49 protein-coding genes (2 of these 49 only partly in view) are annotated in these 56,052 nt (G+C 63.5%); 18 read left to right on the forward strand and 31 right to left on the reverse strand.

Going from position 1 to position 56,052, the window contains the following annotated elements:
• The 7 genes from ACNFIC_RS09660 to ACNFIC_RS09690 form a co-directional block, all read left to right on the forward strand.
• Positions 1-302, forward strand: the final stretch of a protein-coding gene (locus ACNFIC_RS09660; protein WP_138220539.1) for a peroxiredoxin. 337 nt of this gene lie to the left of the window's left edge; only the last 302 of its 639 coding nucleotides appear in the window; its start codon lies off the left edge, out of view; its stop codon occupies positions 300-302.
• 268 nt (positions 303-570) lie between these two features.
• On the forward strand, positions 571-1,164 hold the full coding sequence (gene ssuE / locus ACNFIC_RS09665; RefSeq protein ID WP_138220538.1) for an NADPH-dependent FMN reductase: 594 nt from the start codon (positions 571-573) through the stop codon (positions 1,162-1,164).
• A gap of 87 nt (positions 1,165-1,251) precedes the next feature.
• Positions 1,252-2,217, forward strand: a complete 966-nt coding sequence (locus ACNFIC_RS09670; RefSeq protein ID WP_416780899.1) for a sulfonate ABC transporter substrate-binding protein — start codon at positions 1,252-1,254, stop codon at positions 2,215-2,217.
• Positions 2,218-2,278: 61 nt separating this feature from the next.
• Entirely contained in the window at positions 2,279-3,427 is a 1,149-nt protein-coding gene (gene ssuD, locus ACNFIC_RS09675) for an FMNH2-dependent alkanesulfonate monooxygenase (RefSeq protein WP_138220536.1), read from the forward strand.
• A gap of 10 nt (positions 3,428-3,437) precedes the next feature.
• A complete protein-coding gene (ssuC, locus tag ACNFIC_RS09680; protein WP_138220535.1) occupies positions 3,438-4,235 on the forward strand; it encodes an aliphatic sulfonate ABC transporter permease SsuC in 798 nt (265 codons plus the stop codon).
• Entirely contained in the window at positions 4,235-5,047 is an 813-nt protein-coding gene (ssuB, locus tag ACNFIC_RS09685; protein WP_138220579.1) for an aliphatic sulfonates ABC transporter ATP-binding protein, read from the forward strand. Before ssuC ends, ssuB begins: the two co-directional genes overlap by 1 nt.
• 32 nt (positions 5,048-5,079) lie before the next feature.
• Positions 5,080-5,295 (forward strand): TOBE domain-containing protein, encoded by a 216-nt coding sequence (locus ACNFIC_RS09690; RefSeq protein WP_008095172.1) that lies wholly within the window; start codon positions 5,080-5,082, stop codon positions 5,293-5,295.
• Positions 5,296-5,339: 44 nt separating this feature from the next.
• On the opposite strand, the gene ACNFIC_RS09695 is transcribed toward ACNFIC_RS09690, so the two are convergent.
• The 5 genes from ACNFIC_RS09695 to ACNFIC_RS09715 form a co-directional block, all read right to left on the reverse strand.
• Entirely contained in the window at positions 5,340-10,808 is a 5,469-nt protein-coding gene (locus ACNFIC_RS09695; RefSeq protein WP_416780900.1) for a dermonecrotic toxin domain-containing protein, read from the reverse strand.
• Positions 10,809-10,890: 82 nt separating this feature from the next.
• On the reverse strand, positions 10,891-11,526 hold the full coding sequence (locus tag ACNFIC_RS09700; RefSeq protein WP_138220533.1) for a TetR/AcrR family transcriptional regulator: 636 nt from the start codon (positions 11,524-11,526) through the stop codon (positions 10,891-10,893).
• The gene (gene gshA / locus ACNFIC_RS09705; protein WP_171030977.1) at positions 11,526-13,103 is read right to left on the reverse strand and encodes a glutamate--cysteine ligase; all 1,578 of its coding nucleotides are present in this window, start codon (positions 13,101-13,103) and stop codon (positions 11,526-11,528) included. The genes ACNFIC_RS09700 and gshA overlap by 1 nt, the downstream gene beginning before the upstream one ends.
• A gap of 350 nt (positions 13,104-13,453) precedes the next feature.
• Entirely contained in the window at positions 13,454-13,837 is a 384-nt protein-coding gene (locus ACNFIC_RS09710) for a PaaI family thioesterase (RefSeq protein ID WP_138220531.1), read from the reverse strand.
• Entirely contained in the window at positions 13,837-16,164 is a 2,328-nt protein-coding gene (locus ACNFIC_RS09715; protein ID WP_138220530.1) for a Tex family protein, read from the reverse strand. The genes ACNFIC_RS09710 and ACNFIC_RS09715 overlap by 1 nt, the downstream gene beginning before the upstream one ends.
• A gap of 228 nt (positions 16,165-16,392) precedes the next feature.
• On the opposite strand from ACNFIC_RS09715, the gene ompR reads away from it, so the two are divergent.
• Together ompR and ACNFIC_RS09725 are read left to right on the forward strand one after the other, a co-directional pair.
• Complete coding sequence (gene ompR / locus ACNFIC_RS09720) at positions 16,393-17,133, forward strand: two-component system response regulator OmpR (RefSeq protein ID WP_138220529.1); 741 nt, start codon at positions 16,393-16,395, stop codon at positions 17,131-17,133.
• Between the two features lie 118 nt (positions 17,134-17,251).
• Positions 17,252-18,565, forward strand: coding sequence for an ATP-binding protein (locus ACNFIC_RS09725; RefSeq protein WP_138220528.1), 1,314 nt, complete (start codon positions 17,252-17,254; stop codon positions 18,563-18,565).
• A 45-nt stretch (positions 18,566-18,610) separates the two neighbouring features.
• Here the strand turns inward: ACNFIC_RS09725 and rimK are convergent, their stop codons facing one another.
• Positions 18,611-19,516 carry a 30S ribosomal protein S6--L-glutamate ligase gene (gene rimK / locus ACNFIC_RS09730; RefSeq protein ID WP_138220527.1) on the reverse strand — a complete coding sequence of 302 codons (906 nt, stop codon included), beginning with the start codon at positions 19,514-19,516 and terminating at the stop codon, positions 18,611-18,613.
• Positions 19,513-19,995 (reverse strand): ATP-dependent zinc protease, encoded by a 483-nt coding sequence (locus tag ACNFIC_RS09735; RefSeq protein ID WP_138220526.1) that lies wholly within the window; start codon positions 19,993-19,995, stop codon positions 19,513-19,515. The genes rimK and ACNFIC_RS09735 overlap by 4 nt, the downstream gene beginning before the upstream one ends.
• Before the next feature lie 109 nt (positions 19,996-20,104).
• Here ACNFIC_RS09735 and ACNFIC_RS09740 point away from each other — a divergent pair, with 109 nt between their 5' ends.
• Positions 20,105-20,506, forward strand: coding sequence for an RNA-binding S4 domain-containing protein (locus ACNFIC_RS09740; RefSeq protein WP_138220525.1), 402 nt, complete (start codon positions 20,105-20,107; stop codon positions 20,504-20,506).
• A gap of 215 nt (positions 20,507-20,721) precedes the next feature.
• On the opposite strand, the gene ACNFIC_RS09745 is transcribed toward ACNFIC_RS09740, so the two are convergent.
• On the reverse strand, positions 20,722-21,522 hold the full coding sequence (locus tag ACNFIC_RS09745) for a phosphatase PAP2 family protein (protein WP_138220524.1): 801 nt from the start codon (positions 21,520-21,522) through the stop codon (positions 20,722-20,724).
• Between the two features lie 108 nt (positions 21,523-21,630).
• Between ACNFIC_RS09745 and hslO the strand changes: the two genes are divergently transcribed.
• From hslO to ACNFIC_RS09760, 3 genes are all read left to right on the forward strand, one after another.
• On the forward strand, positions 21,631-22,533 hold the full coding sequence (gene hslO / locus ACNFIC_RS09750) for an Hsp33 family molecular chaperone HslO (RefSeq protein ID WP_138220523.1): 903 nt from the start codon (positions 21,631-21,633) through the stop codon (positions 22,531-22,533).
• A 179-nt stretch (positions 22,534-22,712) separates the two neighbouring features.
• On the forward strand, positions 22,713-24,260 hold the full coding sequence (locus tag ACNFIC_RS09755) for a phosphoenolpyruvate carboxykinase (protein ID WP_138220522.1): 1,548 nt from the start codon (positions 22,713-22,715) through the stop codon (positions 24,258-24,260).
• A 125-nt stretch (positions 24,261-24,385) separates the two neighbouring features.
• Positions 24,386-24,820, forward strand: a complete 435-nt coding sequence (locus tag ACNFIC_RS09760; RefSeq protein WP_416780901.1) for an acyl-CoA thioesterase — start codon at positions 24,386-24,388, stop codon at positions 24,818-24,820.
• Here the strand turns inward: ACNFIC_RS09760 and ACNFIC_RS09765 are convergent.
• The 13 genes from ACNFIC_RS09765 to yrfG form a co-directional block, all read right to left on the reverse strand.
• A complete protein-coding gene (locus ACNFIC_RS09765; protein WP_138220520.1) occupies positions 24,810-25,463 on the reverse strand; it encodes a response regulator in 654 nt (217 codons plus the stop codon). The genes ACNFIC_RS09760 and ACNFIC_RS09765 overlap by 11 nt on opposite strands.
• Before the next feature lie 155 nt (positions 25,464-25,618).
• Entirely contained in the window at positions 25,619-26,692 is a 1,074-nt protein-coding gene (locus ACNFIC_RS09770) for a protein-glutamate methylesterase/protein-glutamine glutaminase (RefSeq protein ID WP_138220519.1), read from the reverse strand.
• Entirely contained in the window at positions 26,689-27,489 is an 801-nt protein-coding gene (locus tag ACNFIC_RS09775; protein ID WP_416780902.1) for a CheR family methyltransferase, read from the reverse strand. The genes ACNFIC_RS09770 and ACNFIC_RS09775 overlap by 4 nt, the downstream gene beginning before the upstream one ends.
• Before the next feature lie 5 nt (positions 27,490-27,494).
• Positions 27,495-28,007: a chemotaxis protein CheW gene (locus tag ACNFIC_RS09780; protein ID WP_138220517.1), complete on the reverse strand. Its 513-nt coding sequence runs from the start codon at positions 28,005-28,007 to the stop codon at positions 27,495-27,497.
• Positions 28,008-28,020: 13 nt separating this feature from the next.
• Entirely contained in the window at positions 28,021-29,643 is a 1,623-nt protein-coding gene (locus ACNFIC_RS09785) for a methyl-accepting chemotaxis protein (RefSeq protein WP_138220516.1), read from the reverse strand.
• On the reverse strand, positions 29,634-31,616 hold the full coding sequence (locus tag ACNFIC_RS09790) for a chemotaxis protein CheA (RefSeq protein WP_138220515.1): 1,983 nt from the start codon (positions 31,614-31,616) through the stop codon (positions 29,634-29,636). The genes ACNFIC_RS09785 and ACNFIC_RS09790 overlap by 10 nt, the downstream gene beginning before the upstream one ends.
• Positions 31,617-31,620: 4 nt before the next feature.
• Entirely contained in the window at positions 31,621-31,953 is a 333-nt protein-coding gene (locus tag ACNFIC_RS09795; protein ID WP_138220514.1) for an STAS domain-containing protein, read from the reverse strand.
• On the reverse strand, positions 31,953-32,318 hold the full coding sequence (locus ACNFIC_RS09800; protein WP_138220513.1) for a response regulator: 366 nt from the start codon (positions 32,316-32,318) through the stop codon (positions 31,953-31,955). Before ACNFIC_RS09800 ends, ACNFIC_RS09795 begins: the two co-directional genes overlap by 1 nt.
• A gap of 21 nt (positions 32,319-32,339) precedes the next feature.
• The gene (locus ACNFIC_RS09805; protein ID WP_416780903.1) at positions 32,340-33,422 is read right to left on the reverse strand and encodes a methyl-accepting chemotaxis protein; all 1,083 of its coding nucleotides are present in this window, start codon (positions 33,420-33,422) and stop codon (positions 32,340-32,342) included.
• A gap of 319 nt (positions 33,423-33,741) precedes the next feature.
• Positions 33,742-34,221, reverse strand: coding sequence for a glycine zipper domain-containing protein (locus ACNFIC_RS09810; protein ID WP_138220511.1), 480 nt, complete (start codon positions 34,219-34,221; stop codon positions 33,742-33,744).
• Between the two features lie 230 nt (positions 34,222-34,451).
• Entirely contained in the window at positions 34,452-36,797 is a 2,346-nt protein-coding gene (locus tag ACNFIC_RS09815) for an FdhF/YdeP family oxidoreductase (protein WP_138220510.1), read from the reverse strand.
• 8 nt (positions 36,798-36,805) lie between these two features.
• Positions 36,806-37,633, reverse strand: a complete 828-nt coding sequence (gene fdhD, locus ACNFIC_RS09820; protein WP_138220509.1) for a formate dehydrogenase accessory sulfurtransferase FdhD — start codon at positions 37,631-37,633, stop codon at positions 36,806-36,808.
• Positions 37,634-37,800: 167 nt separating this feature from the next.
• Positions 37,801-38,463, reverse strand: coding sequence for a GMP/IMP nucleotidase (yrfG, locus tag ACNFIC_RS09825; RefSeq protein WP_138220508.1), 663 nt, complete (start codon positions 38,461-38,463; stop codon positions 37,801-37,803).
• 64 nt (positions 38,464-38,527) lie between these two features.
• Between yrfG and nudE the strand changes: the two genes are divergently transcribed.
• Positions 38,528-39,094 (forward strand): ADP compounds hydrolase NudE, encoded by a 567-nt coding sequence (nudE, locus tag ACNFIC_RS09830; RefSeq protein WP_138220507.1) that lies wholly within the window; start codon positions 38,528-38,530, stop codon positions 39,092-39,094.
• On the forward strand, positions 39,091-39,930 hold the full coding sequence (cysQ, locus tag ACNFIC_RS09835; RefSeq protein ID WP_416780904.1) for a 3'(2'),5'-bisphosphate nucleotidase CysQ: 840 nt from the start codon (positions 39,091-39,093) through the stop codon (positions 39,928-39,930). The genes nudE and cysQ overlap by 4 nt, the downstream gene beginning before the upstream one ends.
• 68 nt (positions 39,931-39,998) lie before the next feature.
• Here cysQ and ACNFIC_RS09840 read toward each other — a convergent pair whose 3' ends face one another.
• The 7 genes from ACNFIC_RS09840 to rfbB are packed head-to-tail and all read right to left on the reverse strand — an operon-like array spanning position 39,999 to position 47,070.
• Positions 39,999-40,454: a YiiD C-terminal domain-containing protein gene (locus ACNFIC_RS09840; RefSeq protein WP_138220505.1), complete on the reverse strand. Its 456-nt coding sequence runs from the start codon at positions 40,452-40,454 to the stop codon at positions 39,999-40,001.
• Entirely contained in the window at positions 40,451-41,863 is a 1,413-nt protein-coding gene (locus ACNFIC_RS09845; RefSeq protein WP_416780905.1) for a sigma-54-dependent transcriptional regulator, read from the reverse strand. Before ACNFIC_RS09845 ends, ACNFIC_RS09840 begins: the two co-directional genes overlap by 4 nt.
• Complete coding sequence (locus ACNFIC_RS09850; protein WP_138220503.1) at positions 41,860-43,674, reverse strand: sensor histidine kinase; 1,815 nt, start codon at positions 43,672-43,674, stop codon at positions 41,860-41,862. Before ACNFIC_RS09850 ends, ACNFIC_RS09845 begins: the two co-directional genes overlap by 4 nt.
• 39 nt (positions 43,675-43,713) lie before the next feature.
• On the reverse strand, positions 43,714-44,574 hold the full coding sequence (gene rfbD, locus ACNFIC_RS09855) for a dTDP-4-dehydrorhamnose reductase (protein ID WP_138220502.1): 861 nt from the start codon (positions 44,572-44,574) through the stop codon (positions 43,714-43,716).
• Positions 44,571-45,119, reverse strand: coding sequence for a dTDP-4-dehydrorhamnose 3,5-epimerase (gene rfbC, locus ACNFIC_RS09860; protein WP_138220501.1), 549 nt, complete (start codon positions 45,117-45,119; stop codon positions 44,571-44,573). Before rfbC ends, rfbD begins: the two co-directional genes overlap by 4 nt.
• On the reverse strand, positions 45,116-45,991 hold the full coding sequence (rfbA, locus tag ACNFIC_RS09865; RefSeq protein ID WP_416780906.1) for a glucose-1-phosphate thymidylyltransferase RfbA: 876 nt from the start codon (positions 45,989-45,991) through the stop codon (positions 45,116-45,118). The genes rfbC and rfbA overlap by 4 nt, the downstream gene beginning before the upstream one ends.
• The gene (rfbB, locus tag ACNFIC_RS09870) at positions 45,988-47,070 is read right to left on the reverse strand and encodes a dTDP-glucose 4,6-dehydratase (RefSeq protein ID WP_416780907.1); all 1,083 of its coding nucleotides are present in this window, start codon (positions 47,068-47,070) and stop codon (positions 45,988-45,990) included. Before rfbB ends, rfbA begins: the two co-directional genes overlap by 4 nt.
• A 155-nt stretch (positions 47,071-47,225) precedes the next feature.
• On the opposite strand from rfbB, the gene ACNFIC_RS09875 reads away from it, so the two are divergent.
• From ACNFIC_RS09875 to ACNFIC_RS09885, 3 genes are all read left to right on the forward strand, one after another.
• Positions 47,226-50,126 carry an aminotransferase gene (locus tag ACNFIC_RS09875; RefSeq protein ID WP_138220498.1) on the forward strand — a complete coding sequence of 967 codons (2,901 nt, stop codon included), beginning with the start codon at positions 47,226-47,228 and terminating at the stop codon, positions 50,124-50,126.
• A gap of 200 nt (positions 50,127-50,326) precedes the next feature.
• Entirely contained in the window at positions 50,327-51,433 is a 1,107-nt protein-coding gene (gene aguA / locus ACNFIC_RS09880; protein ID WP_138220497.1) for an agmatine deiminase, read from the forward strand.
• Positions 51,434-52,272: 839 nt separating this feature from the next.
• Complete coding sequence (locus ACNFIC_RS09885) at positions 52,273-53,577, forward strand: OprD family porin (protein WP_416780908.1); 1,305 nt, start codon at positions 52,273-52,275, stop codon at positions 53,575-53,577.
• A gap of 85 nt (positions 53,578-53,662) precedes the next feature.
• Here the strand turns inward: ACNFIC_RS09885 and ACNFIC_RS09890 are convergent, their stop codons facing one another.
• From ACNFIC_RS09890 to ACNFIC_RS09900, 3 genes are all read right to left on the reverse strand, one after another.
• A complete protein-coding gene (locus ACNFIC_RS09890) occupies positions 53,663-53,914 on the reverse strand; it encodes a YfhL family 4Fe-4S dicluster ferredoxin (protein ID WP_011531711.1) in 252 nt (83 codons plus the stop codon).
• Between the two features lie 109 nt (positions 53,915-54,023).
• A complete protein-coding gene (gene coaD, locus ACNFIC_RS09895; RefSeq protein ID WP_138220495.1) occupies positions 54,024-54,503 on the reverse strand; it encodes a pantetheine-phosphate adenylyltransferase in 480 nt (159 codons plus the stop codon).
• A 111-nt stretch (positions 54,504-54,614) separates the two neighbouring features.
• Positions 54,615-56,052, reverse strand: the 3' portion of a protein-coding gene (locus tag ACNFIC_RS09900; RefSeq protein ID WP_416780909.1) for a GMC family oxidoreductase N-terminal domain-containing protein. Its footprint extends 161 nt past the window's final position; only the last 1,438 of its 1,599 coding nucleotides appear in the window; the start codon falls outside the window, past its right edge; it ends in the stop codon at positions 54,615-54,617.

Raw genomic sequence — 56,052 nt, forward strand, 5'->3', positions numbered from 1 at the left:
CCAATGCCAGCGACACCCTGACCGTGCGCTCGCTGTTCGTCATCGACCCGAACAAGAAGGTACGCCTGACGATCACCTATCCGGCCAGCACCGGGCGCAACTTCAATGAAATCCTGCGGGTGATCGACTCGCTGCAACTGACCGACAACTACAAGGTCGCCACGCCAGGCAACTGGCAGGACGGCGACGAGGTGGTGATCGTGCCGTCGCTCAAGGATGAAGACGAAATCAAGCAGCGCTTCCCGAAAGGCTACCGGGCAGTGAAACCGTATCTGCGGTTGACCCCGCAACCGAACCGTTGATGTATTCCTCGTTGTAGTGCTCTTAGCCATAGCAGGGATTTTCGGGCCGTTTCGACGGCCTTTTTTTTGAGCGGCAAGTGTTGAGCGGCAAGCGGCAAGCTGCCCTGCTTTTTCTTGCAGCTTACAGCTTGCAGCTAATAGCTCAAAAAAGAATAAACAAATGAAAAAATATGATTTCTAGATATATGTGATGAGCTGTTAATGTCAGTTCCATCCAGCGGGGCCAACCCCTCGCGGCCCTGCAAACGAATCGAAGGAAGCGCTTTCAATGTTGGTTGTTTCTGTCGGTGGTAGCCCTAGCCTTCGTTCACGCTCCGGCGTGTTGCTCGAACATTCGCGCGACTGGCTGCAAGAGCGTGGCGTGGAGGTGGTGACCTTCCAGGTGCGCGAGTTCAGTGCCGAAGATTTGCTCCACGCGCGCTTCGACAGCCCGCAGGTGCGCCATTTCAATGAACTGGTCGCCCAGGCCGATGGCCTGCTGGTCGCAACGCCCGTGTACAAGGCATCGTTCGCCGGTGCCCTGAAGACCCTGCTTGACCTGCTGCCTGAGCGCGCCCTGGAGCACAAGGTCGTGCTGCCCATCGCCACTGGCGGCAGCATCGCCCACATGCTCGCCGTGGATTACGCCCTCAAGCCGGTGCTGTCGGCACTCAAGGCGCAGGAGACCCTGCAAGGGATCTTCGCCGACGACAGCCAGATCGCCTATGGCGAAGGGCGCACGCCCGCGCAACTTGCCCCGGCGCTGGAGCAGCGCCTGCTGGATTCGCTGGAAACCTTCCACAGCGCGCTGGCCCGCCGACCCAAACCGGTCGCACCGGGCGTGCTCAACGAACGCCTGCTCAGTGCCCGCTGGAGCATCTGAGCCACCCGCTTCACTGTTTTTCCACCTTACTCGCCCGTCAACGAGGCAAGCAGGTGCTACCCGAACCCACTCGCACAGGAGAGCGCCATGCGCACAGTCTTCTTGCGTCGCGGTCTGGTCGCCCTGTTTGCGGCGGCTGTGTCCTTCGGCGCCATCACCCAAGCCCAGGCCGAGAGCCTGCGCATCGGTTACCAGAAATACGGCACCCTGGTGCTGCTCAAGGCCAAAGGCTCGCTGGAACAGCGCCTCAAAGCCCAGGGCATCGACGTGCAATGGACCGAGTTCCCCGGTGGCCCGCAACTGCTCGAAGGCCTCAACGTCGGTTCCATCGACTTCGGCGTAACCGGTGAGACGCCACCGGTATTCGCCCAGGCCGCTGGCGCCGATCTGCTCTACGTCGCCTATGAGCCGCCTGCCCCGCACAGCGAGGCGATTCTGGTGCCGAAGGGCTCGAGCATCCAGTCAGTAAAAGAACTCAAGGGCAAGAAAGTCGCCCTGAACAAAGGCTCCAACGTGCACTACCTGCTGGTGCGTGCCCTGGAGGACGCGGGCCTGAAGTACAGCGACATCCAGCCTGTGTACCTGCCGCCTGCCGACGCTCGCGCCGCCTTTGAGCGTGGCAGTGTCGACGCCTGGGTGATCTGGGACCCGTACCAGGCTGCCGCCGAACAGCAACTCCAGGCGCGCACCCTGCGTGACGGCAAGGGCCTGGTGGATAACCACCAGTTCTACCTGGCCACGCGCAGCTACGCGACCCAGCACCCGGCGGTGGTCAGTGCGCTGATCGATGAAGTGCGCGCCGTGGGCCAGTGGTCCCAGGCCAACCCGCAGCAGGTCACCGCGCAGGTCGCGCCACTGTTGGGCCTGCCCGCTGACATCACCCTCACGTCGGTGAAGCGCCAAGGCTACGGTGCCGCTCCACTGACCCCCGAGGTCATCGCTGCGCAGCAGAAGATCGCCGACACCTTCCAGGCCCTAAAGCTGATTCCCAAGCCCTTGAGCATCAAGGACGTGATCTGGACACCCCCGGCCAAGGTCGCCAGCGCGCCTTGAACCCTTCGCCAGCGCCGGGGCGCGGCCCCGGCCTTGAGCCACCCTTGAGGAGACAACTCCAATGAGCCTGAACATCTTCTGGTTTCTTCCCACCCACGGTGACGGCAAGTACCTGGGTACCAACGAAGGCGCCCGCGCCGTCGACCACGGCTACTTGTCGCAGATCGCACAAGCCGCTGACCGCCTCGGTTTCGGTGGCGTGCTGATCCCCACTGGGCGTTCCTGCGAGGACTCCTGGCTGGTCGCCGCCTCGCTGATCCCGGTGACCGAACGCCTGAAATTCCTGGTGGCGTTGCGCCCCGGCATCATTTCGCCGACCGTGGCTGCGCGCCAGGCCGCTACCCTGGACCGGCTGTCCAACGGTCGTGCACTGTTCAATCTGGTGACCGGTGGCGACCCGGACGAGCTGGCCGGTGACGGTCTGCACCTGAACCATCAGGAACGCTACGAAGCCTCCGTCGAGTTCACCCGCATCTGGCGCAAGGTGCTGGAAGGCGAAGTGGTCGACTACGATGGCAAGCATATCCAGGTCAAGGGCGCCAAACTGCTCTACCCGCCGATCCAGCAACCGCGCCCGCCGCTGTACTTCGGCGGCTCGTCTGACGCCGCGCAGGACCTGGCCGCCGAACAGGTCGAGCTGTACCTGACCTGGGGCGAGCCGCCAGCGGCCGTTGCCGAAAAAATCGCCCAGGTGCGTGAGAAAGCCGCCGCCCAAGGCCGCGAAGTGCGCTTCGGCATCCGCCTGCATGTGATCGTGCGCGAAACCAACGAAGAGGCCTGGGCCGCCGCCGACAAGCTGATCTCGCACCTGGACGACGACACCATCGCGCGTGCCCAGGCATCGCTGGCGCGCTTCGACTCGGTGGGCCAGCAGCGCATGGCCGCATTGCACAACGGCAATCGCGACAAACTCGAAGTCAGCCCCAACCTGTGGGCCGGCGTCGGTCTGGTGCGCGGTGGTGCCGGTACCGCGCTGGTTGGCGATGGCCCGACCGTCGCCGCGCGGGTCAAGGAATACGCAGCCCTGGGCATCGATACCTTCATCTTCTCCGGCTACCCGCACCTGGAAGAGTCGTACCGCGTGGCCGAGCTGCTGTTCCCGCACCTGGACGTCAATCGTCCCGAGCAACCCAAGACAGGCGGTTATGTGAGCCCGTTCGGCGAGATGGTCGCCAACGATATTTTGCCTAAAGCCGTGTCGCAGAGCTGAGGACTGGGTCATGAGTCGTGCAACTTCAACCACCTGGCCCAAGCGCCTGGCGCCGTGGGCCCTGCCACTGCTGTTGCTGGCGGTATGGCAACTGGCGGTCAGCGTGGGCTGGCTATCGACCCGCATCCTGCCAGCGCCGAGCGCGGTGGTCAGCGCCGGCATCGAGCTGGTGCGCAGCGGCGATATCTGGACCCACTTGGCCATCAGCGGCTGGCGGGCCGGTGTGGGCTTTCTGATCGGCGGCAGCATCGGCCTGTTGCTGGGCTTCATCACCGGGTTGTCGAACTGGGGCGAACGCCTGCTCGACAGCTCGGTGCAGATGATTCGCAACGTGCCGCACCTGGCGCTGATCCCGCTGGTGATCCTGTGGTTCGGTATCGATGAGTCAGCGAAGATCTTCCTGGTGGCGCTGGGGACCCTGTTCCCGATCTACCTCAACACCTACCACGGCATTCGCAACGTCGATCCGGCGCTGGTGGAGATGGCGCGCAGCTATGGGCTGTCGGGCTTCTCGCTGTTCCGCCAGGTGATCCTGCCGGGGGCGCTGCCTTCGATCCTGGTGGGCGTGCGCTTTGCCCTGGGCTTCATGTGGCTGACCCTGATCGTCGCCGAGACCATTTCGGCCAGCGCCGGCATTGGCTACCTGGCCATGAACGCCCGTGAGTTCCTGCAAACCGATGTGGTGGTACTGGCCATCGTGCTGTACGCCGTGCTCGGCAAACTGGCCGACCTGGCCGCCCGTGGCCTGGAACGTGTGTGGCTGCGCTGGCACCCGGCGTACCAGGTGGCGAAGAAGGAGGGCGCATGATGACCGTGCTCAAGGAACAGCCGCCGCGCCTGCTGCGAGGCATCCCGTTGGCCGCCAACGGCCTGCGCAAGACCTTCGGTCAGCGTGACGTGTTGCGTGGTATCGACCTGCACATCCCGGCCGGGCAGTTCGTGGCCATCGTCGGGCGCAGTGGCTGCGGCAAGAGCACCTTGCTGCGTCTGTTGGCTGGCCTCGACCAGCCCAGCGCCGGCGAGCTGTTGGCCGGTGCAGCGGCGCTGGCCGATGCCCGCGAGGAAACCCGCCTGATGTTCCAGGACGCCCGCCTGCTGCCTTGGAAGAAGGTGATCGATAACGTCGGCCTGGGCTTGTCCGGCGACTGGCGCAAGCGTGCGCTGGATGCTCTGGAAGCCGTCGGCCTGGCGGATCGCGCCGACGAATGGCCGGCCGCGTTGTCGGGTGGCCAGAAGCAGCGCGTGGCCCTGGCCCGTGCGCTGATCCATCAGCCGCGCCTGCTGCTGCTGGACGAACCGCTGGGTGCGCTGGATGCCCTGACCCGTATCGAGATGCAGCAACTGATCGAGCGCCTGTGGCGCCAGCATGGCTTCACCGTGCTGCTGGTCACCCACGATGTCAGTGAGGCTGTCGCCGTGGCCGACCGGGTGATTTTGATCGAGGACGGCGCCGTTGGCCTGGACCTCTCGGTCGACCTGCCCCGACCCCGGGCGCGTGGTTCGCACCGCCTGGCCGCGCTGGAAAGCGAAGTGCTCAACCGTGTTCTGTCCGCGCCGGGCACCCCGCCCGAGCCGGAACCTGTAGCCCCTTTGCCCACGCAATTGCGTTGGGCCCACTGAACCCCCGAAGCCAATAGAGAAGGAACCACACCATGACCATCAAAGCCATCAACGTGCGCAACCAGTTCAAAGGCACCGTGAAGGAAATCCTCGAAGGTCCGGTACTGTCGGAAATCGACGTACAGACCGCCTCCGGTATCGTCACTTCGGTGATCACCACCCGCTCGGTGAAAGAGCTGGAGTTGCAGGTGGGCAGCGAAGTCATCGCCTTCGTTAAATCCACCGAAGTGTCGATTGCCAAGCTGTAAGACTGATTCCCCTGGGCTGCTCAGCCGCCCAGGGGAATGTCACCTTACGCCGGCGGACGCAGGTTGCCGAACAGCTGGTTAGCTTGCGTTTCGCTCATGCTGCCACGCCACGCGCCTGCACCCAGGTCGCGCTCGCTTGCAAGCTTCAGATGACCGGCTTCGAGCCGGTTGAAGCCTTGTGTGGGCCGTTTGCGGAAGTGGAAGTGCGCGTACCACAGGGGCGATTGGGTCGCGCGATCACGAACCAGGTACTCCTCCAGGTACTCGGCAGGATTGCCCTGGCGGTCGAGCTTTGGCTTCAAGATACGCGACCAGGCCACCTCCACCGCCTGTTGCTCCAGCAGATAATGCAGGTGTGCGACCGTTGGCTTGCCAGTTGCCTTGGTCTGCGCGGTGCGCAACTGACGGCCCAGCGTCTGCATGTGCCCGGCGGCAGCGTCCAGTCGCTGTGTGAGTGCGTGCTGTTCGGCTGTGATCGCGCTACCGGCTTTGCGCCGGACTTGGCCGGCGATGAAGCGCAGTTGTTCGGCGTGCCCCTGAGCGATGTCCTCCAAGTCGACGGGAATGGCTTCAGGCGTCTGGTATTGACGTAACTTGGCCTGCTGCTTTGGAAGATCGTCCAGCCGCGCAGTCGCGGAGTCGACGAGTTGCTGCAGTGTCTCGGTCGGGGCTGCGCGTTCTGGCGTGGAGGGCTGCCACAGGTTTGCCTCGTTCCTGACGTAGATGCGATGTGGTCGATCGGAGTGCGGCTGGTTGATACGCATGCTGAGCTGTCCGCCCTCGACGTGCTCGCGGCCGATCATCGGCCCTTCCACCGTTTCGAACAGACGTGGCCGGCTGACAGCGGGACCGGGCCGAGTGGCTGGGCGTTGGCGTGCGGCGGTGGCTGCTGCCCTGTCGAGTGTGGCCTCGATTTCCTCTCCAATCTTGCGCAGTAGCTGGCGTAACGCCAGAACTTCATTGGGCGCCAGCAAGTCATGGAAGTTGTCCTCCCAAGCTGTGAGGTGGCTCAGGAAGCGCGCATATTGGCGTTGCGCACTGCTGAGGAAGTTGCGCTCCTGGGTCCGACTGAGATTGGCTTTAGGCAGAGCAAAGTGACTGTAGAGCGTATTTTGCAATACGGCGCCGTGCTCTATGAAATGCGTCAGGAATGCACTTGCCTGGAAATGCTCAACGGCATTTGCATGGAGCAATGTCATCGACAGGAATGACGCCCTGAGCAATTGGACATTGGTGATATCCAGCGTCAACCCAGTTTTCGAGACCCTCTGGAGGTATTCAGTCAAGGCTTTACCCTGCAAGGTCTTGCACCTCGCGTGATGGCGGATTGCCAAGCGTTCTATTTCCGTGAGGGTCGCGATCACCTCCTGATTCGCAAGCAGGCTGTCCTGTGTCACGCGCTTGCGCGTGGTCGCCGACGGCAAAGTGTCTTGCAGGGCCTGTAATGCGTTGCTTGCGAGCTCGCTCTGCTGCGTGCTGAGGACCAGGCGTTCCGATGCACGACGCATCTGTGCCTCGCTCATCTCACTGATATTCGCCTCGCACAATGATTTGAAGGTGGCGTAATCCGTTCTTTTCAGGGTCGCGCGTTGCTCTTGCAGCCGAGCAATGCTGCGCGAGTTGAATTCGATGCTACGTTCGAACTCATCATTCAACTGCTGGCGGGCCCCGGCAAGCGCCACCCGCTGTGCATCGTCCGGATGTGCGCCCTCGACCACCGCTTGAAGCGCGGAGCGGTAGTTCGCGTGCTTGGTTTGCAAGCGCGCTCTGATGCGTACCAACTCGTCATTGATGTCGTGCGCCAGTTCAATTCCGGTCAGTTGCCGGGGCTGGCGGCGCAGTAGCTGGCGCCAGTAGGCGATGCCCTGGTCGTATAGTGTGGTCAGCACGCCGCCCCCTCCTTGCAGACCGTTATCGACCAGCAGCCCGTTGAGCCTGCCCGGCGTCTCCCACGCACCTTGCTCACTCAGCCGCACCGGTTGGCGATAGGTGCGCAGGCCCTGGGGCTTGAGCCGCCAGGTGGCGTAGGTAGGGTCCCAATCGACGGCATACCAGGTATTGCTGCGTAGGATGTAGTGTTGTTGGGTGGCGGTGTGTTCGAACACGCCTGCCCCTTGTGCCAGTGTGGAGCGCAGCATCGGGCCGGCTGGCAGTTCGGCTTCATAGCCGATGAACGGGCTGGGGGGTGTCTTGCGCACCTCGCTCACTGGCGTGAGCAGCGTCTGGCGTTGGCGTTGGCGTGTCAGCAGGTGCGCCGTGCTTGCAGGCTGGCCAGGGTTGCTCGCCAAGGGGGCGAGGGTGAGGATGGCGTCGCTCAGCGACTGCAACAGGCTGACCAGGTGTTGCAGGCCTGCTTCAGTACTGCCATTGCCGAACGCCTTGACTGCCGCGGTCGCCGCCTGCCAGCCGTCGTAGAGCGATAAGGCCGTACCTGCGCCGGGCACCATGCCGAGCGCCAACCTCAGGCCGAGGAAGAAGTAATGGTCGAATACCTCCGGCGCCGCCAAGGCCATATCGGCCTGGCTGCGCGATGAGTCGCGATGACTGCGCAGCAGCTCACCCATCTCCAGGCGAGACTCATAGGTTGGCAAGCTTTCAGTGCGGGTTGAGCCCAGCGCGATGAACGACCTGAAGCCATTTGCCAAGGCCATCTCGATGTACTTTTCGTTCTCGCCAGGAGTGCCGGACTGGGTCTTGTCCGCCAGATAGCGGGCCATCTGCGGATCCAGCGCCATGTCTTGCAGTGCCTCGCATGCCTCGCCAGGGCTGGGATACTGGCTGATCACCTGGCCATTGGGTGCCTCTGGCAGGTACAACAGCACTGGGGTGTGCTCTTCATTGATGACCGTGATGCCAGACAACCCCACTCGATCGGTGGAGCCGTCGGCGGCAATGCCCGGCCTTAGTTCAAGGGTGTGGTAGGTGATTGTTCTGGCCACGCTGGCATCGACCTGCTCGCGGCAGAATGTTTCCAGCAGTCGCTGGCCATCGGCGTCGAGTGTGCTCGGCCTGCTCAGAGCCAACAGCCGCAGGCGATGCTCGTAAGGCCTGCGCAAGGTTTCCTGGCGCCATTGCGCCTGCCAGGCCGTCTCTTGCGCGAAGCCCAGGTAGGCATTGACGATGCGCGTCTCATAGCGGCCGGCGGTATCCAGCTCGGTGATCAGCGATGCCAAGTAGGCTGACGTGAGCTCGCGCTCCAGGACGGGATTCGCTGGGTCCAACTTGACCTTGGCATTGGCCAGCCTCAAGCGGCGGCTGTCATCCAGCGCCGTCAGCATGAAAGCCTCCAGGGCAATATCATGGCGCGTCTCACTGAAGACTGGTACATCTCTGGACGCTGCACCCATTCCCGACTGGCCGCTCACCACTTTCTTCAGCGTGACGCTGTCAGCAATGTCCAAGGTGATCCGTGGTATAGCCGGTACGCCGAACGCTTTGCGTAAATGGTCATTCAACAAGTGCAGGGTGAACTGACTGCGCGATGGCAGGCTCCAAGTGAGCAAGTCGGCAGAGGCATGCAGCGCGCTTCGTAGCGAGTCGACCTCGGTCGCCAGCTCCGCGAGTTGCTCGGTGCCGAGGTGCTGCAACGGCGCGAGTTGTTCCTGAATATGGCTGCTGCGGTTGGCTTGCGCCAAGCGCGCGAAGGCAACGGCCCTGGCGCGGTTTTCGCTGACACACAGGCGCTGTCGGGCGAGTTCCCGGGACGTCTCGGCAGGCAACGCGGTGACGATGGCCCCTACGCAATGCTCCATGAAGTCCGAGACGATGACCGGATGATTGAAGGCCAGCGGTGTATCTTGGGTGAGTAGCGCCTGCAGCTGTGTGTCGTCGAGCGTGGCTGTTTCCAACAGCGCATCGGGCCAGGCACCGTGCAAGGTCAGTTGCAGGCTGTGGACAAGGGCCGCTTCGTCTTCGAAGGCCATCAGCCCGCCGCGTTGCCCTGGACGGTATAGCAGCACCGATTGCAGCGGATCTTCCTCGTCTTCCTCAGGCAATGCACGGAATGTCATGTAGCCGTTCAGTGGCCATGTACGGTCGCCGCTGACCAGTTCCAGGGCGCAGGCTTGCACAGAGCGTTGCAGGCTTTGCCCAGGTCTCTCGACGAGCTGTTCGACCCACTCCAGATGAGCGTCGGACAGCTCGCCCAGTGCATGCTGTATACGGGCTTCGAGCAGTAAGGCCTGAACCAGGCGCTGGTTGATCGTCGCAAGGTGCGCTTGCAGGCTATCAGCGGTCACTGGCTCGGCCAGTTCGAGCAGGTCGATGTCCTGTGCGTCCTGCAGTTGGTCCAGCGCGGTCTGATGCTCACGCAGCGCGCTGAGCTTGGTCGACGAAGGATCACTTTCCCCGTCGAGATGCGCCTCCAGCAGGGCCTCCTGGCGCTCGACCTGCTGCTCGCGCCATCCGACGGGCAGGTGCGTGGGCAGACAGGCAAAATGGATCTCTTCCTCCGCCAGTGCGCTATCGTTGGCCATCACCTCTTCGATGCTGGTCTCAAGCGTGGCAGATATGTTCTGGCGAACGATTTCCTGGCGTTGCGCTTCCCAGGCTTGCAGCGTTGACCAGTCCAGCGGGCCGGTTTCGCTTTGCAGGCAGATCTGGTGCAGATGATGGTCGGCGATCTCCTGCTGCTGGCGCTGGGTTTCTTCTATCAGGGCCGCGAAGCCGTCGGTTTGCAGTTCGGTGATCAGCACATCGTCCAGGCTGCCATCGGTGAGGGGCGAGCGCGGGTCTGACCAGAACGTGAAGCGGTTTTCGAACACCCAACTGCGCAAGCGCTTTAGGTCATCGAATGCCAGCACATGGGTGGACAGCGACGGTAGGTAGGCCAGCCAGCCCGTTTGCCCTGTCTGCGGGGCGATCAGCAGGGCGAACGTACTGGTCAGCTTGGTGCCTGCTGGGAGTCGCCACTGCAACTGCGCATAGTTCGGCGCAGCTTCTCGGCCTTGCAGCCAGCGCTGGGTATCCAAGCTACCCAGTCCGTAGGCCAGGTTCAGGCTGTTGCTGAAATGCTGGCGCAACAGCTCGCAGGCGTGGGCGTGGCGTGAAACGAAAGTGCCCGGCATGCGTGCTTCCCAGTAATCGCGCTGGGCCTGCAAGTTCGTGCCAGTCACCCGAGGGCCAAGCTCTCTTGCCCAGTCCGCGGCGCTCATGCGAGCTTGTGCTTGGGTGTCGGCGAAACCCCAGGTCGACCAGCCCATGAAGGCATTGGCCGCCACTGGACTGGCCATGAGGCGGGCGGCGAACGTCAGCAGGGTCACTTGGCTGTCCGCGTGGCGCAGGCCGCAATGGGTCGGGTCCATCTGCAGATGGGTTTGCAGCTTGTCGTGCAGCGTCTGGCGCAGGCTGGGCGCTAGATTGAACAGGCGACGCAGTTGACTGGCGCTGTCCTGCAAGGGTTGGCGAACGGCGGCGAGCAGGTTGCCCTTGCCGGCCAGTTGCGGGCGCAGGACGGTGTCGTCGTTGATGGCGAGTGTCTTGAGGTCGAGCGGGTTGGATTCTGCCGAGGGCATGGATGATGATCCCTTCAAGGACGGTGGGTGGAGCCACCATTGAAGAGATTCAGGCGCGCCAGAAGGCGGTAGAAATATATGCTCAGTTGTTACGGCGCAGGGGTAGGAAGGGCGGTAGGTAAAGTGACAGGTAGGCTTCGAACACGCGCATGCCTTCTTCTGCCATGCGCGGCGTGATCTGCTCGAACAGCTGCATGGAGCGGGCGTAGACGCGGTCGCTCAGTTCCATGGCCAGGGCGAACACATCGACGTCACGCGGCATCGTGGGCAAGTCGAAGTGCTGTGCGAACAGGCTGTGCATCAGCTCACCGAGTTCCATGTCGTGCTGGCGGTCGGCCTGCACCACCTCGCTCAGTCCATGCTGGGCAAGGATCAACTGCCGTGCGGCGGCGTCTTCGTTGTAGATGGCCAGCATGCGCTGTTCGATCAGCCGCGACAGGCCGTGCCAGGTATCGAACGCTGTGTTGTCGATCGGCGCACTCAAAGCCTCGCGGAAGGCCCGGTGCACATCGGCAGTCAGTGCCTCCAGCAGGGCGGGTACGCTCGCAAAGAAGTGATACACCGACGACGGTGGAATCTGTGCTCGCTCGGCGACGCTGTAGATCGACAAGCCTGCCACCCCTTGCCCGGCCAGTAGCTCGCGCGCCGCCGCCAGGATCGCATCGATCCTGGCCTGGCTGCTGGCGCGCGGTTTGCGCGAGGTGACGGGACGGTTCATCAGTTGCTGATGGCCAGGATACTGGCCTGATAGGCACCGACGAACAGGTCGAAATCACCGACTTCTTCCTGCTCCAGCTCCGTTTGCTTGGCCAGCGACTCGCGGGCCAGGGTCTCGAAGGCCTGTTGCTGCTCGACGCTCAGCGGTTGCTCACGGAAGGTCTCGGCGTGCAGACGGCTCTGGCGCAGCGAGAACTGCACGAAGGTCTCGTCGTGTTCGGTCATGCGTGCCAACACCTGGGCGGAGGGCGTGAGCGCGGCGTCATCGACCTTGGCCTGTTGCGCTGCCAGGGCCCTGGCGTGGGCGTCGCTGCCTTGGGCACGGTCGAGCAGTTCGGCCAGCTGGCCGATACGCCCGATCAGTTCGCTGGCCCACTGCTTGAGTGCGACTGGCTGGCCATCACGCTGTAGCTCAAGGCCTGGGCGCCGGCCTTCCTTGACCACGGTGAGGAAGTTGTGGGTGCACTGGCCGCATTCACCGTTTTCCAGCGCGGGGCTTTGCTCCAGGGCGCAGAACAGCAGAAACGCGTCGAGGAAGCGCGCCTCGGTGAGGTCGATGCCCACCGGCAGGAACGGGTTGATGTCCAGGCAGCGTACCTCGACGTACTGCACGCCACGGGCGGTCAGCGCCTGGATTGGTCGCTCGCCGGTGTAGGTGACCCGCTTGGGGCGGATGTTCGAGTAGTACTCGTTCTCGATCTGCAGGATGTTGGTGTTCAGCTGTACCCACTCGCCATCCTTGTGCGTGCCGACCTCCACGTAAGGCGGGTAGGGCGTGCCCACGGCCTTGCGCAGGCTGTCGGTGTAGCTGGCGAGGTCGTTGTAGCAGGGCGTGAGGCCCGCCTGGGCGTTGCTCTGGTAGCCCAGGTCGCTCATGCGCAGGCTGGTGGCGTAGGGCAGGTAGAGCGTCTCGGCGTCCAGCTCCTCGAGCTGGTGCGCACGCCCGCGCAGGAAGCCTTTGTCCAGGGCGGGCGATGCGCCGAACAGGTACATCAGAAGCCAGCTGTAGCGGCGGAAGTTGCGGATCAGCGCGATGTAGGCCGAGGACTGGTAGTCGCGCACGTCCTGCTCGCTGCCCTCGGCTTGGCGCAGCAGGGGCCATAGCGCTTCGGGCAGCGAGAAGTTGTAATGGATGCCGGCGATGCACTGCATGGTGCGGCCGTAGCGCAGGGCCAGGCCCTTGCGGTACACGTGCTTGAGCTTGCCGATGTTCGATGTGCCGTACTCGGCGATCGGGATGTCCTCTTCGGCCGGCAGCGCGCAGGGCATCGACGGGCTCCACAGGTATTCGTCGCCAAGCTTGGTGTAGACGAAGCGGTGGATCTGTTCGAGGTTCTCGAGCACCTGGGCCGGGTCTGCCAGTGCTGGAGTGATGAACTCCAGCAGCGACTCGGAATAGTCGGTGGTGATTTGCTCGTTGGTCAGCGCCGAACCCAGGGCTTCGGGGTGCGGGGTCTGGGCCAGGCGACCTTCGTCGGTCACGCGTAGGCATTCGCGCTCAATGCCGTGCAGGCACTGCTTGAGCAGGTCGATATTGTCGCCGAGCAGGCTCAGGCGGCGGTTGAGGAGGTCGCTCAAGATGGATTCCTTCACGCGTCAGTCGCCCCAATATGGGGGTGGAGGTGACGGTCTACAAGGGTAGTTGGAAAAGGAACTGGCGTTGTCGCCTGGTTTACGCGGTTCCGTCGCATCCGATCGAGGGCAAGCCAGTTAAGGTTCATTGGGGCCGCGTTGCGCCCCTTCGCGGGTAAACCCGCCCCCTCAGGGACCGCGCCGCACTTGAGTTGAGCGCAGAACCTGTGTGAGCGGGTTTACCCGCGAAGGGCTGCAAAGCAGCCCCAATTGGCTTAACTGACTGGCTTTAGGGCTTGCCCTGTGATCAGGCGTGCAGCATGGCGTCGAAAATACCGCAGATGGGCCTCTGGCAGCTAGAGAACCGCGAAGGTTCCCTGCGCCTTGGCCACCCGCTTGTCGCCCTGAAACACGTCAGCGTCGACTACCAGTGTGCGGCGCCCGGCGTGCAGCACCTGGGCGATGCAGGTCACTTCGCCTTCGCTGACCGCGCGCAGGTAGTTGATCTTGCACTCGATGGTCACGCTTTGCTGGTCGAAACCATGGCTGGCCGAGCAGGCTAGGCCCATGGTGATGTCGACCAGGCTGAAGATCGCCCCGCCATGCAGCTTTTGCCCGCGGTTGCGCAACTGCGGCGTCAGCGCCAGGGCAACCTCGGCCACGCCGCTGTCCAGGCGTTGCAGGCGGCAGCCCAGCAACTGGCTGAAGGCGCTCTCGACGTATTCCTTCGGAACGTCCATTACTTCTTCTTCAACTGCTTGGCATTGGCGAACAGCGCGGCCATGGCATTGTTGGCCGGCGCGGCGGTGGCGGTTTCACGCGGGCGTTGCGCCTGTGGTTGGCGATTGCCAGCGTTGCCACCGCGGGTGCCGCCACGGTTACCCTCGACCTTCTCGCCGGGAGTGTCGCTCATGCGCATCGACAGACCCACGCGCTTGCGCGGGATATCCACTTCCATGACCTTGACCTTGACCACGTCGCCGGCCTTGACCGCTTCACGCGGGTCTTTGACGAACTTCTCCGACAGCGCCGAGATGTGCACCAAGCCGTCCTGATGCACGCCGATGTCGACGAAAGCGCCGAAGTTGGTGACGTTGGTCACCACGCCTTCGAGGATCATGCCCGGCTCCAGGTCCTTGAGGTCTTCGACGCCGTCCTGGAAGGTCGCGGTCTTGAACTCCGGGCGCGGGTCGCGGCCTGGCTTGTCGAGTTCCTGCAGGATGTCGGTAACGGTCGGCAGGCCGAACGTCTCGTCGGTGAACGTTTTCGGGTCCAGGCGCTTGAGGAAGCTGCTGTCGCCGATCAGCGAGCGGATGTCGCGCTGGGTATCGGCGGCGATGCGTTGTACCAGCGGGTAGGCCTCGGGGTGCACGGCCGAGGCATCGAGCGGGTTGTCGCCGTTCATCACGCGCAGGAAGCCTGCGGCCTGCTCGAAGGTCTTCTCGCCCAGGCGGCTGACTTTTTTCAGTGCTGCGCGGGTGGCGAACGGACCGTTGGCGTCGCGGTGCGCGACGATATTCTGCGCCAGGGTGGCGTTCAGGCCCGAGATGCGCGTCAGCAGCGCCACCGAGGCTGTGTTGACGTCCACGCCCACGGCGTTCACACAGTCCTCGACTACAGCGTCCAGGCCCCGCGCCAGCTTCACCTGAGACACATCATGCTGGTATTGGCCCACGCCGATGGATTTTGGGTCGATCTTCACCAACTCGGCCAGCGGGTCCTGCAAACGACGGGCAATCGACACCGCGCCACGGATCGATACGTCCAGGTCGGGGAATTCACGGGCAGCCAGCTCGGATGCCGAATACACCGAGGCGCCGGCCTCGGAGACCATGACCTTGGTGACTTTCAGCGCTGGATATTTTTTGACCAGTTCGCCGATCAGCTTGTCGCTTTCACGGCTGGCGGTGCCGTTGCCGATTGCGATCAGTTCGACCGAGTGCTTGGCGCACAGCGCGGCGAGGATCGAAAGGGTGCGGTCCCAGTCGTTCTTGGGCGCGTGCGGGTAGACCGTGGCATGGTCCAGCAGCTTGCCGGTGGCATCGACCACCGCCACCTTGCAGCCGGTCCGCAGGCCTGGGTCGAAGCCCAGCGTTGCGCGGGGGCCGGCGGGCGCGGCGAGCAGCAGGTCGTGCAGGTTGTGGGCGAAGACGTTGATCGCCTCGCCTTCGGCGTTGTCGCGCAGTTCGCCGAACAGGTCGGTCTCAAGGTGGGTGTACAGCTTGACCTTCCAGGTCCAGCGGACCACCTCGCCTAGCCACTTGTCGGCCGCACGGTTGCGGTTCTCGATCCCCACATGGTTGGCGATCATCAGCTCGCAGGGGTGCAGTGTGCCGGGCAACTCTTCGCCGACTTTGAGCGAGGCGCTCAGCACGCCTTCGTTGCGCCCACGGAAGATCGCCAGGGCGCGGTGTGACGGGGCGTTGCGCAGCAGTTCGTCATGCGCGAAGTAGTCGCGGAACTTGGCGCCTTCTTCTTCCTTGCCGGCTACCACACGGGCGCTGAGCACCGCTTCCTGCTTGAGGAAACCACGCAGCTTGTCGAGCAGGGCGGCGTCTTCGGCGAAGCGCTCCATGAGGATGTACTTGGCGCCTTCGAGGGCGGCTTTAACGTCAGCTATGCCTTTTTCGGCATCGACGAAACGCGCAGCTTCACTTTCCGGGGTCAGTTGCGGATCGTTGAACAGGCCGTCGGCCAACTCGCCAAGGCCCGCTTCCAGGGCGATCTGGCCCTTGGTGCGGCGTTTTTGCTTGTAGGGCAGGTAAAGGTCTTCGAGGCGGGTCTTGGTGTCGGCAAGCTTGATCTCGCGGGCCAGCTCCGGGGTGAGCTTGCCCTGTTCGTCGATGCTGGCCAGGATACTGGCGCGGCGCTCGTCGAGTTCGCGCAGGTAGCGCAGGCGCTCTTCCAGGTGGCGCAGCTGCGTGTCGTCCAGGCTGCCGGTCACTTCCTTGCGGTAACGGGCGATGAAGGGCACGGTCGAGCCTTCGTCCAACAGGCCCACGGCCGCCTCGACCTGCTGTGGGCGTACACCCAGTTCCTCGGCGATACGGCTGTTGATGCTGTCCATGTAAACCACCTGACAATTGTGAATACGAAGGTGCGCAGCGGGCTCGGGCGCCGGCGGCGCTGGATCAAAGCGGCGCATTATACCCATCGTGCCGGGGTTGCGGTGATGGCGCTGCGCCAGCCCTTTGCGGCGTGGAAGTGGCACCGCGGGAAAAATCTGCTAACAATGCACACGGCACGCGCAGCAGTGGCTACGCCATAATGCGCGGCGATCCTAGAGGAGTGATTCATGACCAGCACTGCAAACAACGCTGAAGGCGAAAAGATTCTCATCGTCGACGATGATCCGGGCTTGAGCAGCCTGCTGGACCGTTTCTTCACCAGCAAAGGCTACCGCGTGCGCACGGTGCCCAACGTCGAGCAGATGGACCGTCTGCTGGCCCGTGAAGTCTTCAACCTGGTGGTGCTCGACCTGATGTTGCCGGGCGAAGACGGCCTGTCTGCGTGCAAGCGCCTGCGCGCCTCGAACAACCAGATCCCGATCATCATGCTCACCGCCAAGGGCGATGAACTCAGCCGTATCAAAGGGCTTGAGCTGGGGGCGGACGACTATCTCGCCAAACCGTTCAACCCCGACGAGTTGGTGGCCCGGGTCAAGGCCGTGCTCCGCCGCCAGGCGCCGAGCGTACCGGGCGCCCCGGGCAGCGAGGAAGAAACCGTCACCTTCGGCGACTACGCGCTGTCGCTGGCCACCCGCGAACTGAAGCGTGGCGACGAAGTGCACATGCTGACCACCGGCGAGTTCGCCGTGCTCAAGGCGCTGGTGATGCACGCCCGCGAGCCGCTGACCCGCGACAAGCTGATGAACCTGGCCCGTGGCCGCGAGTGGGACGCCCTGGAGCGCTCCATCGACGTGCAGATCTCGCGCCTGCGCCGGATGATCGAGCCTGACCCCTCCAAGCCGCGCTACATCCAGACCGTTTGGGGCGTGGGCTATGTCTTCGTGCCGGATGGAAACGCCAGCAAGTAAGCCCGTCGGCTCGCTACGGTGTGGCAGGGCGGCTCCAGTGGGTCGCCCTGTTTGCATGTGTGGCGGTCGGTACATTTCGGTGGGCGACTCCACCTTCGCAGCGCAGTAGTTGGCAACGATGAAAACCCCTCTCTGGTTCCCGCAAAGCTTCTTCGCCCGCACCTTATGGCTGGTGCTCATCGTCGTGTTGTTCTCCAAGGCGCTGACGCTGGTGTACCTGCTGATGAACGAGGACGTGCTGGTCGATCGGCAGTACAGCCACGGCGTCGCGTTGACGCTGCGTGCATACTGGGCGGCGGATGAAAGCAACCGCGACCAGATTGCCGAGGCGGCGGGGCTGATTCGGGTGACCGGCTCGGGAGTGCCCGAAGGTGAACAGCACTGGCCGTACAGCGAGATCTACCAGCGCCAGATGCAGGCCGAGCTTGGCGAAGACACCGAGGTGCGTTTGCGTATTCATGCGCCACCGGCTTTGTGGGTCAACGCCCCAAGCCTGGGGCCGGGTTGGCTGAAAGTGCCGCTGTACCCACATCCGCTGCGTGGGCAGAAAATCTGGAACGTGCTGGGCTGGTTCCTGGCCATTGGCCTGTTGTCCACCGCGTCGGCCTGGATTTTTGTGCGCCAACTCAACCAACCGCTCAAGCGCCTGGTATTTGCCGCCCGCCAACTGGGCCAGGGGCGCAGCGTGCGCCTGCCGATCAGCGACACCCCCAGCGAAATGACAGAGGTGTACCGTGCGTTCAACCAGATGGCCGAGGACGTCGAGCAGGCTGGGCGCGAGCGTGAATTGATGCTGGCGGGAGTGTCCCACGACTTGCGCACACCGTTGACCCGCTTGCGCCTGTCGCTGTCGTTGATGGGCAACGACAGCGACCTCAGCGACGACATGGTGCGCGACATCGAGGACATGGATGCGATCCTTGACCAGTTCCTGGCGTTTATCCGCGATGGACGCGACGAACCGGTGGAAGAGGTCGATCTTAACGAACTGATCCGCGACGTGGTCGCCCCGTATAACCAGCCCGAGGAGCGGGTACGCCTGTGCCTGGAGCCGATTCCGCCCTTCCCGCTGCGCAGGGTGTCGCTCAAGCGTATGCTCGGCAACCTGATTGGCAACGCCCTGCACCATGCCGGTAAGGGGGTTGAGGTGGCGGCCTATGTGTCTGGCGAGCAGGGTGCGCCGTACGTGGTGCTCAGCGTGCTGGACCGTGGCACCGGGATCGATGAGTCGGAGTTGGAGACCATCTTCAACCCGTTCATCCGTGGTGATCGGGCCCGTGGCGGCAAGGGTACCGGGCTGGGGCTGGCAATCGTCAAGCGCATTGCCGCGCAGCATGGCGGCAATGTTGAGTTGCGCAACCGTTCCGGTGGCGGGATCGAGGCGCGAGTGCGCTTGCCGTTGGGGCTGTTGTTACCGCGCGATGCCGTCTAGGGCCGAGCACGCGGGGCGTCGATACGACTTGCCCCGCGAGCGCCGTCAGCCTTTACCCTTGGTACGGGTCTGATTCGGCCCACCGTTCTTTTCCAAGTGTTCGATGATCATGCCGGCAACATCCTTACCGGTGGTCACTTCGATTCCCTCGAGTCCCGGTGACGAGTTCACCTCCATCACCAGCGGCCCGTGGTTGGAGCGCAGGATATCCACGCCGGCAACGCTCAGCCCCATGACCTTGGCGGCGCGGATGGCGGTCATGCGCTCTTCGGGGGTTATCTTGATCAGGCTGGCCACGCCACCGCGGTGCAGGTTGGAGCGAAACTCGCCCGGCTTGGCCTGGCGCTTCATCGAGGCGATGACCTTGTCGCCGACCACGAAGCAGCGAATGTCGGCGCCGCCGGCCTCCTGGATGTATTCCTGCACCATGATGTTCTGCTTCAGGCCCATGAAGGCCTCGATCACCGATTCGGCCGCCTTGGTGGTTTCGCACAGCACCACGCCGATGCCCTGGGTGCCTTCGAGCACCTTGATCACCAGCGGTGCGCCGTTGACCATTTGAATCAGGTCGGGAATGTCGTCCGGCGAGTGTGCGAAGCCTGTGATCGGCAGGCCGATACCGCGCCGTGACAGCAATTGCAGTGAGCGCAGTTTGTCGCGGGAGCGGGCGATGGCCACCGACTCATTGAGTGGATAGACGCCCATCATCTCGAACTGGCGTAGAACTGCACAGCCGTAGAACGTGACCGAAGCACCGATGCGCGGGATGACGGCATCGAAGCCTTCCAGCGGTTTGCCACGGTAGTGGATCTGTGGCTTGTGGCTGGCGATGTTCATGTAGGCCCGGAGCGTATCGATCACCACCATTTCGTGGCCCCGTTGGGTGCCTGCCTCGACCAGGCGGCGGGTGGAATACAGACGCGGATTGCGCGAAAGCACAGCGATCTTCATGCAGCACCTGTGACAGGGGAAAGGGTGGCCGGGAAGGCCGGTTTGTCCTGGACGTACTTCACGCCTGGGTTGACTACCAGTTGACCGTGGACCAAGGCCTTCGATCCAAGCAACAGGCGGTAGCGCATGCTCTTGCGGCAGGCCAGGGTGAATTCCACCTCCCAGACCCGGTTGCCCAGCGCCAGCGGAGTGCGGATCACGTAGCGGGTCTGGGCGTGGCCATTGGAGCTTTTGATGGTTTTCATGGTCACCAGCGGGGCTTCGCAACGGCGATGGCGCAACTGCACCACCGTGCCCAGGTGCGCAGTGAAACGCACCCAGCGCTCGCCATCGCGCATGAACGGTTCGATCTCGGTGGCGTGCAGGCTGGAAGTACTGGCCCCGGTGTCGATCTTGGCGCGCAGGCCGGCGACACCGAGGTCTGGCAAGGCGACCCACTCGCGCAGGCCGATCACAGTCAGGTGGTCAAATGTCTTCACGAAGCGCGCCCTGCGGATGAGGAGTTGAACTGTAATCACGGCCTGGATTTTTTGCATCCGTCAGTGACGGTAGTACAGTTCCGTGACAGACAGCATTCGAGGAAAAACCATGGCACAAAAGTCTGACGACGACGACAAGGTCCGCCTGGACAAATGGCTATGGGCGGCGCGCTTCTACAAGACCCGTGCCTTGGCCAAGGCCGCCATCGAGAGCGGTAAGGTGCACTGGCGTGGTGAACGCTGCAAGCCTGGCAAGGAGCCGCGGGTAGGGGACGAGTACGTGCTGCGCACTGGGTTCGACGAGCGTACCGTGGTGGTCAAGGCGTTGTCGGTAGTGCGTCGCGGTGCGCCCGAGGCGCAGGCGCTGTACGAGGAAACGCCGGAAAGCGTGAAGCGCCGTGAGCAGGCAGCAGAGTTGCGCAAGGCTGGGGCCTTGGGGATGACCACCGATGGGCGGCCGAACAAGAAGCAGCGGCGCCAGATTCACCAACTGCACGGCAGTTTCGAGTGATGCCATGGCGGCATATGGAATACCTCACAACGCTTTGATCGGGCGAGCAGGTGTAGGAGCGGCCTAGTGCCGCGAAGGGGTGCGAAGCAGCCCCAGGATTTCAGCTTCATGCAAACATAGAGGGGGGGGCGCTGCGCGCCCCTTCGCGGCACAAGGCCGCTCCTACAGGGGGCGCGTGATGCTGAAATCTGTGGGCTTACCCCGCGATCAGGGGATCAAGCTGCGCGCATGACGCTCATGCGCCCGATCAACGGCAACTTGCCGAGCAAGCGGAACAACGGCGCGGTCCAGCGTATCAAGGCCCGGCTGGCATTGGCCGCCAGCGGTGTATGGCAGCTCCAGCCCAAGGCCAGGATGGCCATCAGCAGGCCGCCGATGTAGTCGTCCTGGCCCCAGTGGGCGCCGGCCACCAGGCGCGGCATCATGAACACGAACGCCAGTGCCCAGGTAACCAGGTGTTGCACCAGACGGCGACTGAACAGGCTCATGTACAGCGCCCAGATCAGCAGCACCGAAGCGTGGTCACCGGGGAAACTCTGCCCGGAACGGTCCTTGAGTTCCCACTTGGCTTCCAGGTTGGGGTAGTAGTCGCTCAGGTGCACGGCGTCATCGAAATTCATCGATGGGCTCTGGTGTTGCCAGCCCATTGCCCCGACCCACTTGGAAAACAGCGCGCGAATCACCACTAAGAGCAGTAGCGTGACCAGGAAACCGAAAAACGCCTGACGCACCTGCACCGCCTTGAACACCCAGTCGCCGCGAACCAGCAGCGACAGCATCAGCAAACCGACCAGGATGTCGAACGGACGCAGGCTGCCGATCGCCCAGATGCTGCGCCAGACCACGTTGTCGGCCAGCGGCGCATTGAGCGTGCGGAACAGCCATTCGTCGAATGTCAGGCACAGGATCTGGCCAATGGGCCATAACCAGAAACACAGTAACGCGATGGGTAGCAGCGTGCAGGCTGCCAGGGGTCCCCAGGACCACTTCGCTTGGAACAGTGGTCGATTGTCCATAAGATACCTCGATCTCCTAAAGGGTTTGGGCGCCTAAAAAGCGCTCTGCAGGGGGCTTCTTAGCCACCTGTAATTATTTTGTCATTATTTTCAGATAGCCAGACAACCATGAGCGACTTGCCAGATACTGATTTCACCCAACGTTTCATCTTCGACGACCGCGATGTTCGCGGCGAGATGGTCGCGCTGGAAAGCAGCTACGCCGAGGTACTGGCCAAGCACGACTACCCACAGGCCGTGCGCCAGTTGCTCGGCGAGTTGATGGCTGCCGCTGCACTGTTGGTCGGCACCTTGAAGTTCGATGGCCTGCTGATCCTGCAGGCTCAATCCCAGGGGCCGGTGCCGCTGCTGGCGATCGAATGCACCAGTGAGCACGACATTCGCGGCCTGGCGCGTTATGAAGCCGAGCAGATCAAGGCCGATGCAACCCTTGCCGACCTGATGCCAGGTGGGCATTTGGTGCTGACTATCATCCCGGTCAATGGCCAGCGTTATCAGGGCACTGTCGAACTCGACGGCAAGGACCTGTCGGAGTGCTTCACCAATTACTTCGTCATGTCGCAGCAGGTCAACACCTGCATCGCCCTGGCCGCCGATGGCGCACGCGCACGCGGCCTACTGGTGCAGCAACTGCCCGCTGACCGTCAGCGCGACAGTGAGGAGCGCGATGAAAGCTGGGCCCACGTCAAAGCCCTGGCCAACACGGTGAAGACCGAAGAATTGCTCGGCCTGGACAACGAAACGGTGTTGCACCGCCTCTATCACGAAGACGCCGTTCGCCTGTTTGATATTCAGCCGCTGCGCTTCAAGTGCAGTTGCTCGCGCGAACGTTCCGGCAATGCCCTGGTCAGTCTTGGCGAGCCCGACGCCAAGGCGTTGGTCGAGGAGTGCGGCGGCACGGTCGAGATCGACTGCCAGTTCTGCAACGAGCGCTATATGTTCGATGCGAGCGATGTCGCGCAACTGTTTGCCGGTGGTGGCACGGACTCGGCGTCAGAAACTCGTCACTGAAACGTTAAAGCACAGGGGAATCTCCTGTCGAATTGCGCAAAAACGCAGTTCTGACAGGAGGGGCCTACTTTTTTTGGGCGTTTCTGGCATAATCCGGCCACTTTTTTCGCTGTAGTAGTTTTTTCAAAGCTACTACAAAACGTTTGGAGCACTCGGCCTCGGGCCGGATGGGGTATCTCATGACGCAAGCCAACAACACCGTGTACACCGACCTGAGCGTCGATGAGCTGGTAAAAGAAGCGCTGTCCCGCGGTGAAGGCGTGCTGGCCGATACTGGCGCACTGGTAGTCGAAACCGGTCACCGTACGGGCCGTTCACCGGCCGACCGTTTCATCGTCGAAGAACCGTCCACCCAGGACGCCATTGCCTGGGGCCCGATCAACCGCAAGTTCCCGGCTGACAAGTTCGATGCCCTGTGGAACCGCGTCGAGGCGTTCAACAACGCCCAGGATCACTTCGTTTCCTACGTTCACGTAGGGGCTGCCGCCGAGCACTACCTGCCGGTGAAGATGACCACCCAGACTGCCTGGCAGAACCTGTTCGGCCGTTGCCTGTTCATCAACCCGGAGCAAGGCCAGTTCAACCCGGCCGGTCGCGACCAGTGGCAGATCCTCAACGTCGCCAACTTCGTGTGCGAGCCTGAGCGTGACGGCACCAACTCCGATGGCTGCGTCATCATCAACTTCGCTCAGAAGAAGGTGCTGATCGCCGGCATGCGTTATGCCGGTGAAATGAAGAAAGCCATGTTCTCGGTGCAGAACTTCCTGCTGCCGTCCGCCGACGTGCTGCCGATGCACTGCGCTGCCAACATCGGCGAAGAGGGCGATGTGACCCTGTTCTTCGGCCTGTCGGGCACCGGCAAGACCACCCTTTCGGCCGACGAAAGCCGTTACCTGATCGGTGACGACGAGCACGGTTGGGGCGAAGGCGTCGTCTTCAACATGGAAGGTGGCTGCTACGCCAAGTGCATCGACCTGTCCGAGAAGAACGAGCCGGTCATCTGGAAAGCCATCAAGCACGGTGCCGTGCTGGAAAACGTCGTACTCGATGCGGACAAGCACGCCGACTACGCCGATGTCAGCCTGACCCAGAACAGCCGCGCCGCCTACCCACTGGAGCACGTCGCCAAGCGCGCCGAAGCCAACCTGGGTGGCGAGCCGAACGCAGTGATCTTCCTGACCTGCGACCTGACCGGTGTACTGCCTCCGGTGTCGATCCTGAACAACGAGCAGGCGGCTTACCACTTCCTGTCCGGCTACACCGCGCTGGTCGGTTCCACCGAAATGGGTTCGGGCGGCGGCATCAAGTCGACCTTCTCCACCTGCTTCGGCGCACCGTTCTTCCCGCGCCCAGCCGGCGAGTACGCTGAGCTGCTGATCAAGCGTATCAACGCGTTCGGCTCCAAGGTCTACCTGGTCAACACTGGCTGGACCGGCGGTGGCTACGGCGTTGGCAAGCGCTTCAGCATCCCGACCACCCGTGGCGTGATCGCTGCCATCCAGAGCGGTGCGCTGGTCGGTGCCGAGACCGAGCACCTGGACATCATCAACCTGGACGTGCCAAAAGCCGTGCCGGGCGTCGAGACCGAGCTGCTCAACCCACGTAACACCTGGGCGGACAAAGCAGCCTACGACGAGGCCGCCAAAGGCCTGGCCAAGCTGTTCACCGAGAACTTCAAGAAGTTCGACGTCTCCGACGCGATCAAGGCCGCTGGCCCGCAGCTGTAATCGGTCACCGGTTCGGATCGAAAGCCGCCCCTCGGGGCGGCTTTTTGGTTTTTCAGGGGAGTAGGCGTGCTGCGAGCAGTATGGGATGCTGCTCGGACATGCTCAGGACCGATCAGGTAGGCCCCATGACCGAATCCCCGCAACGCTCTGCCTTCTCGCATTTCCACCCGATCCTCACGCGTCCCCAGGGCAACGGCCTCAACGGTCATCTGGCAGGCTCCACGGTGCACGGCTTCTTCGAAACCGCGATCCAGGCATTTCTCGTCGAGCAGGCCGAACTGGACCTGCGTGACGGTGAGCTGGCGGCGTTCGTGGTCAGTTCGACAGCCGACTTCTTTGCGCTACCCGGCTTTCCCGACGTGCTCGAAGTGGGCTTGGGCGTGACCCGCCTGGTGGGCAGTACCGTAGAGTTTCGCCTGGCCCTATACCGTCCTGGAGACGCCGAGGCTTGCGCGGCGGGGACGGTGGTTCAGGTTTTCATCGAGCGCAGCAGTGCAAGGCCGGTGGTGTTGCCTGAAACCTTGCGCCTGATCCTGGCGGGGCTGTCACTCAATCGTTGAGGCAGATGATGCCTTCGCGCACGGCGAACAGCACCAGGCCGGGCACGTCACGGATTTGCAGGCGGTGCATGATCTGCGAACGGTGCGCCTCTACCGTCTTGATGCTCAGGCCAAGGCCTTCGGCGATGGAGCGCGTGGTTTCGCCGCGTGCGATCAAGCGCAGGATCTCCAGCTGGCGGGCGGTCAGCTGCATGGTCTGATTGTTGATCTTGCGGTGGCGGCTCTGTTTGACGGCCTGGCCGATGACCAGCGGCAGCACGGCTGAGCACAGGTACTGCCCGCCGGCTTGCAAGGATTGCAGTGCCAGCTCCAGCTCGAGCACCGTTGCGCTCTTGAGTAGAAAGCCTTGGGCGCCTTGGCGCAGGCATTTCATCACGAAATCCAGTTCCGAGCGCGAGGACAGCATCAGCACCGCGCTTTCTGGCGCGCGCAGGGCGAGTTCATGCAGGGTCTGTTCATTCGCCGAGGCAAGCTCGACATCGAGCAGGATCAACTCCGGCTTGAACTGCTCGGCCAGTGCGACCGTACCCAGGCTGTCACCCGCTTCGCCGACGACGACATATTCTTTTTTTTGTTCGAGCAACGCTCGCAGGCCTGCTCTGAACAGCGGCGAGTCGTCAGCAAGGAGTACACGGCAACGCATAGGCTGTAACCTGTCTTGCAAAATTGTGGAAGCGTAATGACAGCGGGTAGCGCCATACGCTGCGGACATCCACCTGCTGTCCGCGTGCTTACTTGCGAAATCGACGAATGCATGTGGCACGAATCGGTTGCTCGAACCGCACTGCACGATCTCCCTCATCGCGAGTCTTCTGGTTCGGCGAATTGGCTGATCAGCACAGGCAAGCGCTGCAACGGTTCGACCCGCTGCGCAGCCCCCAACCTGATAGCTTCCTTGGGCATGCCGAATACCACGCAGCTTGCCTCGTCCTGCGCCACGGTACTGGCACCTTGTTCGCGCATGGCGAGCAAGCCGCGCGCACCGTCATCCCCCATGCCGGTCATGATGATCCCTAGCGCATGGCTCCCTGCATGACGTGCGACAGAGCGAAACAGAACGTCTACGGATGGCTTGTGGCGGTTGACCGCCGGGCCGTCGAGCACCTCGACCACAAAATGTGCGCCACTGCGCTTGAGCTGCATGTGCAGGCCGCCTGGCGCGAGCAGTGCCAACCCGCTGTGCACGCGGTCCAGATGCCTGGCTTCGCGTACCTCGATCTGGCACAGGCTGTTGAGCCTGCGTGCGAAATCGGCGGTGAATTTTTCCGGCATGTGCTGAACGATCACAATGCCTGGGCAGTTTTCCGGCAAGCGTTTGAGGATGTGCTCCAGCGCCAGGGTACCGCCCGTAGAACAGCCAAGTGTAACGATTCGCTCTGGATTTTTGAGACCGCACGTCGTAGTGAGGGGAGTTTTTTTTTCATCGACTGGCTTGCTCGCAGGCACGCGCGCAGGGGCTTGTCGTGCGGCGTGCTCGACACTGCGCACCAGTTCGTTTTCAAGGTCTTCCAGGCCCTTGCGCAGCCCCAGCTTGGCCTTGGTGAACACGCCGGCGGCACCGGCCTTCAGGGCCTGCTCCAACATTGCCGTGCCGGGCTCGGTGAGGCTTGAGCAAATCAGCGTCGGGGTCGCGCGTTCTGCCATGACTTGACGCAGGAAGGTCAGCCCGTCCATGCGCGGCATTTCCAAGTCGAGGATCAGAACGTCGGGCCATTCCTTGCGCATTTTCTCGATGGCGTACAACGGGTCGGCGGCCATGCCAATGACGCGAAGGTGCGCATGCTTTTCCAGCAACTGGGTCAGCACCTGGCGGACCAGTGCCGAGTCGTCGACGATGAATACGCGGATCGGTTCTTTGTTGTGGTTGTTCATACCCGCTCGAACACCGACGGTTGTGCCAGGCGCAGCGGCAGGTCGAAGCCGTGGATGCTTTCGGCGTGCCCGATGAACAACAGGCCGCCGACGCGCAGCTGGCCAACCATGCGCCGCACGATGTCCTGTTTTTGCGCAGGCTCGAAGTAGATCAGCAAGTTGCGCAGGAAGATCACGTCGAAGGTACCCAAGTCATCGGGCAACGGCCGGATCACGTTGACTTCGCGAAAGTGCACGCGCGAGCGCAGATTGGCCTGGATGCGCATGCGCCCCTGCATCTCGCCCACACCGCATTGACAGTGCCGACGTAGCCAGCCCGGTGGGAAATAGCGGCTCTGGTCCATGCTGTAGATCGCGCGCTCGGCCTGGGCGAGCATGCTCTGGCTCAGGTCGCTGGCCACGATCGACCAATCGACGCGGGCATGCTCGGCGGCGACCATGGCCAGGCTATAGGGTTCTTCGCCTGACGAGCAGGCGGCGCTCCACAAGCGCTGCGGGGTGCGCTGGCGCTCCAGCCACTGGCCGAGGAATTCGAAGTGCGGGTGCTCGCGGAAAAAGTACGTTTCGTTGGTGGTCAACAGGTCCACCACCAAGCGCCGTTCGCGCTGATGCGCGGGGTCGGCGATCAACGCCAGGTACTGGTCGTAGTGGGCGAACTGGAAGTGCCGTAGCCGACGCATGAGGCGCCCAGCCACCAGGGTGCGCTTGTTGTCCGCCAGGTGAATGCCCGACGCGTCGTGCATCAGGCGTTGCAATTGTTGGAACTGGGCCTCGCCCAGCTTGGGGAGCTGCAGCATGAGCTTCAGTCGCCCCCCCTGGCTTGGGCGAGGTTGAGCAGGTCCTGTGTGGACAACACTTGCAGCAGGTTCAGGATGATCAGGAAGCGCTGGTCCTGCTGTGCCATGCCGGCGATGAAGTCGGCACGGATCTGTGCCCCGAACGGCGGTGGCGGCAGGACCTCGCGTGGGTCGATGTCGTGCACGGCGTCCACGGCATCGACCACCAGCCCCAGCCGCTGGCTGGCTTCCTCCAGGTGCAGTTCGGTGATCACGATGCAGGTCCGGTTGCCCGGCTCGGTGCGCGTCAGGCCAAAACGTGCCGCCAGGTCGAGGACCGGCACGACATTGCCACGCAGGTTGATCACACCATGTATGTAGTCGGGCATCATCGGTACCCGAGTGACTTCGGCGTACTCGATGATTTCGCGCACCAGGTCGATCGGCAGGGCATAGCCTGCCTGGCGCACGCGAAAACTCAGGTGCTGGATGCTTTGCGCTTCGGGCAGGCTGGCGAGAGGAGCTGACATAGCGGTCATGGCGGCGCCTCGGTCAGCTGAAGTTGACGAACTGGCTGTCGTCGAGGCTGACCTTGCGCACCGCCGGCAGGTGCTCGCTCGGTGAGCTGTCGAGCGGCCGTTGGAGGCGCACCGAACCATCCTGTTCGAAGCGGAAGAACGCGATCAGCTCCTGCAACTGCCCGGCTTGGGCATTCATCTCTTCAGCCGTGGCGGCCAGCTCTTCGGAAGCCGATGCGTTCTGCTGGGTGATCTGGTTCATCTGGCCCATGGCAATGTTGATCTGGCCGGCGGCGCTGCTCTGCTCCTGCGAGGCAGCGGTGATTTCCTGGACCAGGTCAGAAGTACGCTGGATGTTGGGCACGATTTCGCCCAGCAGGACGCCGGCCTTCTCGGCCAGTTGCACGCTGCTTGAGGCCACCTGGCCAATCTCCTGCGCGGCGACCTGGCTGCGCTCGGCGAGCTTGCGCACTTCCGCAGCGACCACCGCGAAGCCTTTGCCATGCTCGCCTGCACGTGCCGCTTCGATGGCGGCATTGAGGGCCAGCAGGTTGGTCTGGTAGGCGATGTCGTCGATGATGCCGATCTTGTCTGCGATCTGCTTCATCGCCAGCACCGTGTCGCCGACCGCGTTGCCGCCTTGGCCGGCGTCGCTGGACGCCTTGCCGGCGATGCTGTCGGTCAGCTTGGCGCTTTCGGTGTTCTGGGCAATGGACGCGGACATCTGCTCGATCGAGGCGCTGGTCTGCTCGACGCTGGCGGCCTGCTCCACGGCGGCCTGGCTGAGCGACTGGGAGGTCGAGCTGACTTCGGCAGAGGCCGACGACAATGCGTCTGCAGCGCTGCGCACGTCACCGAGGATGCTGCGCAGGCGCACGGTCATGTTCTGCATCGCGCCCAGCAGTTGCCCGGTTTCGTCGCGGCGGTTGACCACCAGGTCCTGGCTCAGGTCGCCACCGGCCATGCGGTTGGCGGCCTCTACCGCGCCGCTGAGCGGGCGGGTGATGCTGCGTGTGACGAGGATGCCGATCAGCAAGCCTGTCAGCGTGGAGACTAGCACCAGCACGATCATCTGCGTCTTCGAGCGGTCGGCGATGGCCGTGATTTCGTCGTTGGCCTGACTCGAGCGCGCTTGCTTGTTCTGGCTGGCGGTGCCCATCAGCTTGTCCAGCTCGTTGGCCCCAGCAATGATGCGTGGCAGCAGCTCAAGTGCCGAGGTCGGGGTTTGCAACTGGTCCGATTGCTGGTGGGTGGCCAGCACCAGGTTGGCGGTATTGGCGTAATCCTGCAGGCGCGCGGCGATGTGCTCGATATCGGCTTTGCCTTGTCCCGTGATGTGATAACCCTTGGCTTGTTCGAGCAAGTCGCGAGTCTTTTCCAGGGCGTTGCGTGCATCGGCGGCGGCCAGGTCACGCCCCTCGCGGGTGACCGCCAGCAAGCTCTGACGCACCGCACGTCCAGCGGTGACCAGCTGGATATTGGCGTTTTGCAGAGCGCTCAGGCCTTGGATGTCGACGTCGTACATGCGGTCCGAGAGCTGGTCGACCTGATCGAGGTTGCGGATGCCGATGACACCGATCACGGCTGTCAGCGCCACGACCACGATGAAGCCCAAGGTCAGGCGGGCTCCGATCTTCATGTTGCTGATCAACTGCATAGCTTGTCTCCGGAAAGGGAAGGTATTGTCGCTGAGGGCCGATGCTTGGGTTCGCTACGTTGTTGCAGGTCGCGGAACAGGCTGGCGATATCCAGAATCAGGGCGACCTGCCCTGAGCCGAGAATGGTCGAGCCACTGATGCCGTTGAGATGGCGGAACAATTGCCCCAGCGGCTTGATCACGGTTTGCAGCTCGCCGAACAAGTGGTCGACGATCAGCCCGACCTGCTGTCGGCCTTGGCTGACCACCACGATGTTGCGGCGACTGAGCGCAGGTGGGCCCAGCGCGAAATGGGTGGCCAGGTCGATACACGGCAGCGGCTTGCCGCGCAGGTTCAGAGGGCCGCTGCTATCAGCCGGCGCCTCCATGCATTCAGTGATCATGTCCAGCGGGATGACGAAACGCTCGGCCCCGGCACCGACGAGGAAGCCGTCGATGATCGCCAAGGTCAGCGGCAGGCGTATGCGGAACAGGCAGCCCTGGCCTGCCTGCGACTCGATTTCGATGGTCCCGCGTAGCTCGTCGATGGCGCTGCGCACCACGTCCATGCCGACCCCGCGCCCCGACAGGTTGGAAACCTGCTCGGCGGTGGAAAAGCCCGGCTCGAAGATGAGCATGTGGATATCGCTGTCGGACAGGTTGCTGTCGGCATCGAGCATGCCACGGGCAATGGCTTTGTCGCGGATCCGCGCGGTGTCCAGCCCGCGCCCGTCATCCTGGATTTCCAGTACGATCATCCCGGAATCGTGACCGGCGGTCAGGCTCAGGGTGCCTTGCGCGGGCTTGCCAGCGGCCAGGCGCTGATCGGCCGCTTCGATCCCGTGGTCGATGGCATTGCGTACCAGGTGGATCAGCGGGTCGGCAATGCGGTCGATCAGGGTCTTGTCCAGCTCGGTGTCGCCGCCGCGCAAATGCAGCTGGATCTGCTTGTTGAGTGTCAGGCTGACGTCGCGCACGACGCGGTGGAAGCGGTTGAAGGTTTCGCCGATCTCGACCATGCGCAGCTTCAGGGCGCGTTCACGGATCTGCTCGACGTGCTGGTGCACCGCCTGTACCCGCTCGATGCAGTCGCTGTCGCCGCTGCGCATGGCCTGCATGTGCGCACCGGCGGTGCTGATGACCAACTCGCCGACCAGGTTGATCAGCTCGTCGAGCTTGTGCGCGGCGACCTTGACCAGGGTCGTGCCGCCTTGCACGGCGCGCGGTTCGTCCGCCTTGGCGGTGGGCGCTAACGTTTGCGCTGTCGGGCGAGGTATGGCCGGTGACGTGTCCGAGGACGGCGTGCAGCTGAGTTCCAGGCTGTAGAACCCGTCAGCGAGGCTGAAGACATCCTCTAACGTTTCGCGGCTGGCCGGGCTGCTCAAGGTGATCTCGAAGCCCAGGTAGCAGTGCTCGGGGTCCATCTCTTGCAGCGTCGGCAACGCGTGGGTCAGGGTCTGCAAGGCCTGCACCTCGCCCAACCGCGTCAGGTAGCGAATGAAGGCACAGGGGTCGAAGCCGTTGCGCAGCAGGTCGCCATCCAGGCGCAGCGACAGCTGCCAGGTACTGCACGTGCTGCTTGAGGTTGCCGGGCTTTCGCCAGCGGCTTGCAACGCGTTCAGCAGTTCTGCCTGGCGAGGGTTATGCGCGGCCAGGGTGGCTGATTGCAGGTCGATGCTGCGCAACATGACGTTCAGTTCGTCCATGCACTGCAGCATCAGTGAGGTCAGCTGGTCATCCAGGCTACGCTGGCCATCGCGGACCTGCATCAGCAGGTTCTCCAGATGGTGGGCCAGCGCTACTAGGGGTTCGAGCGAGAAGATCCCCGCCGAGCCCTTCAGGGTGTGGACCGCGCGAAACAGCGCGTTGATCGCTTCGCTGTCAGCGGGGCTGCGTTCGAGCACCAGCAAGCAGTCCTCGGCCTCCTTGAGCAGGTCGTCGGCCTCGTCTAGAAAGCCCTGGAGCAACTGCTGCCACTGTTCGGCATCGAGCATGGGGTCATCCTGCGCAGGCGGAGCGTTGAGAGGGGATCAGCAGCTCGTGGGGCCGCAGCAACTCCAGCAGCGCGCCGACCTCGGGTGTCAGCGCAACGACCGGCAGTGGCTGGGATTCGCCGCCCAGGCTTTTGGCCAGCGCCAACAGCAGTTGCAGGCCAGCGCTGTCGACCTCGCCCAAGGCACTCAGGTCGAGGCTCCACGGCCCTTGTTGTTCGGCCAGCAGCGCCAGCAGGGCCGCGTGGGTGTCGCGCGCCTCGAAGATGGTCAGGTCGCCCTCCAGGCACAGCCGCGCTGGCGCATCGGTGTCGGCGGGGTGCAGCGTGAGGTGGGCCATCAGCCGACCAGCTTTTCTACGGCAGCCAACAACTGCTGGGGTTGGAAGGGCTTGACCATCCAGGCCTTGGCACCGGCTGCCTGGCCTTGTGCCTTCTTGCTCTGCTCGCTTTCGGTGGTGAGCATCATGATCGGCGTGAAGCGGTATTCGTTGCGCGCCTTGAGCGCCTTGACCAAGCCGATACCGTCGAGGTTGGGCATGTTCACGTCGCTGATGATCAGGTTGACCTTCTGGCCGGTGAGCTTGGCCAGTGCGTCCTGGCCGTCGCAGGCCTCGATGACCGTGTGGCCTGCCGCTGCGAGGCTGATGCGCACCAATTGGCGCATGGAAGCTGAGTCGTCGACGATCAGAATGGTCTTGGCCATGGTGCAGAGTCCTGGGGTAAGTTAGAAAAAGGTGAGTTCGGCGGCTTGTACCTGGCCGTTCTGGCCATTGCGTTCTTCGGCAGTGGTAAAGCGCTCGCGTTGACGGCGCAGCCAGGCCTGAATGTCGTCGAGTTGGCGCGGGTCTTGATCGATGGCGTGGAGCAGTTCGTGCAGATCGATGCGCACGTGGTCGAGCATCTGGTCGACGCGGTCCTGGAATTGCAGGTTGACCATGATCGCCTGAATGTCCTGTTGGGTCGTGCGGGCGTCCTGCTGTAGGGCGCGGGAGGTGTGATCCAAGGCCGAGAGGTTGCCGCCAAGCCCGTCGATCACACCGTCTAGCAGCGCTTGAAGGCGCGTCAGGTCGGCCTGATCCTGTTGGTTGAGGGTTTGCGCCGACTCGATACTGGCCTGGATGGCGTGGTTGATTTCGCCGACTTTCAGGTCCATCGATTGCCCAGTCGTTGCCGACAGTTGCGAGAGCTTGCGCACCTCGTCGGCCACCACTGAGAAGCCACGGCCGTTCTCGCCGGCACGGGCGGCTTCGATGGCGGCGTTGAGGGCGAGCAGGTTGGTTTGGCTGGCAATTTCCTGCACATGCCGGGCCATGGCTTGCAGTTGACCGGTGTAGCTGCCCAGGTGGCTGATGCTCTCGAGCACCGCGTTCTGGCGTTGGCCGCGTTGGCTGAAGGCGTCGGTGACCTGGTGCAATTGTTCGGTGCTTTGGCGTAGACCTTCGCCGACGCCATCCTGAGCGACCACCCGTTCGGCAGCTTCCAACGAAGCGCCGACGCGTTGGTGGATGGCTGCGAAACGCTCCAGCAGCCCGCCGATGTTGCTGGCGACCAAGGCTCGGCTCTGCTCGAGGCCGTCGAGCCAGGCGGGGGCAGCCTCGGGCAACAGGCGCGAAAGCGCTTGATCTGGCTGCTCCGGGGCCGCGTCTTGAGGCGCGGCAAGGGGCACGCTGGGCTGGCGGCGTGGGCGCAGTGTCAGGGTCGCGAGCAAGATGCCGACGGTCGCAATCAGGCCCAACTCGGTAAGGCCTGTCAGCAGTGCGGTCGCGCAGACTGCTGTGCCAATCCATATGACGAGATACATCCCCATTGCCCTGCGCGCCTTTTTCAGGTTACGAGCGCAGATGGTACGGCCTGAGTTTTGACGTCAAAATCGGGACGGCCCCTAATCCGACTTGCCGGTCACGTGAGGGGGGCGCGCCGAGCCGACGAAGATTGTTGATTGAGCGGTCAGGCTTGAGCGCGCGGGACGCCATTGGCCGTGGAGTGTGGCGAATGTCGCCTGGGCCGGGAAAGGCTGAGGAGGGTGCTTAGGGGTTAGGAGTATGGATTAAGGTAACGGTGTAGTGGCTATTTGCCTTGCAGGGTCTACGCCCGCCTGCGCTAAGTGCCGCAGGCGGGCGGGACTATCAGTCGCGCCAGTGACGCTTGTGCTTGCGATGGCCGTAGTGATGGCCACGGTCATAGTGACGGCGATCATCGTAGCCGCGACGGTAGCGGCGATCATCGTGGCGCTCATCTTCGTCGGCTTTGTTGCCCATGTAGTTACCCAATGCGCCGCCAGCGCCACCGCCAGCTGCTGCACCGATGTAGCTACCGGTGGTGCCGCCCACCGAGCGGCCGACCACGTTGCCGCCCGCCGCGCCCAAGGCGCCACCCAAGGCGGCCTCGCCACGCTGGCGCTTGTCGGCGCCCAAGGCACCGCCTGCCGCGCCACCCAGGCCGGCACCGATGGCACCGCCGGTGCTGCCACCGATCGAGTTACCCACTACCGAACCGAGTACCCCACCCAGTGCGCCGCCAATGCCGGCCTCGGTGGTGCCGCCTGCCATGGCAACGCCGCTGAGCAAGCTGAAAGACAACAACAGAATCGAGGAGTACTTCTTCATCGAGAGAGCCTCATGGGGATGACGAAGCGGAATTTGAGGCCGCCCGAGGCGCCTGGCAATGGAAATCCGACGAGTAGCACGAGTTGTACACAATTCTCTAAGTTATTGAATTATGTATGAAACTTTCGCGATTTTCGGCTGTCTGAGGTATTTATGACAAAGCCCTGAACCATTGCGGAACAGGGCTTTTTTTTGCGCAAGGCTCAGGCCTGCTGCGTCGTAACGGCAGATCAGATGATCCGGCCGTCGTCCTGCGCTCGTTCGAGCTTGATGGCGATGAACTTCGAGGTCGGCGTGTGGCTGCCATCGCCGACGCTTTCCAGCGGCACCAGCGGGTTGACCTCGGGGTAGTAGGCCGCTGCCTGGCCGGCCGGAATATCAAATGCCAGCAACGTGAAACCGTATACCCGACGCACGTGCTCATCGCCCCACAGCGAGACGATATCGACCTTCTGCCCCGGCTGGAAGCCCAGGCGGATGATGTCGGCTTCGTTGGCGAACAACACGTTGCGTTGCCCGCGTACGCCCCGGTAGCGGTCGTCCATGCCATAGATGGTGGTGTTGTACTGATCGTGCGAGCGCATCGACTGCATGATCAGGTCCGGCAGCTGGCCGCTGGCGCGTACGCGCGCGTCGAGCAGGCTGTCCGGCAGCAGGTTGGCCTTGAAATTGGCGCGGCCAGTGGTGGTCTTCCATTGGCGGCTGCCGGCGCTGTTACCCAGGTAGAAACCACCCGGCAGGTTCAGGCGCTGATTGAAATCGGCGAAACCTGGGATGGTGTCGGCGATCAGGTCGCGGATGCGGTCGTAGTCGGCCACCAGCCAGTGCCAGTCCACCGGGCGCTTGCCCAGAGTGGCAGCGGCGATCCCAGCCACCACGGCAGGCTCGGAGCGCATCTGGCGCGACAGTGGCTTGAGTTGCCCGTTGGAGGCGTGGACCATGCTGAACGAGTCTTCCACGGTCACGGCCTGCGGGCCGTCGTCCTGCAGGTCGATATCGGTACGCCCCAGGCACGGCAGGATCAGCGCTTGCTTGCCGTGGATCAGGTGGCTGCGGTTGAGCTTGGTGCTGATGTGTACGGTCAGCGCGCAGTTGCGCAGTGCCTGGGCGGTGCGTTCGGTGTCGGGGGTGGCTTGGGCGAAGTTACCGCCCAGCCCGATGAACACCTTGGCCCTGCCTTCGAGCATGGCGTGGATCGCCTCGACCGTGTTGTGGCCGTTGTGGCGCGGCACCTGGAAGCCAAAGCGTTTCTCGATGGCGTCGAGCAGCAGCGCCGGTGGGCGTTCGTTGATGCCCATGGTGCGGTCGCCCTGCACGTTGCTGTGGCCGCGCACAGGGCAAAGGCCTGCGCCAGGCACGCCAATGTTGCCGCGCAACATTTGCAGGTTGACGATTTCCTGAATGGTGGGGACCGAGTGGCGGTGCTGGGTGATACCCATGGCCCAGCACATGATGACGCGCTTGCCTTTGCAGTACATGCGCGCCGCCAGCTCGATGTCGGCCAGGGGCAGGCCCGATTGCGCCTGGATCTGTTCCCACGGAGTCGCATCGACCACCGCCAGGTACTCGTTCACCCCATGGCCGTGCTCGGCGATGAACACGTGGTCGAAAATCGCGGGCTCGCCCTTGGCCTGGGCGTCACGCTCCCAGCGCAGCAGGAACTTGGCCATGCCACGCAGCAGCGCCATGTCGCCGCCCAGCGCCGGGCGCAGGAACGCGGTATTGGTCGGCCGGTCGGTGTTGGTAAGCATCTCCAGCGGGTTCTGCGGATGCTGGAAACGCTCCAAGCCGCGTTCCTTGAGCGGGTTGACGCACACCACCTGGGCACCGCGTTTCACCGCATCGCGCAGTGGGTCGAGCATGCGCGGGTGGTTGGTGCCAGGGTTCTGGCCCCACACGAAGATCGTGTCGGCATGCTCGAAGTCATCATAGGTGACCGTGCCCTTGCCTACGCCGATGCTCTGGCCCAAGGCCACACCGCTGGCCTCGTGGCACATGTTCGAGCAATCGGGGAAGTTGTTGGTGCCATAGGCGCGCACGAACAATTGGTAGAGATAGGCGGCCTCGTTGCTGGCCCGGCCAGAGGTGTAGAACTCGGCCTGGTCTGGGCTCGACAGGTCGTTCAGGTGCCGGGCGATCAGGGCGAAGGCGGCGTCCCAGTCGATGGGCTGGTAGCGGTCTGTGGTGGGGTCGTAGACCATCGGCTCGGTCAGGCGGCCCTGGTATTCGAGCCAGTAGTCGCTCTGTTCGCGCAGTGCGCTGACGCTGTAGCGAGCGAAGAACGCCGCGTCCACCCGACGCTTGGTGGCTTCCCAGTTGACCGCCTTGGCACCGTTCTCGCAGAACTTGACCATGCCGCTTTCGGGCGAGTCGCCCCAGGCGCAGCCGGGGCAGTCGAAGCCACCGTTCTGGTTGGTTTTGAGCAGGGCGCGGATGTTCTTCAGCGCGTTATCGCTGCCGACCCAGGCCTTGGCCACGCTGCGCAGCGCGCCCCAGCCACCGGCAGGGCCAGCGTAGGGCTTGTAGCGAGGTGGGGAGGCGGGGGCATTGTCTGGAAGTTTTGCGTAGGAGGTCACGGGGGTCTTTACTCCGCTGCGGGGCTGAAGACCCGCGGTGCACTGTGTTTGGGCAGATGGATGAGGTTGAGGTTGTGTTTGCGTGCCCATTGCAAGGCAAGCCCGGTGGGCGCCGAGAGGCTGACCAGGGTCTGGATGCCGGCGCGCAGCACTTTCTGGATCAGTTCCAGGCTGCAACGGCTGGTGACGATCGCCAGGCCGCCTGTGGTGTCGATGCGTTGGCGCAGCAGGGCACCGATCAGCTTGTCAAGGGCGTTGTGCCGGCCAATGTCTTCGCGACCCAGCTGTAACTGTCCGTCGCGGTCCATGAACAGCGCCGCATGCACGGCGCCGCAATGCTGGCCGAGCGGCTGGAAGGCATCGATGCGCTGGCGCAAGTCGTCGAGCCAGTGCGCCGGTGGCAAGGGCCCGCCGGGTAACGCGGCAAGCGCCGGCAGGGCTTGCTCGATGGCTTGGACCCCACACAGGCCGCAGCCGCTGGTGCCAGCCAACTGGCGGCGCTGGTCCTTGAGGTTCCAGAACGCACGGCTGGAGATCTCGAGGTCGGCGTACAGCGCAGCACCGCTGCCGGACAGTTTTACGTCATAGATTTCGTCGGTGCCGCTGACGATGCCGCTGCCGACACTAAAGCCCACCGCGAAGTCTTCGAGATCGGTGGGGCTGACCAGCATCACCGCCTGGTTCAGGCCGTTGTAGACGATGGCCAGGGCCACTTCTTCGGCCAGGGGCGTGCTGTCACCCGCCGCGTCGCTGAGTTGGGCGTAGGCGTAGGTATTGCTGGCAGCGGGCAGGGCGCTTGGCGAGGCTGTCGCGCCAGCCTGTGGCTTGCTGTTCATCGGGGCGCATACCGGCGGCTTTTCAACCTCCCAAGCCTAGGCGGGCAGGCCGATGGCGTCTAATCGCTAGCATCTATGCCGTGATAGACCGCGTCGATGGGTCGCAGTGCGGCGGGCCGAACGCAGCTGGCCTAGACGTTCGCCCCCCTCGAATTCCGTCTGCGGCGCTACAGGCCTGCCAGCAGCGCGCGGTAATCGTCCACCGCTGCGAACTCCTGGGTGTCGCGCAGTGCCCCTCGGCTATCGGGTTGTTTCACCGCCAGCAGATGCGCGACCCCGTAGCGCCGTGCGCTGCGCAGGATCGCCAAGGTGTCGTCGATGAACAGGCTGCGTGCCGGGTCGAAGCCTATGTCCGCTTGCAGGGCGTCCCAGAACGCTGGGCTTTCTTTCGGATAGCCGTAGTCGTGCGAGCTGATCAGCCGCTCGAAATATGGCGCTAATTCCACCCGCTCCAGCTTCAGCGAGAGCGAATCACGGTGTGCGTTGGTAATCATCACCACCCGCTTGCCGGCCTGGGCGATGGCGGCCAGGAAGGTGTCGGCGTCGGGGCGCAGGGCGATCAGGTCGGCGATCTCTTGCTTGAGTTCGCGGATCGGCAAGCGCAGCTCACGGCTCCAGAAATCCAGGCAGTACCAGTTGAGGGTGCCAGCATGCTGCTCGAACAGCGGTTGCAGCTCGAGTTCGGCCATGGCCCGGCTGACGCCGTGCAGCTCGGCGTAGCGCTGGGGCAGGTGTTCCAGCCAGAAGCGGTTGTCGTAGTGCAGGTCGAGCAGGGTGCCGTCCATGTCCAGCAGGACGGTGTCGATGGCAGACCAGGGAAGAACGGGCATGGGAAACTCTCGATCAGTCGGCAAGCCACGGTATAGTAACCCGTTCACGCCAAGGAGCTGTCCCATGCGCCAGAAACCCACCGTCCTCAGTCGAGAGATCGTCGCCAGCAGTCGCCTGTTCCGGGTCGAGGCCGTGCAGTTGCGCTTTGCCAATGGCAACGAGCGCACCTACGAGCGCTTGGTCGGTAGTGGCACCGGTTATGGCGCGGTGATGGTGGTGGCGATGCTCGATGCCGAGCATGCGGTGCTGGTCGAGGAGTATTGCGGGGGTACAGACGCCTATGAACTGTCGCTGCCCAAGGGCTTGATCGAGCCGGGCGAGGACGTATTGGCCGCTGCCGATCGCGAACTCAAGGAAGAGGCCGGTTTCGGTGCGCGTCAGCTGGAGCACCTGACCGAGCTGTCGCTGTCGCCTGGTTACATGAGCCAGAAGATCCAGGTGGTGTTGGCCACCGACTTGTACGAAGCGCGCCTGGAGGGTGACGAGCCTGAGCCGATGCGCGTCGACAAGGTCAACCTGCGCGAGCTGTCTGCCCTGGCCATGCACCCGCAGTTCAGCGAAGGCCGGGCATTGGCGGCGTTGTACCTGGCCCGCGACTTACTGATCCTGCGTGGGGTGTTGAGCGTATGAATGATCTGCAACTGATGCACGAAGTGGTGAAGCTTGCCCAATCGGCGGGCGATGCGATCCTGCCGTTCTGGCGCGCCGACGTGGCGGTGACCAACAAGGCCGACGAGTCGCCGGTGACCGCCGCCGATCTGGCTGCCCACCGCGTTATCGCCGACGGGTTGCAGGCCATGGCGCCGCAGATTCCAGTGCTGTCGGAGGAGGATTGCGATATCCCGCTCAGCGTGCGCGAGGGTTGGCAACGCTGGTGGTTGGTCGACCCACTGGACGGCACCAAGGAGTTCATCGCGGGGAGCGAGGAGTTCACCGTGAATATCGCGCTGGTCGAGCGCGGCGAGGTGGTGTTTGGTGTGGTGGCGATGCCCACCAACGGGCGCTGCTACTTCGGCGGCCGTACGCTTGGGGCCTGGCGTGCCGAGCGCGATGCGGGTGTGCAGCCGATCCAGGTGCGTAATGTGCCCCCCAGCGGTGAGCGCTTCACCGTGGTTGCCAGCCGTCGCCATTCCAGCCCACAGCAAGAAGCCTTGCTGGAGGGGTTGAGTGGTGCAGTGGGCGAACTGGAACTGGCCAATATCGGCAGTTCGCTGAAGTTCTGCTGGTTGGCTGAAGGGGCCGCCGATTGCTATCCGCGCTTGGCGCCGACGTCGCAGTGGGACACCGCGGCGGCACAAGGGGTGCTGGAAGGGGCCGGCGGCGAAGTGATCGGCCTGGATGGCCAGGCGTTTCGTTATCCACCGCGCGAATCGTTGCTCAATCCGTTCTTCCTGGCGCTGCCCGCAGCGGCGGCTTGGCGGCAGGCATTGGTGGCGCTCAGCGTGCGGATGTGCGACAGGGCGTGATGCCTGTAGAAACAGCTTGAGCAGCGAAGCACCCAACGCGGTGGATGGCAGCGGCGGCACTGCCTTGCTCAGCGGTGCAGCACGTACTGCCCGATGAACTTCACCGCCGCCTGGTCACTGCCTTCGTTACTCACCAGCGTTTCCAGTGTCAGTCGCGCCCGACCACGGCGCTGGTACATCGCCAGGAACCGTTCCCAGGCGTTCTGGTCCGGTGCCGGGCAGCGTGCTACTGCGGTGCCGGTGACTGGCAGCGGGTAGCTGATCTGCCCCTCCTGAATGACGATATGCCCGTCATCGATCCCCAGCTCGCGCAGGCGCAGGTGCAGCCAGCCCCAACCCACCAGCACCGCGCCACAATACAGGCTGCCACCGAACATGGTGCACTTGTGGTTGACGTTGGGTGCCAGCGGCAGTTGCAAGCGCAGGCACTGGTCGTGCCAGTCGAGTACTTGCAGGCCCATCTCGCGGGTCAGGGGAATGTCGTGGTGCAGCACCGATTGCAGGTATTGGCTGTCGCGGCTCATGGGCGCGGCTCCTCGTGGTCATCATGCCCGCCGCTGGCGCCGTCGAAGCTCAGGCCGTGCTTGCGTAGCTTGTCGTGCAAGGTCTTGCGTGGGATGCCCAGCGCTTCGGCCAGGCTGCGCATCGAGCCATGCGGCTGGGCCAACTCGGCGGCGATCAGCGAGCGCTCGAAACGTTCGACTTGTTCGCTGAGGTTACCGCTAGAGATCGGCGTGGAGACTTCGACGCTGGCTGCTGGCGCCTGGCCATCCAGGGCCAGTTCCAGGCCCAGGGCGAAGCGCTCGGCGGCATTTTGCAGTTCCCGCACGTTGCCCGGCCAGGCGTGGCGCAGCAGCATCGCGCGTTGGGCCGGTTGCAGGCTGTGGGGGGGCAGGCCGTGGCGCTGGCTGGCGGCGTCAGCGAAGTGCTGGAACAGCACCAGAATGTCGTCGCCGCGCTCGCGCAGGGCCGGAATACGTAGCGGAGCCACGTTCAGGCGGTAGTAGAGGTCGGCACGGAAGCGCCCTTGATCGGCGGCCTGGCGCAGGTCTTCCTTGGTCGCGGCGACAATGCGGATATCCAGCGGGATCAGTTGATTGCCACCCAGGCGCTCGACCACGCGTTCCTGCAACAGGCGCAGCAGCTTGACCTGCACGTCCAGGCTCATGCTCTCAATTTCGTCGAGGAACAAGGTGCCGCCATTGGCGAACTCGAACTTGCCGATGCGGCGTTTCTGCGCCCCGGTGAAGGCCCCCGGCTCATGCCCGAACAGCTCGCTTTCGACCACCGACTCTGCCAGGGCGCCAGCATTGATTGCCACGAACGGGCCGTCGCGTCGGCTCGACAAATCGTGCAGTGCGCGGGCCACCACTTCCTTGCCGGCGCCGGTTTCGCCCAGGATCAGCACATCGGCGCGGGTACCGGCCAGGGCACCGATCTGCTCGCGCAGGCGCTGCATCGATGGCGACTGGCCCACCAGCCGGGTCGACAGTTGCTGGCGGTCGCTCAGGGCCAGGCGCAAGCTGCGGTTGTCCAGCACCAGGCGGCGCAAGGCCAGGGCGCGGCGCACGCTGTCGAGCAAGGCGTCGGTGGCGAAGGGTTTTTCCAGGAAATCGTAGGCACCGGCGCGCATCGCCTGCACCGCCAGCGGCACGTCGCCGTGACCGGTGATCAGCAGCACCGGCAACTCGTTGTCGCGGGCGTGCAGTTGTTCGAGCAATTGCAGGCCATCGATACCGGGCATGCGGATATCGCTGACCACCACGCCTGGCCAATCGCTCTCGATGCGTTCGGCCAGGCCCTGGGCGTCGGCCAGCGTCACTACCTTGAGGCCAGCCAGGTCCAGGGTCTGGCTCAGGGCCTGGCGCAGGTGCGGGTCGTCATCGACCAGGATCACCTGGGCGCGGCTGTCGATCTGTGTCTCGGTTGTCATGCCGAGGTGTCCTCCGAAGATTGCAGGTTGGCACCGGGCTTGGCCACGCGCAGTTGCAGGGTCAATAGGGCGCCGCCTTCCGGGTGGTTGGCCAGCAGCAGCTCACCGCCCAAGGCGCGCATCAGGCTTTCGCAGATGGCCAGCCCGAGGCCCAAGCCCTGGGTGCGGGTCTTGGTGGTGAAAAATGGCTCTTTGGCATGCTCGAGGGCCTGGCGACTGAAACCTGGGCCGTTGTCGCGTATGTACAGGTAGACGCAGTCTTCGTGGCGTTCGGCACTGAGCCACAGCTTGCGTGGGTTGGCTTTCTCGGTGAGCGCATCGAGGGCATTGGCCAGCAGGTTGCCCAGAACCTGGCGTAGCCGCGTTTCGCCGGCCTGGACCCATAGGGTGGCTTCGGGCAGGTCGCGGACCAACTCCACCGCCATCGCCCGACGGCGCTTGGCCAGCAGTGCCAGGGCATCTTCCAGCGCTGGCTGCAGGGCGACGCTTTCCGGTGCATGCCGGTCGCGGCGGGCGAAGGCGCGCAGATGGGCAATGATCGAGGCCATGCGACCGGTCAGTTCACCGATCAGCTTGAGGTTGCCGCGCACATCCTCCGTCCGCTGATGGTCGAGTAGGATCTCGGCGTTCTCGGCGTAGCTGCGGATCGCCGCCAGTGGCTGGTTGAGTTCGTGGCTGATGCTTGCCGACATGGTGCCCAGCACCGACAGCTTGCCGGCCTGGACCAACTCGTCTTGGGCACGTACCAGCTCCTGCTGGGCATTCTCGCGCTCCAGCACGGCGCTCTTGAGGCGTGTGTTGAGGCCTTCGAGGTCGGCGGTACGCTCGATCACGCGCTTTTCCAGCTCGTGCCGGGCGCGTGCTTCGAAGTCGATACGGTCGATGTAGTGGCGCCTGCGCTGCATCACCAGGCCTGCCAGCAGCATGCTGACCAGGAGCGCGCCAGCACCGATGGCCATGACCGTCTGCACCGAGCGGTCCACCAGGATGCGCGGGGCAAGGATACTCACCTGCCAGCCGGTCTCCTTGATGTCGCGGGTCTGCGAGATCCACGCATCAGGGGGGAGGCTCAGCGGTTGCGGGGCTTGGGTCGGGTAGGGCTGGATGGCAATGATTGCCTGGCGCTCGGCTTCGGTCAGCGCGCGGGTGGCGCGGAATCGCCAGTCCGGGCGTGAGGTGAGCACTACCACGCCGTTCTGATCGGTCAGCAGCAGTTGCTCGGGGGTGCGCCCCCAGAGGGTTTCGGTATGGTCCAGGTCGACCTTGACCACCAGAACGCCAATCACCCGCTCGCGGTCGCGCACTGCGGCAGCGAAGAAATAGCCGCGCTTGGCCGAGGTGGTGCCCTGGCCGAAGAAACGCCCCAGATGGCCGGCCATGGCTTCGTTGAAGTACGGGCGGAAGGCGAAGTTGCGACCGACGAAGCTGTCTTGCTTGTCCCAGTTCGAGGCCGCCAGGGTGTTGCCGCTGACGTCCATCAGGTACATCACTTCGGCACCGGTCTGGTGGGTGATGTCCTTGAGCAGACGGTTGGCGTTGGTCACCGCTTCGAGCTTGAACGGATCGGCCAGGGCGCCACGTAGGGCCGGTAGGTCGCCGAGAATCTGCGGCAGTGTCTCGTAGCGGTGCAGCGTGCCCAGCAGGTTGGCGACGTAGAGGTCGAGGGTCTGGCGGTTCTGCGAGGCCAGTTCGTCCTGGTAGTAGCGCTCGGCCAGATGGTGCAGGGGCCACAGTAGCGGGGCCAGGCACAGGGCCAGCAGCGCGAGGCTGCGCCAGCGGGGACGGCGGGGAGGCGTTGGTTTTGGGATCATCGCGTAGGCTGCGCCAGAAAAGTCTGGCGCAATTATGCGCTACTTGAGGCAGTCGATCAGCGCCTGTTGCCAGTGCGGCTGGCTGACTTGCCAGTGCCGGGCCAGCTTGGCGCAGTCCAGGCGTGAGTCGAGCGGGCGCCGGGCTGGGGTCGGGTAGTCGCTGGAGGGGATTGGCAGCAGTTCGGCGCAGGGCAGGCCGCGGGCCTTGAGTTGCTCGCCGATGGCCTGGGCGAAGCCGAACCAGGAGGTCTGGCCTTGCGCACACAGATGGTAGGTGCCCCATTCGCCCGGATCGCCGGCCTGCCAACGTTGCACCAGCGCGCGGGTGCTGGTGGCGAGGGTGCCAGCCCAGGTCGGCGCGCCGATCTGGTCATTCACCACGCGCAGTTGCGCACGCTCTTGCAGCAGGCGCTGCATGGTCAGCAGGAAGTTGCGTCCGTACCGCGAATAGACCCAGCTGGTACGCAGGATCAAGTGCTCGCCGGCCACGCCCCGGATCGCCTGTTCGCCGGCCAGCTTGCTCTGGCCATAGACTCCCAGCGGATTGGGCGTGTCGTCTTCGACGTAAGGCGCGCCTTTGGCGCCGTCGAACACGTAGTCGGTGGAATAGTGGATCAGCGGCACGCCCAGCCGCGCAGCCTCTTCGGCGAGGACCCGAGGGGCCTCGGCATTCACCGCGAAGGCCTGCGCGGGTTCGCTTTCGGCCTGATCCACTGCGGTATAGGCGGCGGCGTTGATGATCAGGTCCGGGGCCAGGTCGCGCAGGGGGCTGCGCAACCGCTCCGGTTGCGCTAGGTCCAGTTGCTCGCGGCCGTGCAGCAGCACTTCACCTAGCCCCGAGAGCCCGCCGCCCAGGGCCTGGGCGAGCTGGCCGTGATGGCCGCAGACCAGGATTCTCATGGGAACAGCTCCGCGTCGGCGAGCAGCACGGCGGCCTGGTCCTTGGCTGACAGTTGCGGTTGCAGCCCGCCCAGTTGCCAGTCGATGGCCAGTTGCGGGTCGTCCCAGCGAATGCTGCGCTCCGCCGTGGGGTTGTAGTAGTCGGTGGTTTTGTAGAGGAACTCGGCCGACTCGCTGAGCACCACGAAACCGTGGGCGAACCCGGCGGGGATCCACAGTTGGCGATGGTTGTCGGCGGACAGGCGCTCGGCCACCCACTGACCGAACGTCGGTGAGTGGCGGCGAATGTCCACGGCCACGTCCAGCACTTCACCTTGCACCACGCGCACCAACTTGCCTTGCGGGTTTTGCAATTGGTAGTGCAGGCCGCGCAACACCCCGCGCTGCGAGCGCGAGTGGTTGTCCTGGACGAACTCGACTTTCACGTCGGTGTGTTCGGCGAATGCACGTGCATTGAAGCTTTCGTAGAAGAACCCACGGCTGTCGCCGAAAACTTTGGGTTCGATGATCAGTACGTCGGGAATAGCGGTGCTTACGATGTTCATGGAGTCTCTTCAGCCAACTTGTGCAAATACTGGCCGTAACCTGTCTTTTTGAGTTCCTCTGCCTTGACCAACAGGCTAGCGCGATCGATCCAGCCCTTCTGGAACGCGATCTCTTCCAGGCAGGCAACTTTCAGCCCCTGGCGGTGCTCGATCGTTTGCACGTACTGGGAGGCTTCAATGAGACTATCGTGGGTGCCCGTGTCGAGCCAGGCGAAGCCACGACCGAAACGTTCGACACGCAGGTTGCCACGCTTGAGGTAGACGTTGTTGACGTCGGTGATTTCCAGCTCGCCGCGCGCCGAAGGGCGGATACCCTTGGCGATTTGCACCACGTCGTTGTCGTAGAAGTACAAACCGGTCACGGCATAGTTTGACTTCGGCTTGAGCGGTTTTTCCTCGATCGACAGCGCACGCCCCTCGGCGTCGTACTCCACCACCCCGAAGCGCTCGGGGTCCTTGACCCAGTAGCCAAACACTGTGGCGCCGCTTGACTGTCGGGCAGCTCGCTGCAATTGCTCGGTAAAACCTTGGCCGTGGAAGATGTTGTCGCCGAGGATCAGGCACACGTCATCATCACCGATGAACGCTTCACCGATCAGGAACGCTTGCGCCAAGCCATCAGGCGACGGCTGCTCGGCATAGCTGATGCGGATACCAAACTGGCTACCGTCGCCGAACAGCTGGCGATACTGCGGCAGGTCTTGGGGGGTGGAAATCAGCAGAATGTCACGGATACCGGCCAGCATCAGGACCGAGATCGGGTAGTAGATCATCGGCTTGTCGTAGATCGGCAGCAGTTGCTTGGAGACCCCGAGGGTGATCGGGTGCAGCCGGGTGCCGGAGCCACCGGCCAGGACAATACCTTTTGTCATGCAATCAAATCCTTGAAATCGGAGTTACCCAACCGTTCACCTTGATAGCTGCCATCTTGGACGTGCTTGCACCAGTCTAGATTGGCAAGGTACCACTCGACGGTCTTGCGCAGTCCTGTGAAGAAAGTTTCATGGGGCGTCCAGCCCAGCTCACGCTCGATCTTGCTGGCATCGATAGCGTAGCGCAGGTCATGTCCGGGCCGGTCCTGCACGTAGGTTACCAGGTCGCGGTAGTGCGCGATGCCTGGCGGGTGAGCAGGGGCCAGCTCTTCGAGCAATTCGCACAGCGTATGCACCACATCGAGGTTTTTCTGCTCGTTGTGGCCGCCGATGTTGTACGTCTCGCCAACCTTGCCCTCGCTGACCACCTTGAGCAGGGCGCGGGCGTGGTCCTCGACGTACAGCCAGTCGCGCACTTGCTGGCCATTGCCGTAGACGGGCAGCGGCTTGCCGGCCAGGGCGTTGAGGATCATCAGCGGGATGAGTTTCTCGGGGAAGTGGTAGGGGCCATAGTTGTTCGAGCAGTTGGTGATCAGCACCGGCAGGCCATAGGTGCGATGCCAGGCGCGGACCAGGTGGTCAGAGGCCGCTTTGCTGGCCGAATAGGGCGAGCTGGGGGCGTAAGGGGTGGTTTCGGTGAACAAGTCGTCGACACCGTGCAGGTCGCCGTAGACCTCGTCGGTCGAAATGTGATGGAAGCGGAAAGCCTCGCGCCGCTCTGGCGGCAACGCGCTCCACCACTGGCGGGTACTCTCGAGCAGCGCATAGGTGCCGACGATATTAGTCTGGATGAACGCTGCCGGGCCGTCGATGGAGCGGTCTACATGGGACTCGGCGGCCAGGTGCATGATCGCGTCGGGCTGGAAACGTTGCAGCACGGCACTGACCATGGACTGGTCGGCGATGTCGGCCTGTACGAATTCGTAGCGGCTGTTGCTGGCGACAGGCAGCAGGGACTGCAGATTACCCGCGTAGGTCAGTTTGTCGAGGTTTAGGACCTCATGCTCGGTATTTTCGATGACGTGTCGGATCACCGCAGAACCGATAAATCCGGCGCCGCCGGTAACGAGAATGCGCATGTGCGGTTGCCTTTGCGAGAAAAGTGGTGGCAATGGCGTAGCTTGTCGGCTGAACCTTACTATGGCAAGAACAATAGGTTCTGCCAGCGTGTCCAGGTACTTGTTTATCGGCCGCAGTAATGGCGATATAAGCAAAAAAACCGAGGTCCCCTGCAATGCCCCTAAGTACCCTGATCCAGCGCTCCAGCCAGCCCCGTCCTTCGCTCGGCGAAGCTCAGGCCCATGCCTTGCTGCGATCGCATTACGATTTGCAAGGGCGTTTGCAGGCGCTGGGCAGCCAGCAGGACCTGAACTTCCTGGTCGACAGTGAACAGGGGCGCTATGTGCTCAAGGCCTGCCACGGCAGTTATGCCGAGGTCGAACTTCAGGCCCAGCATGCGGCGTTGGCCTACCTGCGCGAGCGTGCAGTGCCGGCTCCGGCCGTGCGCCCTGCACGCGATGGCGCTGCCCTGCTGGCGCTGGAGATCGACGGCCAGCCTCTGCGGATTCGCCTGCTCGACTACATCGAAGGCGAGCCGCTGACCCGCCTGGGGCATATGCCGACGGCGGTGATGGCCGAGTTCGGCGCATTGTGCGCACGCATCGGCAAAGCGCTGTCAGGTTTCGATCACCCGGGCCTGGAGCGCACCCTGCAATGGGATCCACGGCACGCGTTGGCGCTGGTCCAGCACTTGCTGCCGGTGCTGCGCGACCCTACGCGCCAGCAGCAGGTCACGCGGCTCGCCGAGCAAGCCGCGCAGCGTCTGGAGCCGTTGATCGCAGCGCTGCCCAGCCAGGCGGTGCACCTGGATATCACCGATGACAACGTGGTTTGGGCACGCGATGCCCAACGCGAGTGGCAGGTGCGTGGGGTGATCGACTTCGGTGATCTGGTACGTACCTGGCGCATCGCCGATCTCTCCGTCACCTGCTCGGCCTTGCTGCACCATGCCGAAGGCGATCCACTGCGGATCCTGCCGACGGTCGCGGCATACCAGGCCGTCAACCCGTTGCACGAAGCCGAACTGCTCGCGCTCTGGCCGCTGGTGCAACTGCGCGCGGCGGTGTTGGTGCTCAGCAGCGAGCAGCAACTGGCGATCGACCCGCACAATCAGTACACCCGCGACAACCTCGCGCATGAGTGGGACATTTTCGACACCGCCTGCGCGGTGCCCGCCGCACTGATGGAGACGGCGATCCTTCAGGCGGCGGGCCAGACACCGGCGCAAGCCGATTTCAGCGCTTGCCAACCGTTGTTGCCGACGCTGCTGGGGCAGCCTGTCAGGCGCGTCGACCTTGGCGTACTCAGCCCGCTGTGCGAGGCCGGCAACTGGGAGCAACCGGGCTTCGACCAACGCCAGCTGGCCGCACAGCCGGCTCCGTCCAGCAGCCTGTATGCTCAGTATCGTCTGTCGCAGACCCATATCGATCGTCCCGAAGAGCCCGCCACCTGCGCCTTGGGCGTCGAACTGCAACTGCTGCCCGGCACGCGTTTGCAGGCGCCGCAGGCCGGGGTCTGGCAGCGTGTGGATGATCGGCGCGGCTGCCTGCGCACCGCGTCCTGGAGCCTGTGGCTCGATGGCCTGGAAGAGGCGCCGGCCGATGATCAGGCGCTCGCGCCTGGTCAAGCCCTGGGCGCTGCCTGTGGCTTGCTGCGCGTGCAGCTATGCCTGAGCGCCGATGCACGGCCGCCGTTCTTCGCCAAACCGTCGCATGCCCAGGCGTGGCTGGCGCTGTGCCCATCGCCCGCGCCGTTGCTGGGGTTTGATTGCGATGCTGAACCGCTGGCCGATGCACAAGCCTTGCTGGCGCGTCGCGAGGCAAGCTTTGCTCGTTCGCAGAAGCACTATTACGCCCAGCCACCGCATATCGAGCGCGGCTGGCGTAACTACCTGATCGACATGCAGGGACGTTCATACCTGGACATGCTCAACAACGTGGCCGTACTCGGTCACGGTCATCCACGCATGGTTGCTGAGTCTGCGCGCCAGTGGTCGTTGCTCAACACCAACTCGCGCTTTCACTATGCCGCCATCGCCGAGTTCTCCGAGCGCCTGCTGGAGGTCGCGCCAGACGGTTTCGACCGCGTGTTCCTGGTCAACAGTGGCACTGAGGCCAATGACCTGGCGATCCGCCTGGCGTGGGCCTACAGCGGCGGACGTGACCTGCTCAGCGTGCTGGAGGCCTATCACGGTTGGTCGGTGGCCACTGATGCGATCTCCACCTCCATCGCCGACAACCCCCAGGCCTTGGAGACGCGCCCGGACTGGGTGCACCCGGTGGAGGCGCCGAACACCTTCCGTGGTCGATTCCGGGGCGCCGAGAGCGCCGCGGACTACTTGCGCGATGTCGACGCCAAGCTGGCCGACCTCGATGCCCGTGGCCGTCAGTTGGCTGGCATGATCTGCGAGCCGGTGTATGGCAATGCCGGTGGCATTTCGTTGCCGGCCGGCTACCTGCGCCAGGCGTACGCCAAGGTGCGTGAACGCGGCGGCGTGTGCATCGCCGATGAAGTGCAGGTGGGCTATGGACGTCTGGGCGAGTATTTCTGGGGTTTCGAAGAGCAGGGCGTGGTGCCTGACATCATTACCATGGCCAAGGGCATGGGCAACGGCCAGCCCTTGGGCGCGGTGATTACCCGCCGCGAGATCGCCGAGGCACTGGAGGCCGAGGGCTACTTCTTCTCGTCGGCCGGCGGCAGCCCGGTGAGCTGCCGAATCGGTATGGCGGTGCTGGATGTGATGCGCGACGAAGGACTGTGGGACAACGCCCGCGACGTGGGGCGCTATTTCAAGGCGCGCCTGCAAGCGCTGGTCGATACCTATCCGTTGGCGGGTGCCGCGCATGGTTCGGGTTTCTACCTTGGCCTGGAACTGGTGCGCGACCGGCAGACCCTGGAGCCTGCCACCGAGGAAACCACCGCGCTGTGCAACCGCCTGCGTGAGCTGGGTATTTTCATGCAGCCGACGGGTGATTACCTGAACATCCTCAAGATCAAACCGCCGATGTGCACCACGCGGGCCAGCGTGGACTACTTCGTCGACAGTGTGGAGCGGATCCTGGCAGAAGGGCTTTGACCTAGCGTATGAAGCCGAGATGTCGATTGTTATCGATATCTCGGCTTTTTTATAAGCAAATATTTTTCTATTACGGGTTTAAAGTCGATATTTATCGATTGTAATATCATGTCAACGCCACGCCACCTATACTGGCGGGCCTGCCCCCATTCGTTCAACGACCTGGCGCCGCTGGCCCCGGGCCTTTGCAGAGGTTACCCATGAAGACGCTCCACTCGACCCCGCGCGCCGATGGCTTCCACATGCCGGCCGAATGGGCGCCCCAGACCCAAGTGTGGATGGTCTGGCCTGAGCGCCCGGACAACTGGCGCTTGGGTGGCAAGCCGGCGCAGGCTGCCCATGTGACCCTGGCCAAGGCAATCGCGCGCTTCGAGCCGGTCACCGTGGCGGTGTCGGCTGGCCAATACGAGAATGCCCGTCGTCAGCTCGACCTACCGAACATCCGTGTGGTCGAGATCAGCAGCGATGACGCGTGGGTGCGCGACACCGGCCCGACCTTCGTGATCAACGACCACGGCGAAGTGCGTGGCGTGGACTGGGGCTTCAACGCCTGGGGCGGTTTCGACGGAGGCCTCTACGCACCGTGGAACCGTGACGCAGAGCTGGCCGCCAAGGTCATGGAAATGGAACGCGTGCCGCGCTACCAGACCGAAGGCTTCGTCCTGGAGGGTGGCTCGATCCACGTCGACGGCGAAGGCACGCTGATCACCACCGAAGAGTGCTTGCTCAACCGCAACCGCAACCCGCACCTGACCCGCGAGCAGATCGAGGATGTGCTGCGCGAGCACCTGGCGGTGGAAACCATCGTCTGGCTGCCCGATGGCTTGTACAACGACGAAACCGACGGTCACGTCGACAACTTCTGCTGTTACGTGAGCCCTGGAGAAGTGTTACTGGCCTGGACCGATGATTCCAACGACCCCAACTACGCACGCTGCCATGCTGCGTACGAAGTGCTGAAAAACAGCCGGGACGCCAAGGGCCGCGAGTTCGTGGTGCACAAGATGCCGATTCCGGGCCCTCTGTTCGCGACCGAAGCCGAATGTGCCGGTGTCGACCACGTGGTCGGCAGCCAGGCGCGCGACCCCTCGGTGCGTCTGGCGGGCTCCTACGTCAACTTCCTGATCGTCAATGGCGGGATCATCGCGCCGAGCTTCGACGACCCAGCAGACGCAGAGGCCAGAGCGATCCTGGCGAAGGTTTTCCCGGATCATGAGGTGGTGATGATTCCGGGGCGTGAACTGTTGCTCGGTGGCGGCAACATTCATTGCCTGACGCAGCAGCAACCGGCGCCGATCACGCGTTAAGCCCTTAAATAGCTGAACAGCCCGTCCTTGTGACGGGCTTTTTTGTGGGCGACGACGGCTGACGCGCGAGGTGGCACATCTCTTGTATTGTTTTTTCATTGTGTTTCAGAGGGATAGGTCTACGCCGTTCTGTAACAAACCTTACGTAAGTTAGCCGCTCACGGGCCTAGGGAGTGCGTGTGGAAATGAATGCAGCAAGTGAGTCGGCGACCCCCCCCTCCGCGGTGAACCAAGAATCGCTCGACGTTTTGGCGCAGTGGCTGAAACATCATGGAAGCATCCGGGTCAGGACGACCGACCCACGACGTCTGCTCAACGGGCGATACCCCCAAGGCCTGATCAGCGATGCCGAGCTTGAAGCTCTGCTGGCTGTGTGGCACTGACCGGGACACCGTCGTTGTCATGAAAAGCGCCACCGCATCTGCGGTGGCGTTTTCGTTTGCGGCCTCTGGCCGCCCTGTTCGCGGTACTTCCCTATACCGCCTGCCTGATGGGATCTGTCAGGTGTCTATGATCGTTGTGCGGTTTTTTCCGAGAAACGCGAAAGAGAAAAATTGCGCTGACTCCCGGCACTCACAGGTTGAATTGCACTGCGATGCCCCTCGTTTTTGGTTATATCAACCTGCATTTCACGATTTTTTGACATGAATGATCACGCGCGGATAGGATTCGGCCTTCGCGCCTGCTGGCCATGACCTGGCCATGCGGCTGTAAGGCCCGTCACAGAAAGTCTGCGGCCCTGCAGCCCGGATCCGCATAGCGTCGAACCTACGAAGGGGCGTTGGTTCCTGGCGTTATTAGGCAGTGCGTTTTTGATCAAGTAATAAGGAAAACAAACAATGTTGAAAACCAGGATCAGCCTGGTCGCCCTGGCGATGATCGCCGCGACCCAGGCACAGGCCAATGAGCAGGCCCAGAGCAATGGCTTCGTCGAGGACAGCCATGCCAGCGTCCTGTTGCGCAATGCGTACATCAACCGTGACAAGAAGCACCGGACCGACGATCAGATCGAATGGGGTCAGGGCTTCATCGGGACCTTCTCCTCCGGCTTCACCCAAGGCACCGTCGGTGTGGGCGTCGACGCCTTCGGCCTGTACGCCGTGCGCCTGGACGGCGGCAAGGGCCACAACGGTGGCGCGGGTGTGGACTTCTTCAAGCCATACAACACCACCAACGCCGACAGCAACGCCAGCAGCCCGCATGACCTGGCGCGCGCCGGTGCAGCGGTGAAGTTCCGCATCTCCAACACCGTGCTCAAGTACGGTGACCAGATGCCAGCCCTGCCGGTGCTGAACTACGACGACGGCCGCCTGCTGCCAGAAAGCTTCACCGGTACCCTGATCACCTCCAAGGAGATCAAGGGCCTTGAGCTGAACGCCGGTCGTTTCACCCAGGAAGCACGCAAGAGCGCCGAAGGCCGTGACAGCGGCCACCTGAAGGCGATCAGCGTGTTCGGCGGTAGCTACAAAGTCACCGACAACTTCACCGCTTCGCTGTACACCGCGAACAACGAAGACGTGATGAAGAAGCACTACCTGGGCCTGAACTACGTGTTCCCGATCGCCAGCGATCAGTCCCTGACCTTGGACTTCAACGGTTACAAGACCGACATCAACAAGAAGTTCGTCGAGAAGGCCAGCCTGACCGGTGACCACAACACCATCTGGAGCCTGGCGGCCACCTACGCCTTCGGCCCGCACTCGCTGACCCTGGCGCACCAGCGCAGCACCGGCAGCACCGGCTACAACTACGGCGGCTACCAGAACCAGCCATGGGGCACCAGCGACGGTGGTTCGACCATCTACCTGGCCAACTCCTACTGGTCTGACTTCAACGCCGAGGACGAGCGTTCCTGGCAGCTGGGCTACGGTCTGGACTTCGGCGCCTTCGGCGTACCGGGCCTGACCTACAAAGTGGCCTACGTCGTGGGTGACAACATCAACACCCACGGTTTTGGCGAAGGCAAGGAGCGCGAGATCTTCAACCAGCTGCGCTACGTCGTCCAGGAAGGCCCGGCCAAGGATCTGTCGGTCAAGCTGCGTAGCTCGTTCGTGCGCACCAATAATGCCGTCCAGCAGAATGGCTACTTCGATGACGGCAACGAAGTCCGCGTGTTCGTCGAGTACCCGATCAGCATCTTCTGATTCTGACCTGGCGTCTGCAACAGCCCCGGCATAGTCCGGGGCTGTTCATTTAGGGCAGGGCGTTCAGGGGACCGGTGCAGGCCGATCAGGCCTTGCCGGTGATCCGGCGGTACTTGGCCATCAGTTCGTCTTCGGTTTCCGGGTGCGCCTCATCCAGAGGGATGCAGTCGACCGGGCAGACCTGCTGGCACTGGGGTTCGTCGTAGTGGCCCACGCATTGGGTGCAGAGATTGGGGTCGATCACATAGATCTCTTCGCCTTGCGAGATGGCGGCGTTCGGGCACTCGGGTTCGCAGACGTCGCAGTTGATGCAATCGTCGGTGATGATCAGGGACATGGAGACTCCGGCCGGGGCATCGGGCCCGGGCATGTTTCAAAGCGATGGGCGCAATTGTGCCGTATTCGCGCCCGCAGTGCACGCGGGCGCGACAGCCTGGCCACCAACGCTACTTGTGAAAGCGCTCGGTCAGCGCGTCGGCCACGGCCGGGTGGACGAACTTGGTGATGTCACCGCCCAGTGCCGCGATCTCACGCACCAGTGTCGAGGAAATGAACGAATAGCGCTCCGATGGGGTGAGGAACAGGCTCTCCACATCCGGGGCGAGCTGGCGGTTCATGTTGGCCAGTTGGAATTCGTACTCGAAGTCGGACACCGCGCGCAGGCCGCGCAGGAATACGTTGGCACCCTGTTCCTTGGCGAAATGCGCCAGCAGGGTGGAGAAGCCGATGACTTCGACATTGGGCAGGTGCTTGGTGACCTCGCGGGCCAGTGCGACCCGTTGTTCCAGTGGGAACAGCGGATTCTTCTTAGGGCTGGCCGCCACGGCGATGATCACATGATCGAACAGCCGCGAGGCGCGTTCTACCAGGTCGCCATGACCTTTGGTAATGGGGTCGAAAGTACCCGGGTACAACACTCGGTTCATCGCGTCATCCTGGCTGGAGTGCGTTGGGGACTCGGATGGTAGCGCAGCGCCTGCGCCCGGCCAAGCCATCCGGCCGGCTGATGGCACTATAGACAGGGCCTGCGCCGGCTGTCATGCCCCCGGTGCCAGGCGGTTGGCCAGCGCGTCGCTGAGCCGTGCGGCCAACGCGTACACCGATAACTGGGGATTGGCGCCGATGCTGGTGGGGAACAGCGAGCCATCGTGAATCGACAGATTGGCCAACTGGTGGTGCCGGCCCAGACTGTCGCACACGGCCTGGCGCGGGTCTTCGCCGAGGGCGCAGCCGCCCATCACATGGGCGCTGCCCAGGCGCATGCGAAACGTTTCCAGAACCAGGCTGTCGATCATCGTCCGGGCCTGGCCAGGGTCGCCGGTGAAGCGGGCATCGCCATGCAGTGGCAGTACCTGGCGGGCACCGGCGGCGAACTGGATCTGCGCCATGCTGTGCCAGGCCCGGCGCAGGCCATCGCGCAGGTAGTCGGTGATCGGATAGTCGAGCACTGGCGAGCCGTCGTCACGCAGTTCTACCTGGCCGCCCTGGCTGTGTGGGTGAAAGCCATCGCGCAGTAGTGCCAGCATCACATGGGTATGCGGCAGTTCGCTCATGCGCAGGGCATTGTCCTGACCATGGCCGCCCAGCAACGTACTGGCCAGGGCGGGGTGCAGTGGCGGCACCTCAAGCTTGTAGCCGACTGCGCCGGTGACCCCGTCTTGCCACTGGAACTGGTCGCTGTAGACCGATTGCGGTGCGCCATAGTACGGGTCGATCCGCATGTCGAACTGTGCAGCGCTGAAGTTTACCAAGTGCAGGAACGTGCGCTTGCCCACGCGTTGGTGCGGGTCCGGCGCCTGTGAGCGCAGCAGCAGGGCGGGGCTGTTGATGCCCCCGCCGGCCAGTACATAGTGGCGGGCGCGGATATTTATCTGCCGTCCAGTGGGGTGCACGCCACGGGCGTCCAGGGCTTGGCAGTGCAGCTGCGCGATGCGCTCGCCGTCATGGCTGAAACGCACCGCGCGCGCCAGGTAGAGCAATTCGCCACCTTGATCGAGGGTGGCTGGAATACTGGTGACCAGCATCGATTGCTTGGCGTTCACCGGGCAGCCCATGCCGCAATAGCCCAAGTTCCAGCAACCCCGTACGTTGCGCGGAATCACCGCCCAACGATGGCCGAGGGCTTCGCAACCGCGGCGCAGTACCTCGTTGTTGGCGTTCGGTGGCACGGCCCAGGGGCTGATGCCCAGGCGCTGCTCCAGGCGCTCGAACCACGGGGCCATGCTCGCGGTGTCCAGCCCTTTGACGCTGTGTTCGCGCGCCCAGTGCTCAAGGGTTTGTGGGGGCGTGCGAAAGCTCGAAGTCCAGTTGACCAGGGTGGTGCCACCCACGGCCCGGCCTTGCAGGATGGTGATGGCGCCGTCCTTGCTCAGCCGGCCAAGCCCTTCCTGGTACAGCGCGGCGTAGGCGTGGCTTTCCAGCAGGTCGAAGTCGCTGCTGGTTTTCAGCGGGCCTTCTTCGATCAGCAGCACCTTC

The sequence above is a fragment of the Pseudomonas sp. NY15463 genome, from assembly GCF_048068415.1.
GTDB lineage: Bacteria > Pseudomonadota > Gammaproteobacteria > Pseudomonadales > Pseudomonadaceae > Aquipseudomonas > Aquipseudomonas mosselii_C.

Excerpts from the sequence above, each read along its gene's own strand:
- ACNFIC_RS09690 (WP_008095172.1), top strand. The coding sequence starts at position 5,080 with ATGACCATCAAAGCCATCAACGTGCGCAACCAGTTCAAAGGCACCGTG.
- rimK (WP_138220527.1), bottom strand. The coding sequence starts at position 19,516 with ATGAAGATCGCTGTGCTTTCGCGCAATCCGCGTCTGTATTCCACCCGC.
- ACNFIC_RS09790 (WP_138220515.1), bottom strand. The coding sequence starts at position 31,616 with ATGCTCGATGCCGAACAGTGGCAGCAGTTGCTCCAGGGCTTTCTAGAC.
- ssuC (WP_138220535.1), top strand. The coding sequence starts at position 3,438 with ATGAGTCGTGCAACTTCAACCACCTGGCCCAAGCGCCTGGCGCCGTGG.
- coaD (WP_138220495.1), bottom strand. The coding sequence starts at position 54,503 with ATGAACCGAGTGTTGTACCCGGGTACTTTCGACCCCATTACCAAAGGT.
- ACNFIC_RS09795 (WP_138220514.1), bottom strand. The coding sequence starts at position 31,953 with ATGGCCCACCTCACGCTGCACCCCGCCGACACCGATGCGCCAGCGCGG.
- hslO (WP_138220523.1), top strand. The coding sequence starts at position 21,631 with ATGAGCGACTTGCCAGATACTGATTTCACCCAACGTTTCATCTTCGAC.
- ACNFIC_RS09700 (WP_138220533.1), bottom strand. The coding sequence starts at position 11,526 with ATGAACCGTCCCGTCACCTCGCGCAAACCGCGCGCCAGCAGCCAGGCC.
- ACNFIC_RS09740 (WP_138220525.1), top strand. The coding sequence starts at position 20,105 with ATGGCACAAAAGTCTGACGACGACGACAAGGTCCGCCTGGACAAATGG.
- rfbB (WP_416780907.1), bottom strand. The coding sequence starts at position 47,070 with ATGCGCATTCTCGTTACCGGCGGCGCCGGATTTATCGGTTCTGCGGTG.
- ACNFIC_RS09810 (WP_138220511.1), bottom strand. The coding sequence starts at position 34,221 with ATGAAGAAGTACTCCTCGATTCTGTTGTTGTCTTTCAGCTTGCTCAGC.
- ACNFIC_RS09755 (WP_138220522.1), top strand. The coding sequence starts at position 22,713 with ATGACGCAAGCCAACAACACCGTGTACACCGACCTGAGCGTCGATGAG.
- ssuE (WP_138220538.1), top strand. The coding sequence starts at position 571 with ATGTTGGTTGTTTCTGTCGGTGGTAGCCCTAGCCTTCGTTCACGCTCC.
- ACNFIC_RS09765 (WP_138220520.1), bottom strand. The coding sequence starts at position 25,463 with ATGCGTTGCCGTGTACTCCTTGCTGACGACTCGCCGCTGTTCAGAGCA.
- ssuD (WP_138220536.1), top strand. The coding sequence starts at position 2,279 with ATGAGCCTGAACATCTTCTGGTTTCTTCCCACCCACGGTGACGGCAAG.
- ACNFIC_RS09695 (WP_416780900.1), bottom strand. The coding sequence starts at position 10,808 with ATGCCCTCGGCAGAATCCAACCCGCTCGACCTCAAGACACTCGCCATC.
- ACNFIC_RS09840 (WP_138220505.1), bottom strand. The coding sequence starts at position 40,454 with ATGAGCCGCGACAGCCAATACCTGCAATCGGTGCTGCACCACGACATT.
- ACNFIC_RS09850 (WP_138220503.1), bottom strand. The coding sequence starts at position 43,674 with ATGATCCCAAAACCAACGCCTCCCCGCCGTCCCCGCTGGCGCAGCCTC.
- ACNFIC_RS09710 (WP_138220531.1), bottom strand. The coding sequence starts at position 13,837 with ATGGACGTTCCGAAGGAATACGTCGAGAGCGCCTTCAGCCAGTTGCTG.
- fdhD (WP_138220509.1), bottom strand. The coding sequence starts at position 37,633 with ATGAACAGCAAGCCACAGGCTGGCGCGACAGCCTCGCCAAGCGCCCTG.
- rfbC (WP_138220501.1), bottom strand. The coding sequence starts at position 45,119 with ATGAACATCGTAAGCACCGCTATTCCCGACGTACTGATCATCGAACCC.
- ACNFIC_RS09775 (WP_416780902.1), bottom strand. The coding sequence starts at position 27,489 with ATGCTGCAGCTCCCCAAGCTGGGCGAGGCCCAGTTCCAACAATTGCAA.
- cysQ (WP_416780904.1), top strand. The coding sequence starts at position 39,091 with ATGAATGATCTGCAACTGATGCACGAAGTGGTGAAGCTTGCCCAATCG.
- nudE (WP_138220507.1), top strand. The coding sequence starts at position 38,528 with ATGCGCCAGAAACCCACCGTCCTCAGTCGAGAGATCGTCGCCAGCAGT.
- ACNFIC_RS09875 (WP_138220498.1), top strand. The coding sequence starts at position 47,226 with ATGCCCCTAAGTACCCTGATCCAGCGCTCCAGCCAGCCCCGTCCTTCG.
- ACNFIC_RS09760 (WP_416780901.1), top strand. The coding sequence starts at position 24,386 with ATGACCGAATCCCCGCAACGCTCTGCCTTCTCGCATTTCCACCCGATC.
- ACNFIC_RS09800 (WP_138220513.1), bottom strand. The coding sequence starts at position 32,318 with ATGGCCAAGACCATTCTGATCGTCGACGACTCAGCTTCCATGCGCCAA.
- rfbA (WP_416780906.1), bottom strand. The coding sequence starts at position 45,991 with ATGACAAAAGGTATTGTCCTGGCCGGTGGCTCCGGCACCCGGCTGCAC.
- yrfG (WP_138220508.1), bottom strand. The coding sequence starts at position 38,463 with ATGCCCGTTCTTCCCTGGTCTGCCATCGACACCGTCCTGCTGGACATG.
- ACNFIC_RS09885 (WP_416780908.1), top strand. The coding sequence starts at position 52,273 with ATGTTGAAAACCAGGATCAGCCTGGTCGCCCTGGCGATGATCGCCGCG.
- ACNFIC_RS09715 (WP_138220530.1), bottom strand. The coding sequence starts at position 16,164 with ATGGACAGCATCAACAGCCGTATCGCCGAGGAACTGGGTGTACGCCCA.
- ACNFIC_RS09770 (WP_138220519.1), bottom strand. The coding sequence starts at position 26,692 with ATGAACAACCACAACAAAGAACCGATCCGCGTATTCATCGTCGACGAC.
- ACNFIC_RS09845 (WP_416780905.1), bottom strand. The coding sequence starts at position 41,863 with ATGACAACCGAGACACAGATCGACAGCCGCGCCCAGGTGATCCTGGTC.
- ACNFIC_RS09805 (WP_416780903.1), bottom strand. The coding sequence starts at position 33,422 with ATGGGGATGTATCTCGTCATATGGATTGGCACAGCAGTCTGCGCGACC.
- rfbD (WP_138220502.1), bottom strand. The coding sequence starts at position 44,574 with ATGAGAATCCTGGTCTGCGGCCATCACGGCCAGCTCGCCCAGGCCCTG.
- ACNFIC_RS09725 (WP_138220528.1), top strand. The coding sequence starts at position 17,252 with ATGAAAACCCCTCTCTGGTTCCCGCAAAGCTTCTTCGCCCGCACCTTA.
- aguA (WP_138220497.1), top strand. The coding sequence starts at position 50,327 with ATGAAGACGCTCCACTCGACCCCGCGCGCCGATGGCTTCCACATGCCG.
- ACNFIC_RS09780 (WP_138220517.1), bottom strand. The coding sequence starts at position 28,007 with ATGACCGCTATGTCAGCTCCTCTCGCCAGCCTGCCCGAAGCGCAAAGC.
- ACNFIC_RS09745 (WP_138220524.1), bottom strand. The coding sequence starts at position 21,522 with ATGGACAATCGACCACTGTTCCAAGCGAAGTGGTCCTGGGGACCCCTG.
- ompR (WP_138220529.1), top strand. The coding sequence starts at position 16,393 with ATGACCAGCACTGCAAACAACGCTGAAGGCGAAAAGATTCTCATCGTC.
- ACNFIC_RS09670 (WP_416780899.1), top strand. The coding sequence starts at position 1,252 with ATGCGCACAGTCTTCTTGCGTCGCGGTCTGGTCGCCCTGTTTGCGGCG.
- ACNFIC_RS09785 (WP_138220516.1), bottom strand. The coding sequence starts at position 29,643 with ATGCAGTTGATCAGCAACATGAAGATCGGAGCCCGCCTGACCTTGGGC.
- ACNFIC_RS09890 (WP_011531711.1), bottom strand. The coding sequence starts at position 53,914 with ATGTCCCTGATCATCACCGACGATTGCATCAACTGCGACGTCTGCGAA.
- ssuB (WP_138220579.1), top strand. The coding sequence starts at position 4,235 with ATGACCGTGCTCAAGGAACAGCCGCCGCGCCTGCTGCGAGGCATCCCG.